51 protein-coding genes and 5 pseudogenes are annotated in these 53,646 nt (G+C 32.8%); 42 read left to right on the top strand and 14 right to left on the bottom strand.

Going from position 1 to position 53,646, the window contains the following annotated elements; all coding sequences use genetic code 11:
* Nucleotides 1-97 precede the first annotated feature (97 nt).
* A complete protein-coding gene (locus BAU28_RS20590) occupies nt 98-1,210 on the top strand; it encodes an RNA-guided endonuclease TnpB family protein (protein WP_071719786.1) in 1,113 nt (370 codons plus the stop codon).
* A 101-nt stretch (nt 1,211-1,311) separates the two neighbouring features.
* Here the strand turns inward: BAU28_RS20590 and BAU28_RS20585 are convergent, their stop codons facing one another.
* On the bottom strand, nt 1,312-2,229 hold the full coding sequence (locus tag BAU28_RS20585; protein ID WP_116500415.1) for a LysR family transcriptional regulator: 918 nt from the start codon (nt 2,227-2,229) through the stop codon (nt 1,312-1,314).
* A 105-nt stretch (nt 2,230-2,334) separates the two neighbouring features.
* Here BAU28_RS20585 and BAU28_RS20580 point away from each other — a divergent pair, with 105 nt between their 5' ends.
* On the top strand, nt 2,335-3,378 hold the full coding sequence (locus BAU28_RS20580) for an aspartate-semialdehyde dehydrogenase (protein ID WP_071719784.1): 1,044 nt from the start codon (nt 2,335-2,337) through the stop codon (nt 3,376-3,378).
* 105 nt (nt 3,379-3,483) lie between these two features.
* On the opposite strand, the gene BAU28_RS20575 is transcribed toward BAU28_RS20580, so the two are convergent.
* Nucleotides 3,484-3,915 (bottom strand): hypothetical protein, encoded by a 432-nt coding sequence (locus BAU28_RS20575; protein ID WP_071719783.1) that lies wholly within the window; start codon nt 3,913-3,915, stop codon nt 3,484-3,486.
* A gap of 359 nt (nt 3,916-4,274) precedes the next feature.
* Here BAU28_RS20575 and BAU28_RS20570 point away from each other — a divergent pair, with 359 nt between their 5' ends.
* Entirely contained in the window at nt 4,275-5,399 is a 1,125-nt protein-coding gene (locus BAU28_RS20570; RefSeq protein ID WP_071719782.1) for a C45 family autoproteolytic acyltransferase/hydrolase, read from the top strand.
* 45 nt (nt 5,400-5,444) lie between these two features.
* Entirely contained in the window at nt 5,445-5,708 is a 264-nt protein-coding gene (locus BAU28_RS20565; protein WP_071719781.1) for a hypothetical protein, read from the top strand.
* A gap of 189 nt (nt 5,709-5,897) precedes the next feature.
* Here BAU28_RS20565 and BAU28_RS20560 read toward each other — a convergent pair whose 3' ends face one another.
* Entirely contained in the window at nt 5,898-6,800 is a 903-nt protein-coding gene (locus BAU28_RS20560) for a LysR family transcriptional regulator (protein ID WP_071719780.1), read from the bottom strand.
* Between the two features lie 180 nt (nt 6,801-6,980).
* On the opposite strand from BAU28_RS20560, the gene BAU28_RS20555 reads away from it, so the two are divergent.
* The 5 genes from BAU28_RS20555 to BAU28_RS20535 all read left to right on the top strand — a co-directional run bounded on the left by BAU28_RS20555 (nt 6,981) and on the right by BAU28_RS20535 (nt 13,249).
* Complete coding sequence (locus BAU28_RS20555) at nt 6,981-7,670, top strand: MOSC domain-containing protein (RefSeq protein WP_071719779.1); 690 nt, start codon at nt 6,981-6,983, stop codon at nt 7,668-7,670.
* A 259-nt stretch (nt 7,671-7,929) separates the two neighbouring features.
* Nucleotides 7,930-8,814 (top strand): GNAT family N-acetyltransferase, encoded by an 885-nt coding sequence (locus BAU28_RS20550; RefSeq protein ID WP_071719778.1) that lies wholly within the window; start codon nt 7,930-7,932, stop codon nt 8,812-8,814.
* A 33-nt stretch (nt 8,815-8,847) separates the two neighbouring features.
* Nucleotides 8,848-9,444 carry a DUF1349 domain-containing protein gene (locus BAU28_RS20545; RefSeq protein WP_071719777.1) on the top strand — a complete coding sequence of 199 codons (597 nt, stop codon included), beginning with the start codon at nt 8,848-8,850 and terminating at the stop codon, nt 9,442-9,444.
* Between the two features lie 261 nt (nt 9,445-9,705).
* The gene (locus tag BAU28_RS20540) at nt 9,706-11,460 is read left to right on the top strand and encodes an ABC transporter ATP-binding protein (RefSeq protein WP_071719776.1); all 1,755 of its coding nucleotides are present in this window, start codon (nt 9,706-9,708) and stop codon (nt 11,458-11,460) included.
* Entirely contained in the window at nt 11,453-13,249 is a 1,797-nt protein-coding gene (locus BAU28_RS20535; protein ID WP_071719775.1) for an ABC transporter ATP-binding protein, read from the top strand. The genes BAU28_RS20540 and BAU28_RS20535 overlap by 8 nt, the downstream gene beginning before the upstream one ends.
* A gap of 86 nt (nt 13,250-13,335) precedes the next feature.
* Here BAU28_RS20535 and BAU28_RS31065 read toward each other — a convergent pair.
* Nucleotides 13,336-13,457, bottom strand: a pseudogene (locus tag BAU28_RS31065) (glycosyltransferase family 2 protein); the annotation flags it as partial.
* Nucleotides 13,458-13,644: 187 nt separating this feature from the next.
* A complete protein-coding gene (locus BAU28_RS20530) occupies nt 13,645-14,229 on the bottom strand; it encodes a LysE family transporter (RefSeq protein ID WP_002171953.1) in 585 nt (194 codons plus the stop codon).
* Nucleotides 14,230-14,285: 56 nt separating this feature from the next.
* On the opposite strand from BAU28_RS20530, the gene BAU28_RS20525 reads away from it, so the two are divergent.
* From BAU28_RS20525 to BAU28_RS20515, 3 genes are all read left to right on the top strand, one after another.
* On the top strand, nt 14,286-14,900 hold the full coding sequence (locus tag BAU28_RS20525) for a helix-turn-helix domain-containing protein (RefSeq protein ID WP_116500411.1): 615 nt from the start codon (nt 14,286-14,288) through the stop codon (nt 14,898-14,900).
* Between the two features lie 493 nt (nt 14,901-15,393).
* Nucleotides 15,394-16,419, top strand: a complete 1,026-nt coding sequence (locus BAU28_RS20520) for an IS1595 family transposase (RefSeq protein ID WP_071719789.1) — start codon at nt 15,394-15,396, stop codon at nt 16,417-16,419.
* 35 nt (nt 16,420-16,454) lie between these two features.
* Entirely contained in the window at nt 16,455-16,997 is a 543-nt protein-coding gene (locus tag BAU28_RS20515) for a 2'-5' RNA ligase family protein (RefSeq protein WP_071719774.1), read from the top strand.
* A gap of 537 nt (nt 16,998-17,534) precedes the next feature.
* Here BAU28_RS20515 and BAU28_RS20510 read toward each other — a convergent pair.
* A pseudogene (locus tag BAU28_RS20510) lies at nt 17,535-18,163 on the bottom strand (cupin domain-containing protein).
* A gap of 466 nt (nt 18,164-18,629) precedes the next feature.
* Between BAU28_RS20510 and ytaF the strand changes: the two are divergent.
* On the top strand, nt 18,630-19,289 hold the full coding sequence (gene ytaF / locus BAU28_RS20505; RefSeq protein WP_197088219.1) for a sporulation membrane protein YtaF: 660 nt from the start codon (nt 18,630-18,632) through the stop codon (nt 19,287-19,289).
* Between the two features lie 112 nt (nt 19,290-19,401).
* Here ytaF and BAU28_RS20500 read toward each other — a convergent pair whose 3' ends face one another.
* Entirely contained in the window at nt 19,402-20,790 is a 1,389-nt protein-coding gene (locus tag BAU28_RS20500; RefSeq protein WP_071719773.1) for an HD domain-containing protein, read from the bottom strand.
* A gap of 253 nt (nt 20,791-21,043) precedes the next feature.
* Here BAU28_RS20500 and BAU28_RS20495 point away from each other — a divergent pair, with 253 nt between their 5' ends.
* Together BAU28_RS20495 and BAU28_RS20490 are read left to right on the top strand one after the other, a co-directional pair.
* Nucleotides 21,044-22,354 (top strand): phytoene desaturase family protein, encoded by a 1,311-nt coding sequence (locus tag BAU28_RS20495; RefSeq protein ID WP_071719772.1) that lies wholly within the window; start codon nt 21,044-21,046, stop codon nt 22,352-22,354.
* The gene (locus BAU28_RS20490) at nt 22,332-23,201 is read left to right on the top strand and encodes a sigma-70 family RNA polymerase sigma factor (RefSeq protein WP_071719771.1); all 870 of its coding nucleotides are present in this window, start codon (nt 22,332-22,334) and stop codon (nt 23,199-23,201) included. Before BAU28_RS20495 ends, BAU28_RS20490 begins: the two co-directional genes overlap by 23 nt.
* Nucleotides 23,202-23,316: 115 nt before the next feature.
* On the opposite strand, the gene BAU28_RS30500 is transcribed toward BAU28_RS20490, so the two are convergent.
* Nucleotides 23,317-23,475 carry a hypothetical protein gene (locus tag BAU28_RS30500; RefSeq protein ID WP_002085567.1) on the bottom strand — a complete coding sequence of 53 codons (159 nt, stop codon included), beginning with the start codon at nt 23,473-23,475 and terminating at the stop codon, nt 23,317-23,319.
* Between the two features lie 303 nt (nt 23,476-23,778).
* On the opposite strand from BAU28_RS30500, the gene BAU28_RS20480 reads away from it, so the two are divergent.
* The 3 genes from BAU28_RS20480 (at nt 23,779) to BAU28_RS20470 (ending at nt 26,667) form a co-directional block, all read left to right on the top strand.
* On the top strand, nt 23,779-24,372 hold the full coding sequence (locus BAU28_RS20480; protein WP_071719788.1) for an O-methyltransferase: 594 nt from the start codon (nt 23,779-23,781) through the stop codon (nt 24,370-24,372).
* 324 nt (nt 24,373-24,696) lie between these two features.
* On the top strand, nt 24,697-25,809 hold the full coding sequence (locus BAU28_RS20475; protein ID WP_002171961.1) for a toxic anion resistance protein: 1,113 nt from the start codon (nt 24,697-24,699) through the stop codon (nt 25,807-25,809).
* 24 nt (nt 25,810-25,833) lie between these two features.
* Nucleotides 25,834-26,667 (top strand): DUF3974 domain-containing protein, encoded by an 834-nt coding sequence (locus BAU28_RS20470; RefSeq protein ID WP_002171962.1) that lies wholly within the window; start codon nt 25,834-25,836, stop codon nt 26,665-26,667.
* A gap of 72 nt (nt 26,668-26,739) precedes the next feature.
* On the opposite strand, the pseudogene BAU28_RS31060 reads toward BAU28_RS20470, so the two are convergent.
* Nucleotides 26,740-26,927 (bottom strand): annotated as a pseudogene (locus tag BAU28_RS31060) (family 10 glycosylhydrolase); the annotation flags it as partial.
* A 253-nt stretch (nt 26,928-27,180) separates the two neighbouring features.
* On the opposite strand from BAU28_RS31060, the gene BAU28_RS20460 reads away from it, so the two are divergent.
* From BAU28_RS20460 to tdcB, 7 genes are all read left to right on the top strand, one after another.
* A complete protein-coding gene (locus BAU28_RS20460; protein ID WP_048374546.1) occupies nt 27,181-27,486 on the top strand; it encodes a PTS sugar transporter subunit IIB in 306 nt (101 codons plus the stop codon).
* Nucleotides 27,487-27,497: 11 nt separating this feature from the next.
* On the top strand, nt 27,498-28,781 hold the full coding sequence (locus BAU28_RS20455) for a PTS sugar transporter subunit IIC (protein WP_071719770.1): 1,284 nt from the start codon (nt 27,498-27,500) through the stop codon (nt 28,779-28,781).
* Between the two features lie 79 nt (nt 28,782-28,860).
* Nucleotides 28,861-29,127 carry a hypothetical protein gene (locus BAU28_RS20450; protein ID WP_048374542.1) on the top strand — a complete coding sequence of 89 codons (267 nt, stop codon included), beginning with the start codon at nt 28,861-28,863 and terminating at the stop codon, nt 29,125-29,127.
* Nucleotides 29,128-29,246: 119 nt separating this feature from the next.
* A complete protein-coding gene (locus BAU28_RS20445) occupies nt 29,247-30,146 on the top strand; it encodes a BadF/BadG/BcrA/BcrD ATPase family protein (RefSeq protein WP_048374540.1) in 900 nt (299 codons plus the stop codon).
* A 138-nt stretch (nt 30,147-30,284) separates the two neighbouring features.
* Nucleotides 30,285-30,833 (top strand): glycerol-3-phosphate 1-O-acyltransferase PlsY, encoded by a 549-nt coding sequence (gene plsY, locus BAU28_RS20440; protein ID WP_071719769.1) that lies wholly within the window; start codon nt 30,285-30,287, stop codon nt 30,831-30,833.
* An 88-nt stretch (nt 30,834-30,921) separates the two neighbouring features.
* Complete coding sequence (locus tag BAU28_RS20435; protein WP_071719768.1) at nt 30,922-32,490, top strand: aminotransferase class V-fold PLP-dependent enzyme; 1,569 nt, start codon at nt 30,922-30,924, stop codon at nt 32,488-32,490.
* A gap of 116 nt (nt 32,491-32,606) precedes the next feature.
* The gene (tdcB, locus tag BAU28_RS20430; RefSeq protein ID WP_071719767.1) at nt 32,607-33,608 is read left to right on the top strand and encodes a bifunctional threonine ammonia-lyase/L-serine ammonia-lyase TdcB; all 1,002 of its coding nucleotides are present in this window, start codon (nt 32,607-32,609) and stop codon (nt 33,606-33,608) included.
* A 62-nt stretch (nt 33,609-33,670) separates the two neighbouring features.
* On the opposite strand, the gene BAU28_RS20425 is transcribed toward tdcB, so the two are convergent.
* Nucleotides 33,671-34,000, bottom strand: a complete 330-nt coding sequence (locus BAU28_RS20425; protein WP_071719766.1) for a YkvA family protein — start codon at nt 33,998-34,000, stop codon at nt 33,671-33,673.
* Between the two features lie 260 nt (nt 34,001-34,260).
* Between BAU28_RS20425 and BAU28_RS20420 the strand changes: the two genes are divergently transcribed.
* The 10 genes and pseudogenes from BAU28_RS20420 to BAU28_RS20375 all read left to right on the top strand — a co-directional run bounded on the left by BAU28_RS20420 (nt 34,261) and on the right by BAU28_RS20375 (nt 44,810).
* Entirely contained in the window at nt 34,261-34,953 is a 693-nt protein-coding gene (locus BAU28_RS20420; protein WP_071719765.1) for an MBL fold metallo-hydrolase, read from the top strand.
* 96 nt (nt 34,954-35,049) lie between these two features.
* Nucleotides 35,050-35,319 (top strand): annotated as a pseudogene (locus tag BAU28_RS20415) (hypothetical protein).
* A gap of 73 nt (nt 35,320-35,392) precedes the next feature.
* Nucleotides 35,393-36,757 carry a DEAD/DEAH box helicase gene (locus tag BAU28_RS20410; protein ID WP_025150654.1) on the top strand — a complete coding sequence of 455 codons (1,365 nt, stop codon included), beginning with the start codon at nt 35,393-35,395 and terminating at the stop codon, nt 36,755-36,757.
* Nucleotides 36,758-37,013: 256 nt separating this feature from the next.
* Nucleotides 37,014-37,649, top strand: coding sequence for a TetR/AcrR family transcriptional regulator (locus BAU28_RS20405; RefSeq protein WP_071719764.1), 636 nt, complete (start codon nt 37,014-37,016; stop codon nt 37,647-37,649).
* Nucleotides 37,650-37,710: 61 nt separating this feature from the next.
* A complete protein-coding gene (locus tag BAU28_RS20400) occupies nt 37,711-38,958 on the top strand; it encodes an MFS transporter (RefSeq protein WP_276327759.1) in 1,248 nt (415 codons plus the stop codon).
* Between the two features lie 6 nt (nt 38,959-38,964).
* Nucleotides 38,965-41,304: an ABC transporter permease gene (locus BAU28_RS20395; RefSeq protein WP_071719763.1), complete on the top strand. Its 2,340-nt coding sequence runs from the start codon at nt 38,965-38,967 to the stop codon at nt 41,302-41,304.
* A 12-nt stretch (nt 41,305-41,316) separates the two neighbouring features.
* The gene (locus BAU28_RS20390; RefSeq protein WP_071719762.1) at nt 41,317-42,078 is read left to right on the top strand and encodes an ABC transporter ATP-binding protein; all 762 of its coding nucleotides are present in this window, start codon (nt 41,317-41,319) and stop codon (nt 42,076-42,078) included.
* Nucleotides 42,079-42,206: 128 nt separating this feature from the next.
* Nucleotides 42,207-42,917, top strand: coding sequence for a class I SAM-dependent methyltransferase (locus tag BAU28_RS20385; RefSeq protein WP_048374520.1), 711 nt, complete (start codon nt 42,207-42,209; stop codon nt 42,915-42,917).
* Nucleotides 42,918-43,036: 119 nt separating this feature from the next.
* Nucleotides 43,037-43,444: a VOC family protein gene (locus tag BAU28_RS20380; protein WP_071719761.1), complete on the top strand. Its 408-nt coding sequence runs from the start codon at nt 43,037-43,039 to the stop codon at nt 43,442-43,444.
* 583 nt (nt 43,445-44,027) lie between these two features.
* Nucleotides 44,028-44,810, top strand: coding sequence for a class I SAM-dependent methyltransferase (locus BAU28_RS20375; protein WP_071719760.1), 783 nt, complete (start codon nt 44,028-44,030; stop codon nt 44,808-44,810).
* 179 nt (nt 44,811-44,989) lie between these two features.
* Here BAU28_RS20375 and BAU28_RS20370 read toward each other — a convergent pair whose 3' ends face one another.
* A complete protein-coding gene (locus BAU28_RS20370) occupies nt 44,990-46,666 on the bottom strand; it encodes an alpha-keto acid decarboxylase family protein (RefSeq protein WP_071719759.1) in 1,677 nt (558 codons plus the stop codon).
* A 127-nt stretch (nt 46,667-46,793) separates the two neighbouring features.
* Here BAU28_RS20370 and BAU28_RS20365 point away from each other — a divergent pair, with 127 nt between their 5' ends.
* The 5 genes from BAU28_RS20365 (at nt 46,794) to spoIISB (ending at nt 49,601) form a co-directional block, all read left to right on the top strand.
* A complete protein-coding gene (locus BAU28_RS20365) occupies nt 46,794-47,276 on the top strand; it encodes a MarR family winged helix-turn-helix transcriptional regulator (RefSeq protein WP_048374516.1) in 483 nt (160 codons plus the stop codon).
* A 170-nt stretch (nt 47,277-47,446) separates the two neighbouring features.
* Nucleotides 47,447-48,184, top strand: coding sequence for a 2,3-diphosphoglycerate-dependent phosphoglycerate mutase (gene gpmA, locus BAU28_RS20360; RefSeq protein ID WP_071719758.1), 738 nt, complete (start codon nt 47,447-47,449; stop codon nt 48,182-48,184).
* A 186-nt stretch (nt 48,185-48,370) separates the two neighbouring features.
* Entirely contained in the window at nt 48,371-49,111 is a 741-nt protein-coding gene (locus tag BAU28_RS20355) for a type II toxin-antitoxin system SpoIISA family toxin (RefSeq protein WP_071719757.1), read from the top strand.
* A 112-nt stretch (nt 49,112-49,223) separates the two neighbouring features.
* The gene (locus BAU28_RS20350; protein ID WP_071719756.1) at nt 49,224-49,352 is read left to right on the top strand and encodes a D-alanyl-D-alanine carboxypeptidase; all 129 of its coding nucleotides are present in this window, start codon (nt 49,224-49,226) and stop codon (nt 49,350-49,352) included.
* Nucleotides 49,353-49,424: 72 nt separating this feature from the next.
* A complete protein-coding gene (gene spoIISB / locus BAU28_RS30495; RefSeq protein WP_002171985.1) occupies nt 49,425-49,601 on the top strand; it encodes a stage II sporulation protein SB in 177 nt (58 codons plus the stop codon).
* A gap of 86 nt (nt 49,602-49,687) precedes the next feature.
* On the opposite strand, the gene BAU28_RS20340 is transcribed toward spoIISB, so the two are convergent.
* The gene (locus BAU28_RS20340) at nt 49,688-50,077 is read right to left on the bottom strand and encodes a YxeA family protein (protein ID WP_071719755.1); all 390 of its coding nucleotides are present in this window, start codon (nt 50,075-50,077) and stop codon (nt 49,688-49,690) included.
* A 242-nt stretch (nt 50,078-50,319) separates the two neighbouring features.
* Here BAU28_RS20340 and pepD point away from each other — a divergent pair, with 242 nt between their 5' ends.
* Nucleotides 50,320-51,789 (top strand): beta-Ala-His dipeptidase, encoded by a 1,470-nt coding sequence (pepD, locus tag BAU28_RS20335; RefSeq protein WP_071719754.1) that lies wholly within the window; start codon nt 50,320-50,322, stop codon nt 51,787-51,789.
* Between the two features lie 65 nt (nt 51,790-51,854).
* On the opposite strand, the pseudogene BAU28_RS31055 reads toward pepD, so the two are convergent.
* A pseudogene (locus BAU28_RS31055) lies at nt 51,855-52,037 on the bottom strand (IS3 family transposase); the annotation flags it as partial.
* 81 nt (nt 52,038-52,118) lie between these two features.
* Nucleotides 52,119-52,460, bottom strand: a complete 342-nt coding sequence (locus BAU28_RS20325; RefSeq protein ID WP_002171988.1) for a YolD-like family protein — start codon at nt 52,458-52,460, stop codon at nt 52,119-52,121.
* Between the two features lie 848 nt (nt 52,461-53,308).
* Here BAU28_RS20325 and BAU28_RS20315 point away from each other — a divergent pair.
* On the top strand, nt 53,309-53,646 hold a 338-nt coding region (locus BAU28_RS20315), incomplete at its 3' end, for a helix-turn-helix domain-containing protein (RefSeq protein ID WP_165615178.1).

The following is a 53,646-nucleotide window of genomic DNA, read 5'->3' as shown; positions in this document are numbered from 1 at the left end:
ACGCAGTGTTCATGTTGTGCTATCACCTTTGGTGGCTCGCCATAGATAAAGTAAAACAGTTTATGGGAAATCAAGGCGAAAAGTGAGATGAACTGATATGAAAAAGCATAATAAGGCCTACAAATTTCGTCTGTATCCAACAGAAGAACAGGCATATCTGATACGTAAAACCTTCGGGTGTGTACGCTTTGTGTATAACAAAATGCTGGCTGAACGGAAAGAAGTATATGAAAAGTACAAAGAGAACAAGGAAGAACTAAAGAAACAAAAATTACCTACTCCTGCGAAATACAAAGCAGAGTATGAATGGCTGAAGGAAGTCGATTCATTAGCGTTAGCAAACGCTCAACTACACTTGCAAACCGCATATAAGAATTTTTTTAGTGGTCAAAGTGATTTTCCTACATTCAAAAATAAAAAAAGTAGAAAATCCTATACTACGAATAGGGTAAACGGAAATATTATGTTATTTCATGGTTATATCAAATTACCGAAACTAAAAATGGTACGACTGAAGCAACATAGAGAGATACCGAAAAACCATATCATTAAATCATGCACGATTTCGATGACACCAACTGGTAAGTATTACGTGTCTGTCTTGACTGAATATGAAAAGGAAATCGTCAAAAAAGAAGTAGAAAGTGTGGTTGGATTAGACTTTGCAATGGCTGAATTGTACGTGAGTAGCGAAGATGAGAAAGCCAATTATCCTCGTTTTTATCGTCAGATGTTAGACCGATTAGCAAATGCACAACGAGTATTAGCAAGACGTGTGAAAGGTTCAACGCGTTGGAATAAACAACGCATTCGTGTAGCTAAGTTGCATGAAAAGGTGGCAAATCAACGTAAGAATTTCCTTCATCATAAGTCTAAAGAATTGGCTACTCATTTTGATGTTGTAGCAATAGAAGACTTACATATGAAAGGAATGTCACGAGCACTTCGCTTTGGTAAAAGTGTTGCGGACAACGGTTGGAGGATGTTCACGACATTTTTAACATATAAGCTACAAGAACAAGGAAAACAACTTGTAAAAATAGATAAGTGGTTTCCTTCTACGAAGATGTGTAGTAGTTGTGGAAACAGAAAAGATATGTCACTATCTGAACGCACGTATGAGTGTTCTTGCGGACTAAAAATAAGTCGTGACTATAACGCAGCTATGAATATCAAAAAGGAAGCTATACGCTTATTAGCGTTGGCATAAATAGTAACAAAATTAACCTTTGGAACAAGGGAGTTAGCTCGGCTGTCCTAAGACGAATTCGTTAGCTATCAAAAGTAACGATTAACCGAGAAGCCCCCACTTCAAGTAAGCTCGTAAGAGATACTAAGTGGTGGGTAGTTCACTAGTGTAAGAAACGATTGTAAAATGGGTGATATCCATCTAGTTTTATGATAGATCACATGACTTTGAATGACTGCTGGAGTTTCGATAGGGTGAAAATATAGTTGCTCTTTCTGACAATTTTCTTGTACAACGATGTAAGGGAGAATAGAGATTCCTAACTCGCACATAACGGATTGTTTAATCACTTCAACATTGGAAGTCTCAAATGTTTTATCAGGAATATTCCCGCTTTGACGTAAATAACGATCTACCATCGGTCTATAGCCGCAACTTTGTTCTGTAAATATAAACTGAGTTTTCTGTAATAAACGGAATGGATCAGTGTCGGCAGGGGAATGAGCAGGTAAAATCCATCCAAATGCTTCATTACAAAAAGTATGTGTAATAAAATCATTATGTTCAATAGTTTCTCCAATTAAGAAGATAATATCGGTTTCTCCTTCATGTAGTTTTTTCATTGCTTGTTCATTTGTATTTGTCTCAAGAACGATATTTACTTTCGGATGTTCTTGTTTGTAAGTACGTAATAATTGTGGTAAACGATATACTGCCAATGATTCGTTAGATGTAATACTTAATGTCCCTTCCAAATGATTACTATTTTGAGGGATTTCTTGCGCTTTTTCATAAATAGCAAGTAATTCTAGTGCGTATGGATGAAATTGATGACCTGCTTTTGTAAGAAGTACTTTTTTCCCTAATCGATCGAAAAGAGGAATGTGTAAATCATTTTCTAATACTTTAATGTGCGCTGTAACAGTAGATTGCGCATAACCTAATGCATGAGCAGCTTTGGAAAAACCACCATATTTAACAATGGCACAAAATGTTTTAACATGCCTTATCTCCATAAGTGATACCTCTTTTATTATCATGATTTGTGAATGATTATATCATGTATTTCAATTTTTCAAATGATTAAATTTCTTTTAAAATTAAATTGTGAAAAAATTCATTCAAGCGATATTGGAGGAGAAAACATGAGTGAAAAGGGCTATCATGTAGCTATAGTTGGGGCTACAGGTGCAGTAGGTCAAAAAATTATTGAACTGTTAGAACGAGAAACAAAGTTTAATATAAAAGAAATTACATTGCTTTCGTCAAAACGCTCTGCTGGTAAAACAGTACAATTTAAAGGGCAAGAAATTATTATACAAGAGGCAAAAACAACTAGTTTCGAAGGGGTAGATATTGCATTTTTTAGCGCAGGCGGAGAAGTTTCTAGACAATATGTAAATCACGCAGTTTCTAGCGGTGCTATTGTAATTGACAACACAAGTGAATACCGAATGGCACATGATGTACCACTCGTTGTTCCAGAAGTAAATGCACACACTTTAAAGGAGCATAAAGGTATCATTGCAGTTCCGAATTGCTCAGCGCTACAGATGGTAACGGCCCTTCAGCCGATTCGAAAATCATTCGGTTTAGGACGGATAATCGTTTCCACATATCAAGCTGTATCAGGTTCGGGAATTCATGCGATTCATGAATTAAAAGAACAGGCTAAGTCGATGCTCGCAGGTGATGAGGTGAAGAGTACTATATTGCCTGCGAAAAAAGATAAAAAACATTATCCAATTGCGTTTAATGTATTGCCTCAAGTAGATATATTTACAGAAAATGATTTCACATTCGAAGAAGTAAAGATGATTCAAGAAACGAAGAAAATTTTAGAAGATCCAAATTTAAAAATGGTAGCCACTTGCGTCCGAGTTCCAGTTGTATCGGGACATTCAGAATCGGTTTATATTGAACTTGAAAAAGAAGCGACCGTTGCAGAAATTAAAGAAGTACTATTGAATGCACCAGGTGTTATTTTACAAGATAATCCTAATGAACAAATTTATCCAATGCCATTATATGCAGAGGGGAAAAGAGATACATTTGTAGGAAGAATCCGCAAAGATCCTGATACGCCAAAAGCATTCCATCTTTGGATAGTCTCTGATAATTTATTAAAAGGTGCAGCTTGGAACTCAGTTCAAATCGCAGAGACATTGGTGGAAAAAGGGATTATTTAGTGTAGGGTTATTTGAAAATTAAAAACGGTAATAACTGGGGAAATGTTAATTGGTATGCTTTCCTAGTTCTTACTTAATGAGTATTTTACTAACTTCAATTAAATATTAATTGAAGTTAGTTTTTATTGTATTTTTATAAATATCAACTTTATCTGCAGAAAATTTTAAAGCTTTAGGTTCTCCATTAATTGTAAGGTTAATATTAATTGTTAAAGGCATTTCGACCTTTTTCACTACATCTTCTATAGCAATATACTCATATTCTTGTTCGTTATAAAAAACAACGGAACTAATTAATACCTCGTTATTTTCAATATCAATACTACACATCATGGGGAATTTCTCGCCATTATTTAGTATTAATTTTCCCGATACTATTGAACCGTTTAACTCTTCTGTAAAATTTATTGTTTCTGCTGGTTTTACCCACGTCTCATCGCACTCTTCGTTTTCCTCTTCATCTAGTGCCCATTCCCATATTGGGTTTTGTTTTAAGTCTTCAATAGTTAATTCGTCAATTGGTTTGCTATTACTCATTAATATATTCTCCTCTTACCCTGATAAATGGATGATTAAAACAACCTATTCTTTAATTGTAAAATGTGGCTTTTTGTAATTCTATAAATACAAGTTTGCTCGTTTTAATAAATAGTGGATTGCCAATAAGAAGTTTCACTGTAGAGTTTTATCCATTTGAAATAATTTAATCTAATCTTGAAAGGTTGTACTAAAAGCCTATTCTTACGGTGATTTTAACAAGGTTTTAATTAGACAGCAAATAATGTCTTATGAAAAAGAAAACCGTGGTTGTAATGGAAGTATAGCAAAAAACATCAAGAATAAATAAAAGTATTTTGGTAGGATATGGATATATTCAGTGTAAAGGGGAGATTATGGTGTATCAAGTAAAGGGGTACTTTTCATCGCTAAAAGGAAGTCATTATAAAATTGGAAAACAGCAAGGGGAATTTGTGAAAAATCATCCGTATCTCATTCCACAATTTATACAGCAAGAACATTTAATATCAAATAACCATTGGACAGAATCTAGAAATGTACTAAACCAATATTGTCCAGGAATTAATGAAGAAATTGAAGGGTTTTGTGAAGTATTGAAAATTCCTTCTAGCAATATGATGTATTATTATCAAACACTATTAAAAGCAGGTTGTAGTCATTGTGCAGTATTACCACAAAAGACGGATTCAGAGCATACGTATGTATTAAGAAATTACGATTTATCACCAAAAATAGATGATATGCGTTTTTGCTTGACGCATGTTGAAGGTGCGTATGTACATAGTGGTTTTTCTACTCAATATTTCGGACGAACAGAAGGAGTTAACGAGCATGGGTTATCTGTTACATTTTCTGCATGTGGTCAACCTGTAGGGAATATTGAAGGTTTAAGAAAGCCGATGGTAAGTGGCTTGCAATGTTTTGCGGTAATTCGAGTATTATTAGAAAGATGTAAAAATGTGCAGGAGGCAAAGTTACTAATAGAAGAAATGCCAATCGCAAGTAATATTAATATAATCGTGACTGATCCTTTAGAAGCGGCACATATTGAAATATTTGATGGGCACAAATCAATAAAAACAATTGAAGATAATAATCATGCTTTTATTGTATCTACGAATCATGCGGTTAGTTTATCCATTAAAAAGCTAAATAATAGAAAGCTAGAACAATCTACGAAGAGATATCACATTTTACATGAGCATTTAAACCGAAATGAACATGTGAGTATGGAATCTTTAAAAGGATTGGTAGAGTGTGAATATCCTATAGGATTGACAGTGCATAACTATGAAGAATGGTTTGGGACGTTGCATTCTGTTTTGTTTGATTTACATGACCGTTCAATGAATATTTGCTTCGGATCGCCACTTTTCAACGAGTGGTACTCATTGAAAGTTGGAGAAAGCCTTCCGTTTTCCGAGGTGAGTGTGAACTTTAAAAATAGTAAATATACTGATTTTTGGAGAGAAGACAAAAATGAATGGATTCCTAAAGATTAAAAAGGGGTAAAATGGAGGGGCGGAAATAGACAGGAGGGGTTGCCATTGCTACAAGCTATGTTACCAATTGTTCTTATCTTTTCTCTAGTCGCTTCGATGTATATAATTTATCAAAAAAGAAAAAAAGCGGGGATAAAAGGATTAAAAAGTGCAGTAACTTCTATTTGTTGCTTTTTAATTGCAATATTAAATTTGTTTGCATATTGGCTTCATTTTGGAGGTGTTTTTACTTGGATATTTTCAATCGTATTATTGCTAGTGGGGGCATATTTTACAAAATATATTCCACTCTCTAAAAAGGTACATTAAAATTGTATGAGTTTATACGTATCGGTTTTATCCCATATTAACGGCCAGCCCGATTGTTGTGGGCTAATAATCAGTGGGGGATGAGCAAAACCCCCCACTGATTAAAGTTTCACTATATTTCGTAATGAAAAGAGATTATTCTATTAAGTCGATGTGCATCGGCTTAATAGAATAATCTTTTTTTTATGTTTATTTTTGTAGAGAATGTACTGTTATTTTTAGTTGTTCAATAAATTCACGGGTTGCAGCGCACATATATTTATCTTTTCTAAAAATAAGTCCTATATCTATTGTTGGAATGGGGTTTTTAATTCTAATAGCCTGAATGTGTTCGTTTTGCAAAAAGTCTATATACGGTTTTGGTAAAACTGTAATTCCCATACCTTTTGAAACCATTTGAATTAAAGCTTCCATCGTACTAATTTCTAAAATTGGTTTCGGTTTAAAGTTAAAGTTTTGACAATGGGATGTAATTAGTTCTGTTAAAAAGAAATTTTTAGGTAAAAGAATTAAAGGATAGTCCTGTAATTCTGCAATTGATACACAATCACGTTCAGTCAAAGTATGACCAGTGGGTACGACTAATGTAAGTTCACTTTTATAAAGCGGGATCGATACAACTTCTTTATCTTGTACCGGAAGAAATGTAATGCCAATATCTAATTCATTTTGTAATAATTTTTCACGAATTTCTCCTGTGCGAAGACCTAGTACAGAAAGCTTGATATTTGGATATAGAATATTGAAGTTCAATATGGCTGGCGGTAATAAATAATTTACGACGGTTAATAAAGAGCCGATTGTTAAGGAACCATACTGTAATCCATTTAAATCTTGAATGGCAGAGCGGGCTTGTTCGACTTCATGAAAAATTGTTTTACTATGCGATATTAAAATTCTTCCTGCTTCAGTTAAAGATATTTTTTTACCAATTCGATCGAAAAGTGGCATTCCCACTTCATGTTCTAATGCGCGTATTTGTTGACTTAGTGAAGGTTGTGAAATATTTAATTTCTCGGCTGCTTTTGTGAAATGTAATTCTTTTGAAACAGCTAAAAAGTATTCTAATTGCCGTAATTCGATGGGAATCACCTCAAGTTTAATTATAGGATATACCTATCATTATTATATAAATAATTGAATTGAACAATGGTTTTAAGGGATTTATAATCACCTTATCAGAAATGAATTGATTATAAAAAATGGATAGGGGGGTGAAATAATAAATCAATTTTTTGAAAAGTTATGCCGATAGTAAGAGGAGGAATTAAAATGACTAAAGCGTATGAAGTATTATCTCTAAATATAGGACTACCAAAAGAGGTTATTTATGGTGGGAAGTTAATTCAAACAGGGATAAATAAAAAGCAAGTAAAGGAACCGGTTTTTTTATCCTTTTTAAAGTTTAATGGAGATGGACAAGCGGATTTAGTTCATCATGGAGGGGTAGATAAAGCGGTTTGTGTTTATTCTGGTGACCATTATCCGTACTGGGAAAAAGAGTTGAATCAAGAGCTTGTATATGGGGCTTTCGGTGAAAATATAACAGTAAAAGGAATGCGTGAAGAGGATGTTTGTATCGGAGACACGTTTCAATTTGGAGAAGCGACTGTACAAATAACGCAGCCAAGACAACCATGTTTTAAATTAGCGAAGAAATATAACATTCCAAAGCTACCATTATATTTTCAAGATACAGGCTATACAGGGTTTTATTTTCGAGTATTAAAAGAAGGATGGATATCGCCAATTGATACTTTAAAGTTGTTGAAGCCTGATCCAAAAGGTGTGTCAGTTTCGTTTGCTAATCGCATAATGCATAAAGAAAAACAAAACTTTGAAGGACTCAAAAGAATTTTAGAAGTAAATGCACTTTCAGCTAGTTGGAGAAAAACGTTTGAAAAGCGTATAAAGGGAGAAGAAATTAATACGAAGGAACGACTTGAAGGAACAAAAGAATAAATGAATAATAATTTTATAAATGGTGCATTTGTAATAGTAAAAGTTAATTAGAAAGCACTATTTTTATATAATAAACAAATTAATATTTAAAAATCTTAATATTAATTTGTTTTACTTATCTTTAAATAGTCAAAAGAAAAAATAAATTCGACTATTTTTTATATTTTATGATACTATATTGATTTGAAAGACCTATTATTCTAGGAGTAGGTCATATAAGTATATTTAATTTAATGGAATTGATGTATGGAGGGACAACATGGGGAATGTTGATAATTTTGCAAATCTTCTATTAGAAGAACCGAAAAGGGAGCAGTTATTTCCTTTATTTGAAGAAGTGTTTGGGATTACAAGTCAAACATGGCATGATTTTTCAGCGAAAGGATATTGGGATTATACATACAAAGCATTATCATTTTTACAAGATGATAGTGTGATTGCAAATGCTGCGGCATTTTCACTTCCACTACTAATTAATGGTGAAAAAATAAGTGCAGCCGGTATTCAATCAGTAATGACACATCCGGATTTTCGTAGACAAGGACTTATGACACAATTGCTTAATAAGTTGATAGAAGAAATAGATAAGCAATGTGAATGTATTCTCTTGTTTACTGAAAATCCGAAACTATATACATCATTTGGTTTTCAAATTGTGCAGGAATATTTGATGACTGTACCATACGATAAAAAAAATAATAAAGATTCTTTGCTTAGAAAGTTAGATTTTTATAATGAAGAGGATAGACAATTAATAAGTGAAACCATTGCTAATAGCCAAAGGCTTTCTAATATGTTTTCAACATTAAACTACCAACCTTCTTTTTATTTAAATATGTATGATTCGAAATGGAATGAAAAACTGTATTATTCTAAGAAACTAGATACGATGATCGTTTATGAAGTAGAAAATGAAAAGCTAAAATTATTTGGAGTATTTGCTCTGGTACTTCCAATTTTAGATGAGTTATGCGAGGAAATTTCTGAATCGTTTAAGGAGATTGAATTTTATTTTTACCCAGATCAATTAGGAATTGATGATGTGCAATTAACAGAATTACAATCTAGTAAATATTTAATGGTTCGAAGTAATAAAGAGCTAGATTTTAAAGGTTATAAATTCCCGGTCTTAACGGAGTTTTAAATAGTAATTCAAACGCTTTTTTATGGAGGAATTATGAAAACATCATATATACCAAATCATATTGAGCAACTTACTGTAATGAACACACCTAAATACGCCAAACTGGAAGACAATCATACATTCATAGTCCATTCGAAAGAAGAAACAGATTTTTGGCTGAAAACACATTATGGTTTTGAAGTAATGAATGGCCATGTATTTTATGATGAGATAATGACAGATTTTCAGGCTGAAGTTCAATTGCGCATGAATCCAAATGCGATATACGATCAAGCGGGTCTTTTTGTTATGATTTCGGAAAACTGTTGGTTAAAAACATCTTTAGAATATATTCCTGAAGGTCCATCTCATCTAGGGGCTGTCGTAACGAATAATGGATATTCTGATTGGTCAACGCAAGACTATCCAAATGAGTTTGCGAGGAAACAACTAAGTTTTCGAATTATTCGAAAACTTAGTGATTATTCGATATATGTGAAAACAAATCAGCAATGGGAACAAATAAGAATCGCTCATTTGATGCAGGATATAGGTAATGTGCCTGTGAAAATAGGATTTTACACGTGTAGTCCTTCTAAAAATAATGGATTCGAGACCGAGTTTTTCGATTTTACAATTGAACAAATATAGATATAAAAACCGCATTCTTATTAAATGAGAATGCGGTTTTTATTAAGTTAAAGAGTATTCGTATCAACTGCCAGAAAAAATTCTCTGTGGATTAAAGTTCCATTTTATTGACTAAAAATGATTTAATACTTATCATTTAATAATGTTAAATATTAATTTGCATAATAAACTAGAAATAGTAAGGAAATAACAGTCTATATGACTTAAAGAAGGAGGGAGTTGAATTATACAATAATAATTTCATAAAAAAGGAGATTATGTATGAAATCATTCCGCAAGTTATTACAATATTTAAGACCATACATGTTCTTCGCTATAATCGGACCATTATTTATGGTACTGGAAGTTGCGATGGACCTAATTCAACCGACTATAATGCAGCATATTATTGATGTTGGCATTGCAAATCGGGATTTGAATTATGTAATAAAAATGGGGCTTCTAATGATAGGGGCGGCGGCGCTTGGATTAACTGGTGGGCTTGGCTGTATGATGTATTCTACAAAAGCAGCTGTTAATTTTGCTACAGATATAAGAAAAGAAGTGTTTACAAAAATTGAAACATTTTCTAGTAAAAATCGTGATTCATTCGGAACAGGTAAATTATTAACAATCGTAACAAATGATATTACATCAATTCAATCAGCGATGACTATGATGTTACGTGTCCTTGTTCGTGGTCCGTTATTGTTTATAGGTAGTATAATTATTGTTTTTGTAACAGCGAGAGAGTTATTTCCTATTTTACTTGTAGTTGTACCGATTTTATTAATTGCGATTGTACTCATTGCGAGTCAAGCGAGCGGATCGTTTAAAAAGGTGCAAGAAGCATTGGATAAAGTAAATACAAAGTTACAAGAAAATTTATCTGGAGTACGTGTTATAAAAGCGTATGTAAGACAGAAATATGAAATCTCACAGTTTGGAAATGTTAACAAAAACTTAACGAAGATAAATATTCGGGCTGTGCAGCTCATTTCGTTAATGATGCCGATTATTATGCTAGTTGTAAATGGCGGGATTGTTGCAACTTTATGGATAGGTGGAGAAAAAGTATTTAATGGTACACTCCAAGTAGGGGCTATTTTAGCTTTTATTAACTATTTAAATATCATTTTAATGTCACTTATGTCTATTAGTATGGTATTTATTCAAATTGCACGTGCTTTTCCATCTGCGGATCGTGTACAGCAAGTTTTAGATACTGAAGTGGACATTGTAAGTGAAACAAATGCATTTGACACAGAGCATGTAGAAGGAAGTATTGAGTTTAATCATGTTAGCTATAGCTACACAAAAAATAATGAATATGTTTTAAAGGATATTTCATTTAATGTTCGTAAAGGTGAAAAGGTAGGGATTATCGGTTCTACAGGAAGCGGTAAGTCTACATTAGCAAAGTTACTACCACGTCTTTATGATGTTGATCAAGGAGAAATATGTATTGATGGTATAAATGTAAAAACATATGATCTCCAAAAACTTCGCGCATCAATCGGCTTTGTACCTCAAAAGGCAGTGTTGTTCTCCGGGAGTATAGAAGAGAATATGCGTTATGGCAAAGAAAATGCCTCACATGATGAATTAGAAATAGCTGCTTCATCTGCCTGTGCGAGTGAGTTTATTAATAAGCTAGAGGACTCTTATCAATATAACTTAACACAAGGTGCAACGAATTTATCTGGTGGTCAAAAACAACGCTTATCCATTGCAAGAGCGCTTGTGAGAAAGCCGTCAATTCTTATATTAGATGATTCTACATCAGCAGTTGACGCAAAATCCGAGGCAAACATACAAGAAGCATTAAGAACAGAGTATAAAGGAACAACGATATTATTAATTGCATCCAAAATCTCTTCTATAATGGATGCCGATAAAATTCTTGTACTAGATAACGGTGAATTAGTTGGAAATGGTACACATGAACAACTGTTAGAACAATGTGAAGTCTATCAGGAAACTTATCTTTCCCAAGGTGGCAATATACAGAAAGAAGGCGGGAAAGAAAATGCGTAATTTTCAAGGACAATTTGCTAATAAAGGTGGACGTAACGCACCGAAGATGGGAAAAGCGCAGAATACTAGAGGAACTGTAATGCGGATATGGAACTATATGGGGTATCAAAAAGCCTCGCTTATGTTCGTTATTTTTCTAGTATTTGTTACTACATTACTCGGATTATTAGGTCCGTATTATATGGGAGTAATTATTGACCAATACATTGTGCCAAAAGATTTAAGTGGTATTGCGAGAATGTGTATGCTACTTATCGCAATTTATGGTATAACGGTGCTTCTAACATGGCTACAAACGTTTGTAATGATTAACGTTGCATTAAAAACAATACAAAAAATACGACAAGATATTTTTGAGAAAATCCAAACACTTTCGCTACGATTCTTTGATATTCGTTCTCAAGGTGATTTAATGAGTCGAGTGACAAACGATATTGATAATTTAAATCAAGCTTTGACACAAAGTGTTGTACAGATTATTTCATCAGCGTTAACATTTATAGGTGTAACGATTGCGATGTTTTCATTAGATTGGATTTTAGCAATTGTAACTTTAATTACAGTGCCAATTATGTTTTTCGTTACAAAAAAACTAGTTGCATATAGTGGTAAAAACTTTGCGAAGCGTCAAAAAGATTTAGGTGAATTAAACGGATTTATCGAGGAAGCTATTACAGGTGCAGACGTTACAACATTGTACGGAAAAGAAAAAGAAACAGTACAGAATTTTAATAAGATAAATGAACAACTAAGAGTTTCAGCTACAAAATCTGATACGTTTTCAGCTTTTATTTTTCCAAGCATGAACTTTATTAATAACTTAGGAATGGGGCTTGTAATTGGTGCTGGATCCGTTATGGTTTTAAATGGTATGACAACAGTAGGTGTTATTGCGGCTTTTATTAACTATTCTCGTCAATTTTCAAGACCTCTTAGTCAATTTGCAACTTTAATGAATACGATTCAAGCTGCAGTTGCTGGAGGAGAACGCGTCTTTGAAATTATGGATGAAGTACCAGAAATTCAAAATAAAAAAGATGCATTAGTTGTACAAAAATTGCAAGGAAATGTAGTGCTTGAGAAAGTTTCATTTGGGTATGCGGAAAATAAAACGATTTTAAAAGATGTGAGTCTTGAGGCAAAACCTGGTGAGACAATCGCTTTAGTTGGTCCAACTGGATCAGGAAAAACAACAATTATTAATTTGTTAACTCGCTTTTATGATATTCAAAAAGGACAAATTAACATTGATGGAAAAGATATAAAGAATTATGATATTAATTCTTTGCGAAGTAAAATAGGGGTTGTTTTACAAGATACGTATTTATTTGCAGGAACAATAATGGATAACATCCGTTATGGACGTTTAAATGCAAGTGATGAAGAAGTAATTGCAGCAGCTAAAGCAGCTTCAGCTCATTCTTTTATTAAGCATATGCCAAGTCAATATGAAACAGAAATTGCTTCAGAAGGATCGAATTTAAGTCAAGGACAAAAACAACTCCTTGCAATTGCGAGAGCGATTTTAGCCGATGCAGATATATTAATTCTCGATGAAGCAACATCTAATATTGATACGAGAACAGAATTGCAAATTCAAGCTGGATTAAATAATTTAATGAGAGGGAGAACAAGTTTTGTAATCGCTCATCGACTTAAAACCATTGAAAAAGCAGATCAAATACTCGTTATTAAAGATGGTAGTATTTTTGAAAGAGGGAATCATGAGTCTCTAATGGAAGATAGAGGATTTTACTTCGATTTGTATACGAGTCAGTTTAAAATTTAACAAAATATTGATGTAATGCGGTTTCTCGTAAAAGAGAAACCGCATTTTTAATTATATAAGTATGGATTTCTAATCTTTTGGTAGTATTAATTGTTAGGAAAACATAAATCGGGAAATACAGTTTGGTATTCTGGATTAATCGAAGATCAGTAGTTAAGGTTGCATAGTATTTATAGTTTTTTTCTAATTTTTCAAGTGTTGTCAAATAAATATTCTTCATTATAAAAATGAGAAATCAAAGTAGCCTTAATGAAAACCTCCTCCTTATATAAAACTCTTCTTATTTAGTATGATATGGTGCGGATTTTGTTGCTAGAAGGCGCCCACCTTACGACTTCAAAAGTAAAAAGGATAGGTGAGAGGATCTACAGTTAAAAATTAGCATAGCTATGGACCTAGTTGATAATAATTGAAATAGCACTAAAAACTAATAAAATTGCCATAATGATGTTAAATAGTTGGTTATGTTTTAATAAAAGTTTTTGGAATAGCGAACCGAATAGGCACCAACTAAACGTACTCATTAAACCGACTACACCTAAAAATAATGAAAAAAGAAGGTAACTAGAATATGAATTGTAGTAAGGGAGAATAAAAGTTGATACTACAGTCAGTCCGAATAAAATTCCTTTTGGGTTAACGAATTGAAGTGCAATTCCTACTAAAAATAAACTTTTATAACTTTTTTTCTTTGTATCTATGTTGCTTTTACTAGTGAGTATTTTAAAAGCTAAATACAGCATATAAGCTACTCCTAAAAATTTTAAAGGGAATTCAATTATTGGCAAAATGTTTATAAGTACGATATTAAAGAAACTACATAAAGAAGTGATGATGAAAAAACCGAAAGCCACTCCTAAACAAAATTTAATGCTTCTTTTTAACCCATGTTGGTTGGCGTATGTCATAGCTAAAAAATTGTTAGGGCCTGGTGTGAAGCTGCTAATAAAGACGAATATTAAAAAAGAAAATATAGACATTTCAAAACCTCCCTGTAATTTGTATGTTATAATGACCGAAAAGAACAATATAACGTGTGCTTTTTATTATACATAACGGACGTTATATTGTATATGATATAGGGGTGTTTTTTATGGAGGAAATTCAACTTATCCTTGCAAAAAATTTAAAAGCTATTCGAGAGAAAGAAAAGCTGAGTTTAGAAAAAGTTTCACAATTAAGTGGTGTAAGTAAAACGATGATCGGACAAATTGAAAGGGGAGAATCTAGTCCGACACTTACAACGATTTGGAAAATTGCTAATGGACTGAAAGTGTCTTTTACTTCTTTAATCAATAATCCACAGCCAGATACGAAAGTTGTTTTACGAAATGATGTTCAAGTATTATCTGAAGGCAATGGGAGATATAAAGTTTATCCATCATTTCCTTTCCAAGATGATAGACATTTTGAAATCTATACTGTTGAAATTGACACTGAAGGAAAGTTAAGTTCTGAAGCGCATAAAGAAGGAACTGAAGAATTTATAACGGTGTTTGATGGTGAATTGACAATTGAAGTAAATGATTGCCAATATAAATTAAATAGTGGAGATTCAATTAGGTTTAAAGCGGATAGACAACATAGTTATTATAATTCAGGAGACATTCTAACGCGGTTGAGTATGACAATATATTATCCAGTTTCATAAAATGGTATTTACATAAAAATTATAATGAGATTCGTAAGTATAAAACCATCTATATAAGGTGGTTTTTATTTTGTGACAAATTATAAAAAAAGACACTCGTTTGAGTGTCAACACAGTATTGCTCTCGCGTATAGGATTGGAGAATGTTTCTCGAATACAAATTGAGAGATGATTAGTAAAAGAGAAACTGTCTTCACATTTAATGTAACATCGGTAAGGGATGGAGTAAATTGATAATGTTTATACGGAATATTTAGTATAGATAGTTTCTACTATTGTTATAAGGGAATCTTTTGTTGGTAGAGGAAAGTATATTATTAATTTTTTTTAATAATTAATGTGGATGATGAAATTGAGAAATTATTGGATATACAAGAAAAATTAAAATTTGGATTTTTACTATACATTTGAATTTGTTTATCATTATTATAGGCTCTGTTAAAAAAGATTGTTGATAACGGCTAACACACTCCCAATTGGGAGTGTGTTTGTAATCATGAAAGCCTTTCGTAATTTACTAAATCACATCAATAAAATTGACTCTCGTCAGCAAGAACAATTATTTTGGACATTGAAAAATAAACTCTTTCCAATTATTCAATCAGGTTCTGTTGTGAACGACATGAGAAAAACTCGTTTTGCTGAGGGGTTCGTTTGTCCGCATTGCACAAGCCAATTTGTTGTCCGATTTGGTAAATACAAAGGTCGGCAACGTTATCGTTGTAAGGCTTGCCGTAAAACATTTAATGACTTAACCAATACTCCTATGCATGGCACTCGTTATCCGAAATTTTGGGCAGAGTTCATTAAATTGATGTTTGAAGGTCTATCTCTTCGTAAATGCGAACAAATATTAGGAATCAAATGGGTTACACTCTTTTATTGGCGACACAAAATATTAAATGCACTAAAAGAAATCGAGATTGAAGGATTCGAAGGTATCGTCGAAGTGGACGAGACCTATTTCTTTTACTCTGAAAAGGGAAAGAGGGGTATCGTTGGTCGTAAAGCTCGTAAACGTGGCGGTGTATCAAAATATCGTGGCATCAGTCGTGAACAAGTTTGTGTATTGGTAGCTCGTGACCGCAACAAACAAACGGTGTCGAAAGTAACTTGTATGGGACGAATTGTGAAATCAAAAGTAGAAGAAACAATTGGTCATTTATTAGATGTGGGTACTATTCTTTGTACAGATGCTTGGAGAGCATACATGACGTACGCAAAAGAAAAAGGCATGGAACATTATCGTATTAATACATCAAAAACGGGTCATGTCATTAAAGGAATTTATCATATCCAAAATGTGAATGGCTATCATGCTCGCTTAAGTCAATGGATGAATCGTTTTAAAGGGGTCGCAACAAAATATCTTGATCATTATTTGGCATGGTTTCAATTCCTTGAAATGAAGGGGTTTGATGCTACCACATCGAATATAAAAGAGGTCTTCGTACGCACAAGTCTTTGCGAACATCATTTGAAAAATGAAGATATTCGTCAATTAAATTTAACCATCTAATAAACCGAAGTTAAAGGAACGAAGGTGAGTAATGTATGTATGGAGTTATTGCAAAATTTGATGAAAAGACAGAACAAATTATTAAAGATATATGGAGAGAATTACGAGAAAAATCAATATCGTTTTATGCAGATGAAGTAGTGAACAGAGTGCCACATATTACATTAGCAAGTTACAATGAAATAGACAAAAATGAATTTATTGAACAGATCGATAAATTTTATGATGATAAGGTAGGTTTTGAAATAACCTTTAATTCGATCGGGTCATTTTTAAATTCAGGAACGCTCTTTTTATCACCCACCATTAATAGACAATTGTTAGAATTTCACTCTAATCATCACAAAAATTTTATAAAGTACAATGACAATCCTAATTCATTATACTTACCTGACAAATGGCTACCACATTGTACCTTAGCAAATAGATTGACTCCAGAAAAATTATCAGAAGCATTTACATATTGTTTAAAAAGGAATGATACTATAAAAGGTATGATTGAAGAAATTGCAATCTTAGAAATAGTTTGTAAAAATAATGTTCCCATAATTTTCTCGAAACGATTAAATAACAATTAAATGTATCAATTTATTAATGAGTTTGGATAAAAAATAACGAATGTCTAATTAGACATTCGTTATTTTTTATCTTTTATCAACATTTTACTTTAATAGAGCCTTATTATAAAAAAGATGAATCTTGTTCCTTACAGAATTCATCTTTTGAAAAATTATACTATTTATCAGGAAAGTCTTTCATTTAAGGGATGCGATAAAGTCGATTTGTATAAGCTATATACTATTTGTTTTTATTACAATTACACCCTTTTTTCTTTACATAGCCTTGTTGGGCTAAATCTCTTTGCGATTGGGAATTGGAAGATTGAGAATTCGAAGTTTGAGAGGATGCTGAAGAGCTACTAGTTTTATTATGAGAGTAGTTTTTTCGATAGTTATTATTACTCATAGCACTTTCACCTCCAATATAATATATAAATATTATATGTATGTACTCTATTAATTGTTACGATAAAGAATAAGAAAAGAAGATATACAATAAAAATCTCCTAGGTATTTTCCGGGGAGATACATGGTGTTTTTTTGAAAATGTATAAATTAATATCCCCAGTAAAGAGGGAAATAATATGAATCTTGGTAATATAAATTTTGTTGTTGAGTAGGGGGGGTGATTGGTTTATCATACCTCGGTTTTGATTACAGTTTGCGGGAGGTCCAATTACTGTAGTGGATTGAATAGGCGATATTGCTTGTTTCCATTGCTGTTCATCGAGACAATAAGTATGAGCCATCATATTAGCTGGGGTTAATCTTAAAATATCAGATCCAAAAATAACTTCAGGGGTAGGGGCATCAAAAATAGCTAATAAATGTGTGTTATCAGTTGTTGCGATCTCATAATGCCACCAAGCTTGCGGGACATTTGCAACTTGCCCTGGTTTTATAGGTAAGTTTAAAATTTGATTCGTAAACGGATTAAGTAACGAAACGACAGCGGACCCTGAAATACAATACACGAGTTCAGCTGCATTTTGATGAATGTGTGGTTCTACAACATTACCTGTACTTAAATAAATATCTAACAAAGAAGTGTTTTCTAATGTATTTAACTGTTTAATGCTAAGTACGTTTATATAATTTTGAGCATCTTTTTAAAAAAAATTACTTTTACTTAAATCATGAGTGAAATTGGTTGATGGGGAAGTGTAGTCGACATTAGAAGTCAATTGTATTACCTGCCTTTCTATTTGAAAGTCATTGTACAAAATTAGGATATGAGTCTAGTTTTTGGAGTGTGCATTTGTAGTTATCTAAATGAATTTTCAATAATTTATCAACAAATGAAATCAAACATTAAATTAATTTGCAATAAAAAATCAATACATTTGCAAAAAATAAAAATAATGTTAACATAGTTCATTTTATATTCACATAATATGGTTTTAATTGCTTTATCTAAAAAGAATTTCTCTCGTGCAAAATAGTGTCCCGATACGTAAGTTATCCTATTAAATACGGTATTAGACAAAAAGATTTTCTATATGAACTAAAGGGAATAAGGGCGTATAAGAAAATATTGAAAAAGGATGTGAAGAGTGGTTTTATGATTGAGGATGAACCTAGATGAGTTGAAATGCTGTTAAAAGCCAAGCTTCAAGAGAAATATATATCAATTGTGAAATGAGGTTGATTATAATGGCATGGATGATGATACTAGCACTTACGATATCTTCAAGCATTGATAATTTTGGTGTAGGTATTTCATATGGAATACGTGGTATTCGAATAAATGCCTTCTCAAACTTTATTATTTCTGTCATTTGCTTTCTTTTTAGTGCAGCAGGAATTTATTTTGGTGTCTGGCTATCTAAAGTATTGCCTGGAATATTTCCGGTGATCGTTGGTTCATTACTTTTAGTGATTATTGGTATTCGTATTATGTTACTCGCCATGCCACGAAAAAATAAAGAAGTGGCATCTATAAGAGAAGTAGAGGGAGAAACTTCAAATAAAGATGGGGTCTCCGGAAGTCTGAAAACAATTATGAAAGATCCAACGAAGGCAGATATTGATAAGTCTGGAAGTATTGGGTTTGTTGAATCTCTTTTCCTTGGTGTCGCTCTTTCAGCAAATGCTCTTACAAATGGATTAGGTGCTGGTTTATTAGGATTATCACCTATTGCAATTTGTTTAGCTGCATCAATAGCTAGCTTTATAACTGTGTGGGCAGGCGTAGTACTAGGAGAAAAAGTAGCAAATGTAAGAATTGGAAAGTTCACGATTGGACAGTTTGGGACGCTTATTAGTGGTGTTTTATTAGTTATTATTGCTTTTACTGCATTTTTAGATTAGTAGGATAAAAAACTAGCAATTTTACTATAACGGTTTCGGATTTGAAGTGCAAAATTAAAAACAGCCATAAAAAAAGCAACGCTTCCTTTATTAGAGGGCATTGCTTTTTTCTTTACGATAATTTCTGTTCAATCATTAATTGAGCTTTAGCTGTATGAACATAATTTAGCCAGTCTATTGATACGTTTTGTTTTGTATTGAAATAGCTTTCAACTACATCTAAATGAGATAATTCCGTATTAATTGAAACGGGATTACCGTTTAATTTAGTACTGTACATATAATGTGCTTTTTCAGGAAAAGCAGCAAATGTAAAATCAATAATTGTAGAACCTTTAGGCAAATAAATGGGCCTTAAGTTAGTGGTATAAGTAGTAATAGTATTTTCAAATAGCTCATATGAGACTAGGTCATGAAAGATGAAAGGATCTTTCGTTAATAAATGGTTATTAAAAATTGTATCATCAAGTATGCTATATGAAATCTTTTTGATATCATTATCGAAATTATTTAATAAATAAAAAACGCCACTATTATTTATCCTCTTTGCCAATCGTGTTTGAATAATAATTACTTGTTCAACATCATTAATAGTAATTTTAGTTTTTAAATTAGAGTTAAAATGGTTATTTTCAAGCGCTATATTATCTTCGAAAGATTTTATATTAGGCTTATATAATTGATGAATCATTCCAAGGATTGTATAGCAATCAAGCACACTTGAAGTTGTGATATATATTTGAGAAACTTTCGATATGTCTTGTGCCTCTTGAAGTTGCGAGTAAGCAGAATAAATGGGGGTGAAATTATAATGTAATTCAAATGAAAGGTTAGTATCATAAAAGTTATTAATATCTCTATTTAATTCGACTATATTTTCTTGAATTTGTTTTACGTAGCCATTTAAAAAGTTTCGCATGTTTTCATATCGCTCTTTATGGAGATGTTTGAAAGCTAGATTTTCCAATTCATGCTGGATATCGTATAAACCTAATCGTTTTGCAAGTGGTGCAAATAATGTTAATGTTTCATTTGCATAAGCTACTTGTTTCGCTGGTTTTTTTATACCCAAAGTTTTTATGTTATGAAGACGATCTATAACTTTAATAATGCTAACACGTATGTCTTGTTGAGAAGCTAGTAATAACTTTTTAAAATTAGTTGCTTCGTATAATGCTTTCTCTGGATTTTGTTGTTTATTTACTTTGGTTAACCCATCTACAATATATCGAATGGTCGTACCAAAATGCGACTCCACTTCTTCTAAAGAATGATCGGTGTCTTCTACGACATCATGTAATAACGCAGCAATCAAAGTTGTAGCATCAGCTTTATAATGTAATAAAATTTCTGTAATAGCAAAAGGGTGAATAATATATGGTTCTCCTGTTTGACGGTATTGTCCATCATGTGCTTGCTTGGCAAATTGTATAGCTTTTTTCATTAGCCTTAATTCTTCAGGTTGTAGATAATTTGCCTTTTGTAATAAAACCTCATTCATATAAATCCATCCCTTAAAGTTATTTCTAATAATAATTCTATATAATATGATAAAGACCTTTGAAAATGGCAATGAAATTATAAAATAATGTAATTCTTTAAAAGTAAAAGAAGATACTTTGTTTACTATTAAGTTATTTCAAAAACAATATAACCGGATTATAAATAAAGTGGATAATATAAAAATGCATTTTTATGTCACATCCTTCCATCATCGTTCGTCTTGTAAGTAGAACGAGAAGGAGGGATTTTTTATGAATAAATTTGATATAGCAATTGTTGGCGGGGGGCTTGCTGGGTTAACGGCATCTATATATTTAGCGAAAAAAGGAAGAAAAGTTGTTGTATTAGAAAAATCTAGCCGTTTTGGTGGCAGAGCGATGACAATAAATAAAAATGGCATCTATATGAATCTTGGAGCACATGCTTTATACCGCGGAGGAGAAGCATTCTTAACATTTAACGAGCTTGGTATGAATCTTACGGGAGGAATACCGTCCACGAAAGCACACGGAATATGGAAAGATGAGGTATATACAATCCCAACTGATTTCCGTACCATTTTATCAACGCCGTTACTTTCATGGTCAGCTAAAATACAATTTTCTCGTCTTATGATTCATTTAGGGAAATTGGATATAAGTGTGATTCCAAAAATGAGTCTTTCTGTATGGGCAGAAAAAGAAATACAGGATCCTATGGTACGAAATATATTTTATGCGTTATGCCGAACAACGACATACACATTTGCTCCTACCATCCAATTAGCATCGTCTGTATTAAAACAAATACAACGTTCGATGAAAGAAGGAGTTTTTTATGTAGATGGTGGTTGGGAGACAATTATAACAAAATTAAAAGATATAGCTATAAATGCTGGTGTTAAATTTCAGGAAAGTAAGCATGTTTTGGAAATAGAACATTGTGAAGATATACAAAAAATACGCTGTTTAGACGATGATATATTCGAAACTGATGCTGTTATCGTGACGATTCCAGTGAAAGAAGCTTGTAAAATAATAAAAAGCGCAGAAAAAACTAGTTTGCACGTATGGGGTGAACAATCGTTACAAGTGACAGCAGCTGCATTAGATATTGGTTTGAAACGATTACCTAATCCTACCCATCAATTTGCATTAGGGTTAGATCAACCTGTATTTTTTACGAACCAATCGAGATCAGCTAAGTTAAGTGAAGATGGATCGATAGTTGTAAGTTTGATTAAGTATCATAATCCTATGGAAGAAATAAATAGTATTAATAATGATAAAGAACAGTTAGAAAAAACGATGGAGCTATTACATCCTAATTGGAAACGAGAAGTTGTTGTTAAGCAATATTTACCTAAAATAACTGTTGTTCATGATTTTCCGCATATTGGCCGAGGAGAAAATCCGGGGCCTGCAATTCCTGAAATGCCAGGCGTATACGTAGCAGGAGATTGGGCTGGGCACAATGAAGTATTAGCTGATGCAGCAGTAGCAAGCGGGAAACGAGCGGCATTACACATTTTAAAGCAATTAGAAAGAGAGGCAATTCAGCATGGAAACGGAGCAATTATATGAAGCGCATAAACCTTTATTATTTTCTTTAGCTTATCGAATACTGGGGAGTGTTATGGACGCTGAAGATATAGTCCATGACGTATTTATTTCATTAAATAACATGGATGATAGTCAGTCTGTTGAAAATATAAAAGCTTATTTATGTAAAATGGTAACTAATCGTTCAATTGATAAATTACGTTCCGCGGCACATAAGCGGAACGTATATATTGGAATGTGGTTACCTGAGCCGCTTGTGGAAGAAAATGATAACCCGTTTGAGTCATTCGTAATGAAGGAATCTCTTTCTACAGCATATCTTTTACTTTTACAACAGTTATCTGAAGTAGAAAGGGTTGTATTCATATTAAGAGAAGTTTTTGGTTATGATTATGAAGAAATAGCCTTAATAGTTGGTAAGAGTAGTGTGAATTGCCGGAAGGTATTTCAGCGTGCACGAAAGAGTATTTTGGATAAACCGAAGCATCAGAAATTAAGTACGAAACTAATGGCCACTTATGTTGAAAAATTTGTAGCATCATTACAACGAGGAGATGCACAAGGGATGTTAGAAGTTTTAAAAACAGATGCGATATTCAAAGCAGATGGTGGGGGGAAAGTTACTACTGCTATAAATCCGATTTATTCTGCAGATAGAATTATACGTTTGTTCTTTGGAATTGCAAAAAGGTTACCAGGTGAGTATGCTGTTGATTTCAAAATGGTAAATGGTGCACCGGGTGTCATTGTAAAAATAAATAATAAGGTGACTTATGTGCTTTCATTTGCATTTCATGATGGGAAAATTTCAAACATTTATATGATGGTTAATCCAGAAAAACTTATGCATTTAAATAAAAATAAATAAAGACGTACTTCAGTTGAAGCGCGTCTTTATTCATTCACTGCATTATTTGTGAGAAAAATGACTCCAGCCTCAAAACTTGGTGAAAGTAAAAAGGCTAGGTAGACAAAGCTTTACTTTATTTCTCTAACATTTCAAGAGGTACATCTTTTTCGCCAGCTACCTCAAATTTAATTTCCCCGTCTTCTTCATAAATGCGTTTAATAATCGGTATAGTTATCATTAGTTTTTTATGCTGTTTACGTCTTCTAGCAGCATCTAAGTTAATCACGTTCATGTGTAAGCATCCTTTCTCACAGAAATATATAAACAAAAGAAAATGCGTCCGAAAAGGGCGCTTAGTTGAATTAGAAATACCGATTCATTTAAATGGGGCATAGATTATTTTATAATTGCAATTTGATTGTAAAATAATGTAACGAAATAATTACACGTAGAAATTAACTTTACCAAAAAACGAAACAATATGCTATAAAAAATTTAATTATTTGTCATATAACAGGAAAAAGGTTTACATTTCGCATATAATGAAAAGTAGACGTGCATCATGAACTTTTTCATCATATTGCTTGGAAAGGCGATGGAGAAAATGAATACTCTAGATTCATTATTATTGCAACTTGAACAATATGGAGAAGAGCATGATCGACATAAAGAAAAACGAGAAGAAAAATTACGAAATATTTCTCGCGAAATGGGACAGTTTTTATCAGTTTTAGTAAAGGGGTGCAATGCAAAAAACATTTTAGAAATTGGAACTTCAAATGGTTATTCTACATTGTGGCTAGCAAATGCGGTAGATGAAACAAATGGAAATGTTACAACTGTAGAACTTTCTTCAGAACGGGTTGGAGAGGCGCTTGAAAATTTTGAAAAGGCAAATCTTACACAGCGAATCGATATTCATAATCAAGAGGCTGGGGCATTTTTAGATTCTCAAGTAGATTGTTCATTTGATTTTATTTTCCTAGATTCAGAGCGCACGCAATACATGTGGTGGTGGGAACATATAAAACGTATGTTAGAACCAAAAGGTTTTCTTGTTATTGATAATGCAACTTCTCATGCGGAGGAACTAGCAGAATTTATAAAGATGATTGAAGAAGATGATACGTTTGAAACGGTGTTATTAGCTTTTCAAAAGGGAGCATTTGTTGCGCGAAAGAATAATTAGAAGTGAGCTTAATATTATTATCACATTGAAAGATAACATATGTCAAAAAATAGAGTACTGTATGATTTTAAGGAAGTTGATAAATGGAATTAATAAAGGTAATCCATGAAGAATCGGCCTTTAGCATGTTGCTCTCTAGGTCTTAAGTCTGAGGAAAATAATGTTGAGAACAGGTATACTTATACTAAGAAACAGGGAATGACTGCATAAGCAGGTATTTCTTGAAAAATCGATTTCAAACAAGAAAAATGTATATGAAATACGATATATTAGACGAAATATAGTGCACATAAATTCGCACATATAAATAAAGGAGCGATTTTGTTGACTGAACTCGAGAAAAAGGAACCTGTATCGATTGTAAAAGATAATAATGTAGAAGTAGTGGTTGATACAGTAATAAAAGATGCAGAACTTGAAGAATTGAATAAAGAAGCGGATCTTTATGTACAAAAGTTAAATAGCGAGCAAAATACAGATTTATCAAAAGTATTGTCCCAGCTTGGAGACTTGGGAGATAAAGAGCAACAAGCGGCAGGACAAACGCTATCGGCATTAAAACGTCCTGTAACAGCGATGATGAATGGAAAGAATGAAGAAATTCCAAATACATTGTTAGAATTGCGAAAAGTGGTATCTGAACTTGATCCGAACTCATTAAAGGCAACTGGTATGAAGAAACTTATGTTTAAAGTGTTCAAGAAAAATCCACTTGAAAATTACGTGCATAAATATCAATCTATAGATAAGCAAATCGAGGAGATTATTAGATCACTTCTAATTGGCCGTGATAACTTGCAAGAGGATACTGTTGGTCTTGAAATGTTAAAAGAACAATCACATGATAAAATTCACGCTCTTGATAAACAAGTATACTTAGGTAGAAAACTTGCTGGAATGCTTGAGGCTGAGAAACAAAATCCAGAGCGTCAAAGGGATATTCCATTAATAAACGATGCATTAGAAAAGATACTTGTACGTACACGTAATATGCAACAAGCAAAAAGTGTGTTATTACAATCTATCGCATCTGTAGATATTATTAAGAAAAATAATGAAAAGTTAACAGAGGCAATTCGTAATGCGATTACGATGACACAAAATGTAGTAACGGTTTCAGCTGCAATACAGCTTGCATTAACAAATCAACGTAAAACAATCGATGCAGTTAATGCGACAAATGAAGCGATCGAATCAATGGTACTAAGCAATTCTCAAGCATTGAAACAAAATACAGAAGAAACAACAAAACTTCTGGAAAATCCTGCTATTAGCATGGATAAATTACGTGAATCATTCCAAAATGTATTCGCTGCTATTGAAGCATCTGAGAAATCGTCAGAACGTATTATCGAGTCTAGTAAGAAGTTTGTAATTGAACTTGACACATTTAATGATGAGATGAAGCAGAAACTCATACAACATCCAAAGAAATAACAGATCATTTGAGGAGGTGAAAAAATGAGTTTCATTCAAGGAGTATTATTACTATTAGGTTCATTACTATTAATAGCATTTTCTGTCGTTGTTTTAGTTGTATACTTCGGACGTAAACTTTATTTTTCATGGACGAAACCATATAAGAGAGCGCAAGATTCTATTGAGAAGTTATCGAATAAATCAACACCGTTTTTACAAGAATTTACGCAGCACCCACTCTTTTATCGCTGGATTCGGACTGAAGGGACAAAAGAACAAAATACATTAAATACACTTTTCTGTACATCGGGCCAACGTACGAGAGAGCAAGTATTCTCAATGTTACCGAAAGAGAAGCAGAAAAAAGTACATGTGATGGCAAAAACAACGAAAAAGCTTACAAATGAAGATATCGATATCGCAACGATGAAAGTGAAAAATTTCTTGAGACAAGAAACACAGCAAACTGTTAAACCGACAGACCTATCGTTTTATAAATTGTATTTTTATGATCGATACCCTGATGCATTAAATACAATTCAAGCGTACAAACGATCGATTAATCCTTCATTACAAAGAACGGTTGATGACATTACAATTTCAGTATTGAATGCACTTCCATACTATCAAGAACAACGTATGTTTGAACAACAACATAAACTTGAAACGTTTTTAATGAAAGACTTAACAGCGATGTTATCATTAGTGGTACAACTACCACCATCACAACGTCCTGAAAAAGAAGAAGAATTAAAAATTTACTTGCAAAATTTCCAAAAAGAAATGGAAGCAGTAGAACGTGATATTCGCGACTCCATTGATCATGATTTGAATGTGAAAATGAGAGCAGCGACTGAGAAATTTAAGAATAAATAGAAGAGACCGCCCTCAAAGCTAAGTAATTCGGCTTTAAGGCGGTTTTTTTAATAAGGGATTTATAATCATTATACCCTTTTGTATCCACTCACGTGTATTAACGTATATATCATAATAGCTTCTTTGTCCAGCGGTTGTGTTAGCGTTGTTGGGATCATCAACAATATTTCTCCATACACTAGATGGACTTATGTGAAACTGTATATATGATTTTTTTGTTTAATAGCCATATTTAATCCTTTTACAAGCGCATTTACATTTAAATGCTGCCTTTTTTATTCTATTACCTAAAATACTATAACATGATGAAATAGGAGAGCTACAATTGAGAAAGTTTCATATTGAAACTTCAAATTAATAGAAATAGTATTTTTGCTGAAATTTTCTTTCAATATAACTAAACTGTATATATCCTTCATATGCTTGTTAGTAACGTGAAACTTCCTTTCACTGATTGTTACACAATTTTTGAACAAGATGGAAATGAAATTACAAGTATAGGAGGATATTAAAATGAAAGTGTTATTTGTGTGTTCTGGAGGAATGTCCAGCGCAATTGTTGTAAACGCTTTAAAAAAAGAAGCGGAGAAAAAAGGTGTCGATATGGAAGTGCATGCGATTGGAACAAATGAGGTTGAGGAAGAAGTCAAGAATGGTTGGGATGTTGTAATGGTTGCTCCTCAAGTACGCCACCGCTTTGATTCTGTAAAAAAGCTTGCAGAACTGGTATCTGTTCCGTGTGGTATTATTCCGCCCCAAGCATATACCCCACTAGGTGGACCGACGTTATTAAAAGCTGTAAATGAATTAATTCGTTAGGAGGTAGTGTTATGAATAAGTTTGTCTCATTTCTTGAGAATAACTTATCTGGACCAATGGCAAGGCTGTCCGAGCAAAGGCATTTACAGGCAATTCGTGATGGGGTAATTTCGGCGTTACCATTTATTATCGTAGGGAGCTTCTTTTTAATTGTAGCATTTCCGCCACTTCCGAAAGATAGTTTCATTTCGCTTTGGGCAGCGAAACATCAGGCGAGCATTTTAATACCATATCGTCTTACTATGTTTATTATGTCATTATATATAGCATTTGGTATAGGATACAATTTAGCGAAAAGTTATAAGTTAGATGCTTTATCAGGAGCACAGCTTGCAGTATGTTCACTTCTTTTAACATTAACGCCTGAATTAATCGATAAAAAAGGATTTATGCTTCCGATGACAAATCTCGGAGGACATGGATTATTCGTTACGATGATCGTATCTATTTTATCTGTAGAGATTTTAAGGTTTTGTAAGAAGAGAAATGTAATGATTAAAATGCCAGAACAAGTACCGCCGTCTGTATCACGTTCTTTTGAAGCACTTATACCTGCTGCGTTCGTTATTATTATTATGAGTCTAGTTACTGTCGTTTTTAGTATTGATTTACATCATGTTGTTGATAAATTAGCGGCACCGTTAGTAAAAGCTGGTGATAGTTACTTCGGTGTAATCATTCCAGTATTTTTAATTACATTCTTTTGGTCGTTCGGTATACATGGTGTGTCGGTTGTTGGCACTGTTGCCCGTCCATTATGGGAAGTATACTTAGGGAAAAATGGTGAAGCAGTTGCTAACGGGGCAGATCAGTTACCATTCATTGCACCAGAACCATTATATCAATGGTTTATATGGATTGGTGGTTCTGGTGCAACGTTAGGGCTTGTATTAGCTATGATTGTATTTGGTCGATCAAAATATTCGAAAGCATTATCAAGAACTTGTATTGTACCTGGTATTTTTAATATTAATGAACCTGTTATTTTCGGATTGCCGATTGTACTAAATCCCATTTTAATTATCCCATTTATCATTACACCACTAGTAACAGCAACTGTTGCATACTCAGCAACTGTGATGGGATTTGTTACACCGACACATATAATGCCTCCGTGGACATTACCCGCTCCAATTGGTGCGTATTTAGCAACAGGTGGGGATTGGCGAGCGATTGTACTCGTATTTATAAACATAACAATTTCATTTCTTATTTATCTTCCATTCTTTAAAATGTATGACAAAAACATGCTTGAAATTGAGAACAATGGTGATGAAGAATCTGTGAATGCATAACGCATATACAGTAAATTATTAGTGATAGACAATTTGTCTATCACTTCTTTCATATAGAATTGAGAGAAGGTGAAAAGGAATGCATATAAAATTTAGTTATAAAGGAGTATTTTTACTACTATTTGGGGTGATTTGTTCGAATTTAATTTTTGTGCCTTTATTAAGAATGCTAAATCTATCACAAATGCATAGTATATGGTTGATTACAAGCATTGCGACAAGTGTTTTGCTTACGATAGTTGTTTCTTTCATTGATGGAACATTTGTATCGAAAGCTCAGTTGTTTTTTAGATTTATATTGTTTTCAGTAGGATGTACGTTGTTTACTTATATGATTGTTTTTTAGCAAACGAAACGTATCATCGTAATTCGAGTAATGTATCGAGCGCAACAGGTGCTAAGGAATCTGTGATTTTAGGGAATATAACATTCCCTCCAATACGAAGAGGAAAATGAGGCGAACATATGAAGTATATGATTGGAGTAGACGGTGGGGGAACGAAGACAGAGGCAATTGCATTTGATCGAGACGGAAACGAGTTTGCAAGAGGTACGTGTGGGTTTGGAAATATATTAATAGATTATGAAGAAGCATTTCTGCATATTATGGAGGCGATTGATCAATGCCAGAAAAATGTAGTGAATGGACACTGCGTTTGTATTTGCTTAGGATTAGCGGGTATAAGTGGAGTAAATGCAAATGAATTAACATTACGATTAATAAAGAAGTATGGAATAAAAGTTGAAGTTTTTAATGACGCAATGATTGCACATGCAGCTGCCTTAAAAGGTAAGGATGGAATTTTAACTATAGGTGGTACAGGTGCAATTTGTATAGGAAAGAAAGGCGAAGTGTACGAATATAGCGGTGGATGGGGACATATTTTAGGAGATGAGGGAAGTGGATATTGGATTGCATTACAAGCTTTAAAGAAAATGGCATTACAATTTGATCAAGGAGTTAGACTTTGTTCATTAAGCTTGAACATTCAAAATCAGTTTCAACTTTTAACACCATCGCATATAAAAAGTCTAGTATATACTTCTTCAAAAGATAAGGTTGCAGCAATCACACCATTAATTATTGAGGAAGCGAGAAATGGGAATGATAACGCACATGAAATTATAATGCAAGCTGGTAAGGAATTAGCGAGAATTACGGTAGATGTTTATAATAAGATGCAATTTGATTTACCTGCTTCAATTGCAGTAAGTGGTAGCATATTACGTTTAGTTCCTGAAGTATATGCTACATTTAAGAAGTGCTGTGAGGAAAGTATTGGAGAAGTTACATTTGTATCTCAATCAGAAATGGCAGCGAAAGGAACATACTATTTATTGAAGGATAAATATTTTGCGTTGTAAATGGTTAAATGAGAATTTTTGTATGATTTGTAAAAATGTGATGTTAAAATATATAAAGGGATGTAGAGTAAGAAAAGTACAATATACGTAGCAATTGAATACTTTATATGTATTCCCATAAAGAAAGTGAATGATTACATGATTAATAGCATGCAGTTTTTGTATGTAGTGGCTTCTTATTTATTTGGAAACATATTGACCGCTTATATATTAACAAAATGGAGACATAACGTTGATATTCGTGAAGAAGGAAGTGGAAATCCGGGCGCAAGAAATATGGGGCGAGTATATGGAAAGTGGTATTTCGTCACTACATTTTTAGGTGATGCAATCAAAGGTGCAATAGTAGTTTATATTGCAAAATATCTTTTTGAAGATTCTACATTCATAATGTTAACATTATTGGCCGTTATAATCGGACATATTTACCCAATTTTGTTTAAAGGCAAGGGTGGAAAAGGCATTTCAACATTTATTGGAGGATTAATCGCATTTGATTATTTGATAGCGCTTACCCTCTTGGGTATTTTTATTATATTTTATTTAATATTCAAAGGATTTACGAAGCCGGGGTTAATTACAATCGCTTGTTTACCACTTTGCATGATTTTTTATTCTTACTCTATTGTTACGACTATTTTAAGTGCACTTATTATTGTACTTATTTTATATGTAAATCGAGAATAAAGTGAACCTTTAATAAGTGGGGGAATCTCCACTTATGATTTTTATGATTTAGATAGTGAGGGATAAATAGAGATAAAGGAGATAGGACATGGGGTTAATTTATAAGGTTGCTGATCAAGCTTGGGAATTTGAAAGTATACATAAATTGAATTATAAAACATTTGTAGAAGAGATTCCGCAACATGAAGAAACAAAAGAACGTTTTCGTATAGATCGATTTCATGAAGAAAATACATATTTAATTTGTTTAGATGGGAATAAGTTAGTAGGTATGGTCGCGGTGCGGGGAAAACGACCATTTTCGTTAGATTATAAAATTTCAAATTTAGATTTTTATTTGCAAGAGCATGGAGAAAAAGTATATGAAATTCGTTTACTCTCAGTAGAACGTGAATATCGAAATGGAAGAGCGCTGTTAGGCTTAATTCGCTTTTTACATCGTTATTTGCTTCTAAATGGATATGAATTAGCACTCATTTCAGCAACAACACGTGAACTTGCATTATATAAGCAAATGGGATTCAAACCTTTCCATACATTAGTTGGAACAGAAGAAGCAGCTTTCCAGCCAATGTATGTTACACCTGCTATGTTTGAAGAGTCGAGTACTGGAAGTATTATGAAGAAAGAATATACGTATTTACCTGGCCCAGTAGACATTGAAGAGAATGTTCAAAAGGCATTTTCTACTAAGCCTATTTCCCATCGTTCTAAGTCGTTTCAAGTAACGATGGAAAATGTAAAAAAACGATTACTTCAAATGACGAAAGTAAAACGTGTACAACTCATGTTAGGAACGGGGACGTTAGCGAATGATGCCATTGCTTTACAGTTACGTTCTTTAAAAGGCAAAGGGATAGTTTTAGCGAATGGGGAGTTTGGTAATAGATTAATTGGCCAGGCAAAACGTGTACATTTAAATTTTGATACGTATAAAAAAGAAATGGGAGAGCCGTTTATTTATACCGAATTAGAAAAAATAATGATAACTGGAAATTATGAATGGCTTTGGTTTGTTCACCATGAAACATCAACTGGAATGTTAAATAATTTAGAAGAACTAAATACTCTTTGTAAAAAGTATCAAATGAAACTATGTGTAGATTGTATAAGCTCAATTGGGGCAATACCAATAGATTTGAAAGATGTATATTTTGCAAGTGGTGTAAGCGGAAAAGCGATTAAATCATTTACAGGATTATCTTTCGTTTTTCATAATCACATTATAGAGAAAAATGAAGCAATACCCGCGTATATGGACATTGGTATGTATGAAATAAATGATAGCATTCCATACTCCCATTCATGGAATTTAATTTATGCATTGCAAGAAGCATTGAAGAGATTTGAAGATGAAAAGACATTTGTAAAAATAAAAGAGACGTATGCTTATATTGAACAAGCTATTACTACTATGGGTTTAAAGCTTGTTTCACCTAAAGAACATGCCGCGTCAATTATTCTTACTGTTCAATTAAACGAAGGGCAGTCTTCTAAAGCAGTAGGCGATGCATTAGCATTACAAGGATATATTATCCATTATGAATCAGCATATTTACAAAATAATAACTGGATTCAAATAGCATGCCTTAATCACTATAAAGAACGTGATATGAAGAGGATGTTGAATTGTTTGCAGATGTGCGTATTAAAGTAGGGCGTGCATATATAATGAATGTTTCATAACATAGTTGGTTGCGTATAAAGGAGTTATTACTTAATAAAACGTAGGAGACTAGGATTAGATTATAAACAATTAGAAGGGGTGTTAGTATGATAACTAGAAAACTACCATTACATATAGAGGATATTAAAAAGGCTCAAAAAATTTTGGATAGAAATGCTCGTAAAACACCATTAGTTAAATCATTTTATTTGACTAGTAAAACGGGTGGAGAAATTTACTTGAAATTAGAGAATATGCAATTAACGGGTTCTTTTAAATTCCGAGGTGCATTTAATAAAATGTCGCAGATTACAGATCAAGAAAAAGAGAGAGGAATTATTGCATGTTCGGCAGGTAATCATGCACAAGGGATTGCTTTATCTGCTCATTTACTTGGTATTAAGAGTAAAATTGTGATGCCAGTTTCTGCACCTCAAGCGAAAGTTGAGGCTACTCGAGGATATGGATCAGAAGTTGTTTTATATGGTGAAACTTTTGATGATGCAAAGGCAAAATGTGAGGAAATTATAAGAGAAACGGGAGAAACATACTTACATCCATATGACGATGTAGAGGTAATGGCTGGTCAAGGTACAATTGGTTTAGATATCCTTGATGATATGTGGGATGTTGATACTGTAATAGTTCCTATTGGCGGAGGAGGGATTATTTCTGGTATTGCAGTTGCATTAAAATCTTTTAATCCATCAATTAATATTATTGGTGTACAAGCGGAAAATGTGCATGGAATGAAAGCTTCTTATGATGTTGGAGAAATTGTGGAACATTACGATGCACCTACTATAGCAGATGGTTGTGCAGTTAAAATACCAGGGGATTTAACATTTGAAGTTGTAAAAGAATTAGTAAATGATATTGTAACAGTATCAGAAGAAGAGTTGGAAGTAGCGATGAAAGACTTATTACAACGAGGGAAAGCTGTCGTAGAAGGAGCAGGTGCTTTAGCTACCGCTGCTCTGCTTGCAGGTAAAGTTGATCAATATATTAAAGGGAAAAAAGTAGTAGCGGTTATATCTGGTGGGAATGTAGACTTACAGCGCATATCGAGTGTATGTGAGCACTTTTTTGTAGCTAATGAAGTAAAATGATATTTTAAATAAATTAGCAATATGAAAGAAGAGCTAAGAGAAAACATCTTAGCTCCTTTTTATTATGCCTGTACTGAAGTAAATAATGACTCCATTTTTAGTTTACTCTTCTCTCTAATTTCAGCATCCGCATGACGCATAACATATTTATGAGCTACAGCAATTGCTAAAACATCATCTAATAAGCCAATGCCAATAATAGCAGCTATATCTGGAATGAAATCGATTGTTAATACGTAATAGGATAAAGCGGCTAATATTATGAGTTTGGCTTTAGTAGGTAACTCCTTCTTTTTCATTGTGTAGAATAAAATAATACTTTCATATACGCTGGATTTACCGAGGTTTGCCGAGCTTTTTTTGAACTTTTTCCACAGCGTCTGTTTCTCCATATAAACACTCCTTTTACAAAAACATAGATTTTTAAAAGGATTGACAAAGAAGTGAGGGAATAATCAATTTTATTGTTTTTCTTACTGTATATTTCCATAAGAATAGGAAATTACCTGTTCAAAAAAATAAAAGGTGTACTAAATAAAGATGAGATGACAGTATTCACTTTGTTTTGTGACATAGTATATATATAATAACTATAAGTGATTGATGCATTCATTATTAAATATTTTAAACTGGCTAGTGTGGGGGAATAGTAATGAAAATAATAGAACTGCCAATTGAATTTGAATTTAACGGAAAAAAACAATGTATTTATCCGAGCTTAATTATATTAAACAATGAATTAACTTTAGTAGATACAGGTTATAGAAACTTTTTACCTTTAATTGAAAAGGCAATAGTAAAGCATGGGTATGAGATGAAAAACTTGAAAAATATAATAATTACTCACTATGATGATGATCATATAGGCTCTTTACACGACTTTAAAGTGAAATATCCTCAAATTAATGTTATTTCTAGTGAAATTGAATCTAACTATATTAGTGGTAATATAAAATCCGAGCGATCGGTTCAAGCTGAAGAAATGCTAGAACGTATGCCAAATGAAGAAAAAGAATTTGGTGAATGGTTTATACAGCAGTTGAAAAATGTAAGACATATTTCTGTTGATAAAAAGGTATATGATGGTCAAATGATTTTGAATCATGAATGTCAAATAGTGGCGACGCCAGGACATACTTCGGGGCATATTTCATTATATTTCCCAAATTTGGACTGTGTAATTACGGGAGACGCAGCTGTTCAAGATAATCGAGAATTAGTAATTGCGAATCCGAACTTTTGTTTAGATATAGAAAAAGCGGAACAGTCTTTAAAGAAGATTAAAGATCTTAAAGCGGAAAGTTATTATTGCTATCACGGAGGGAAACTTACCATATTAAATTAGTGTTCACTTTTATCACCTTGTAACTATATTTCCGGACATTTGTAATATATATGTATGGGAACTTATATGTTTAAAAAAAGTTATAGGGGAGAGAATATGAGCTCTTTCTTTGATGTGATAGCAGATATAGTTTTATTTTATCCTAGAAATGACATGAAATTAAAACATCATATTGCGAAGTTAAGCGAATTTGAGTGGTTTCGAAATCTACATGAAGATACGAAGTATACAAGTTTAATTTAGAGTAATAGAAAGATTAAGAAGTACATTTTATCTACTGCTAACATGGAAGAATTAATTAAATCCGAGCAAAAACAAAAGGAATTTGCCTATCTAGTACACGATGAATATAAAAAAAGAAGATAAGAATTTTTTTATTTTTCATATTTAGCGAAACAAATGGTACAATGAAAGCTAATGTGAAAAATAAGGAAAAGAAGTGGTCTATTTGAAAAACTTTTTAGAATTAGGAATTAGTGAAACTTTTAATCATACATTACGTGAAAATGGAATTACAGAAGCAACACCAATTCAAGAGAAAGCGATTCCGGTAATACTGTCTGGTAAAGATATAATTGGTCAAGCAAAAACTGGAACAGGTAAAACACTTGCATTCGTGTTACCGATTTTAGAAAAAATCGATCCAGCGTCTAGTGATGTTCAGGCTTTAATTGTTGCACCAACAAGGGAGCTAGCACTGCAAATTACAGCTGAAATTAAAAAAATGCTTGTTCAAAGAGAAGATATTAATGTACTAGCGATTTATGGCGGGCAAGATGTAGCACAACAATTAAGAAAATTAAAAGGTAATACACATATTGTTGTAGCGACACCAGGAAGATTATTAGATCACATACGACGTGAAACAATTGATTTAAGTAATCTTTCAACGATTGTACTAGATGAAGCAGATCAAATGCTTTATTTCGGTTTCTTATATGATATTGAAGATATTTTAGATGAGACACCTGGTAGTAAACAAACGATGTTATTCTCAGCAACGATGCCAAAAGATATTAAAAAATTGGCGAAACGTTATATGGATGAGCCGCAAATGATTCAAGTACAAAGTGAAGAAGTAACGGTAGATACAATTGAACAACGTGTCATTGAGACGACAGATCGTGCAAAGCCGGATGCACTTCGTTTTGTTATGGATCGTGATCAGCCATTTTTAGCAGTTATTTTCTGTCGTACAAAGGTTAGAGCAAGTAAGCTTTATGATAATTTAAAAGGACTAGGTTATAATTGTGCTGAACTTCATGGTGATATACCTCAAGCGAAACGTGAAAGAGTTATGAAGAGTTTCCGCGAAGCTAAAATTCAGTACTTAATTGCGACTGATGTAGCAGCTCGTGGACTTGATGTAGATGGTGTAACGCATGTATTTAACTTTGATATCCCTGAAGATGTAGAAAGTTATATTCACCGCATTGGCCGAACAGGACGTGCTGGTGGATCAGGTCTTGCAATTACGTTCGTTGCAGCGAAAGATGAAAGATATTTAGAAGAAATTGAAAAAACGCTTGGTGCACCACTGCAAAGAGAAATAATCGAACAACCAAAGATAAAACGTGTGGATGAAAATGGAAAACCGGTACCAAAGCCGGCTCCAAAGAAATCAGGTCAATATCGTCAAAGAGATAGCCGTGAAGGTTCAAGAAGTGAATCAAGACGTGATTCGAGAAATAGCTCAAGAAGTGATTCAAGAAATAGTTCTAGAAATGAAAATAACCGATCATTTAATAAGCCAAGTAATAAAAAAGGTAGTACAAAGCAAGGTCAGCAAAGACGTGGCCGTTAAATATTTATAATTTTAAAAGAGTCGCAAAAAATTGCGGCTCTTTTTTGTATTTTTATTACGAAGTCGATATAAGTACAAGGGTGATTTTAATGAGTAAATTTTAAAATTTCATTCACCGTATTAAAAATAAATTTTAAAATTCATAAAGGAAATATAAAATAGGGTGTCGTATATGTACTGTAAGAGGAAACTTTTTACTAACTAAGCATATAATTCGAGTAGACCGACAGTCGGTCTTTTGAGAAGGAGAACATGAATGAGAATCGTAAAGGAGTATGAAGAACGTAGAAACGAGATTTTAGATACAGCTGAAAAATTATTCGTTACAAAAGGTTATACGAAAACAACAGTAAATGACATTTTAAAAGAAATCGGTATAGCGAAAGGAACATTTTATCACTATTTTAAGTCGAAAGAAGAAGTGATGGATGAAATCATAATGAGGATTATTAAAGCGGATGTTGCTAAAGCAAAAGCAATCGTCTCAAATCCAAATATTCCAGTTTTAGATAAGTTATTTCGAATTTTAATGGAACAATCGCCAAAATCAGGAGATATAAAAGAGAAAATGATTGAACAATTTCATCAACCCAATAATGCGGAAATGCATCAAAAAAGTTTGGTGCAATCAATCATATACTTATCTCCTGTGTTAACAGAGGTTTTAAAGCAAGGAATCGAAGAGGGGATATTTTTTACCCCATATCCTCAAGAAACGATTGAATTATTAATTTCCTCAGCACAAGTCATATTTGATGATGGATTATTTCAGTGGAAGCCTGAAGAAATGATGAGGAGAGCTATAGCTTATATTAAAATGATGGAAGCATCTGTTGGAGCGAAGGAAGGATCTTTTGATTATATGTTGGAGGTTTTAATCAAGCAGAAATAGTAATTTTCTGTTTGATTACTATAGACCGACAGTCGGTCTAAACCGAATGAAGGGTGTGAGTATAATGTCAATTAGCACAAAATCTTCTATGAAAGATTTTCATTTAATGGTGACTGGGCAAACTATAACAGTTTTAGGATCAACGCTCTTACGTTTTGCTTTGTCTTTATATGTGCTAGATATAACAGGGCGTGCAGATATATTTGCAGGATTATATGCAATAACGAGTATTCCATTTTTGTTGGCACCTCTCGGCGGGGCAATTGCAGATCGCTTTAATCGTCGTAATATAATGGTTATCTTTGATTTAATAAACACTGCGATTGTATTAGGTTTTATTGCTTTATTATTTAATGGCACTGTATCTATTATGTGGATTGGAATTGTTATGTTTCTATTAGCGGTTGTTAGTGCGATGTACGCCCCAGTTGTAATGGCAAGTATTCCGCAATTAGTCCCAGAAAAAAAACTAGAACAAGCAAATGGTATCGTAAATGGTGTGCAAGCATTATCTAATATTGTTGCACCTGTATTAGGAGGAGTATTATATGGCATCATTGGTTTGAAAATGCTTGTTATATTAAGTGGCCTTGCGTTTTTTCTATCAGCGATATTAGAAATGTTTATTAAAATACCATTTATAAAAAGAATGCAAGAAGACCATATCGTACCGACAATTGTAAAAGATATGAAAGAAGGATTTCTTTACGTTTTAAAACAACCATTTATTTTGAAATCTATGCTTCTTGCAGCGTTACTAAATTTAATTTTGACACCCTTATTTGTTGTTGGTGGGCCTATTATTTTGCGAGTAACTATGAAAAGTAGCGATACGATGTACGGAATTGGGATGGGATTAATCGATTTTGCTACAATATTAGGTGCATTGTCAATCGGTTTCTTTGCTAAAAATCTGCAGATGAAAACACTGTATTATTGGATGTTTGTTATTGCTTTATTAGTTCTACCAATGGCGTTATCAGTTACACCATTTATCCTTAGTATGGGACATTATCCACCATTTATCCTCTTTATACTTTGTTCTATTTTTATCGCAATGATTATGACAATCGTCTCCATTTATGTAATTACCGTTGTACAAAAGAAAACACCGAATGAAAATTTAGGGAAAGTAATGGCAATCATAACAGCAGTGTCTCAATGTATGGCACCAATTGGGCAAATTGTATATGGTTTTATGTTTGAAGGGTTTAGTTTGAAAATTTATTTACCTATATTATGTATTAGTTTCATATTGATAATATTAGCTTTTGTAACTAAGAAAATATTAGGGAATGAGGGGAACTAGTTTGATATGATTAGGCAAATGTTAAAAAGGGATTTCTCTCAAAATAAAATGATTTTCGTTATTTTATTTACGTTTATAATACTATCGTCTCTTTTAATGGCTAGTGCTTCAAGTATGGTTGTAAACCTGTTCAGTTCAATGGATCAGTTATTTAAACAATCAAATGCACCTCACTTCGTACAAATGCACGCTGGAGAAATAAATCAAAAATCAATTGATTCTTTTGTAGCGAAAACACCATTTGTAAAAGAACAGCAAACGGCTGAAACAATCCTAGTGAATGGATCTAATGTTTTCATAAAAAGTAAAGAGCATGCAGAACAAAATAGTGTAATGGATATAAGTTTCGTTAAACAAAACACTTCTTTTGATTTTCTATTAGATTTAAATAACAAAGTAATAGATGTTTCAAAAGGTGAAATTGGTGTGCCGATTTATTATATGCAAAAGTATGATTTGCATATTGGAGATAAAATATGGATTGTAAAAAATAATATTGAACTGGAATTTACAATTTCAACATTTGTTCGTGATGCTCAAATGAACCCATCAATTGTTAGTTCGAAGCGATTCGTAATATGTGATGAAGACTTAGAAAGAGTAAAAAGAAATGTTGGAGAAAGTGAATATCTTATTGAATTTCAGCTAACAGATTTAAATAAAATAAACGAATTTGAAAATATATACCAGTCATCGAACCTACCTCAAAAAGGACCCTCTATTACTTATTCTCTCTTTAAAACTCTCAATTCGTTAACTGATGGAATAATAGCAGCAGTACTTATGTTAATAAGTGCATTATTAATGCTAATCGCAATTTTATGTATTCGATTTACGATTATTACGTCTATGGAAGAAGATTATCGTGAAATAGGTGTTATGAAAGCGATCGGGATTCAAAATAAAGATATTCAAAAACTGTATGTAACAAAATATGTTGTTATTTCTGCTAGCGGCTGCATATGTGGATATATTCTTTCACTATTTGTTACAAAAGTCTTTACCACTAATATCGTACTTTATATGGGTGTGACAGATAAAGGTATTTTACATTATATCGTGCCCATGATAGCTACATTATTAATGTTTGTAGCTGTTATACTGTTCTGCCGACTTATTTTGCGGAATTTCAGGAGAATTACAGCGATGGATGCTTTAAGAACTAGAGATAGGATAGGAATAACAAAGTATAGTAAATCTTTTTCGCTCTATCAAACTAACATTTCAAATGTAAATATATTTCTTGGTATACAAGATGTAGTGAAGCGATTTAAGTTATATCGAGTATTAAGTGTTGTTTTAATAGTAGCGGTGTTTATGATTATTGTTCCAGTTAACTTTTTGTACACAATTAAGTCACCGCAGTTTGTGAATTATATGGGGACAGGAAAAAGTGATATACGAATAGATTTACAGCAATCAGAAGATATAGAGAAACGATTTAAAGACGTATTATCGTATATACGAAACGATGATGATGTGAAAAAATACGCAGCATTTGTGACGAGTGCATTTAAATTGGTGAACGATGAGGGGGCATATGAAAATATAAATGTAGAAGTTGGAGATTTTACTAAATTTCCACTAGAGTATGTTGAAGGTATGGAACCAAAAAATGAAAATGAGATTGCTCTATCTTATATGAACGCAAATGAATTAAAAAAGAATGTAGGTGATGAATTAGTTCTAATGGTAGAAGGAAAAGAAAAAGTGCTAACTGTAAGCGGGATATATCAAGATGTGACGAATGGTGGAAAAACAGCTAAGGCGAACTTACCATATAACAAGGAAAATATATTATGGTTTATTGTAAATATAGATATAAAGCCTACAGTGAATATGCAAGATAAAATGGAAGAATATAAACAAAATTTTAATTCCGCGAAAATAACAGATACGGATGAATATTTGTCTCAAACTTTAGGAGAGACAATTAATCAATTACAACTTGTGACTCAAGTTGCAATTATGATTGCTATAACGATATCTATTTTAATTACTGCAATGTTTTTTAAAATGTTATTGGCAAAAGACTCCTCACAAATTTTAATTATGAGAAGTATCGGGTTTTCTTACAAAGATATTCGTATGCAATATGTAAGTCGTTCTATTGCCATTGTATTAATTGGTATCGTAACAGGAACATTTATAGCTGCTACGTTTGGAGAAATGCTAGTAAGTTTGTTAGGTTCCTTTATGGGAGCTGCTCACATAAAGTTTGTAGTCAATCCGGTCGTTTCTTATGTAATATGTCCAGCTATTCTGTTTATAGCAGTATCCGCAACAACACTTTTCAGTAGTTTTACTGTGAAACAAACAAATGATTTAAAAGTAAATGGAGAATAGGAGGTGTGTAAATTGAAAAAAAATTTAGAAGTAAAACAATTAAATAAAATATATTCAATAGATGGAAATAGATTTTGCCACGTGCTTAAAAATATAGATTTAGAGATTAATGAAGGAGAGTTTGTATCGGTCATGGGACCTTCTGGTTCTGGAAAATCGACGTTACTTTATAATATTAGTGGTATGGATCGGATGACTTCAGGAAGTGTGAAAGTTGCTAGTAAAGATATATCATTTATGAATGAGGAATCGTTAGCAAAATTACGGCTCAGCGAAATGGGATTTATTTTTCAGCAGAGCAATCTTCTTAGAAATTTGAATCTTTTTGATAATATAGTTTTGCCTGCATATTTAGCAAAAGTTGAGAGTAGGAAAATAATAAATAAACGTGCACTTGAGTTGATGAAGAAAACGGGAATTAGTCAAATTGCAACTAATAATATAACTGAAGCATCAGGAGGACAATTACAAAGGGTATCTATTTGTAGAGCGCTCATAAATAAACCTAATATTATTTTTGCTGACGAACCAACGGGTGCTTTGAATTTAAAAGCGACAGAAGAGGTAATGAATATTTTAGCAAATATAAATCGTACGGGAACTACAATTATGCTAGTTACTCATGATGTAAAGGTAGCAGCTAAAACAGAAAGAGTTCTTTTTATGGTGGACGGAGAAATTGTTAGCGAAATAAGAATGGGTAAGTATAGGAACAATGATTTGAAAGAGCGAGAAGAGAAGCTGTTAAAATGGTTGACAGAAATGGGATTTTAATAATCTTTTAGTATGAATTTAAAAGAATATGTATCATTAGCTCCTATTGTAATTAGGAGTTTTTTCTTTGTCTAAAAGTCTAAAATTAGATATAATTATTTTCTGAATATTCAAAAGGAGTGGTTTTAATGAAAAATGAAACGTTACGCACACAAGAAGATATTTTAAAAATGTTGGATTCATTATTAAGACCTGCAGAACCGTTTTGGAATGAATTTTATGCGAATAGAGAAAAGGATGTTCCGTTTTTTGAAAATGTTCCAGATGAGAACCTAGTTTCGTATATACAAAAAGAATGGGTTTCCAAGGGGAAAGTGTTGGAGCTTGGATGTGGTCCAGGAAGAAATGCAATTTATTTAGCGACTGAGGGATTTGATGTAACAGCGGTGGATTTGTCTATAGAAGGCATTAGTTGGGCGAAAGAGAGGGCATTAGAAAAAGGAATAGAAATTCACTTTATTTGTGATTCAATTTTTAATTTAGATGCTCAAAATGAATTTGATTTTGTATACGATTCGGGTTGTTTGCATCACATTCCGCCGCATAGAAGAATGAATTATGTGGATTTAATTAAGAACTCATTAAAATCGGGTGGTTATTTCGGATTAACATGTTTTGCAGCAGGTGATTTAGATGAGCGAAATGGATCAGAAATAACTGATTGGGACGTATATAGAGGTTGGAGTTTACAAGGTGGACTTACATATTCAGAAGAAAAATTAAGAGAGATATTTAAAGAATTTGAAGTAATTGAAATACGAAAGATGAAACAAATTGAACAGCCGAATGAACTGTTTGGAGAATCATTTCTTTGGACAGCATTATTTAAAAAGAAATAAAAAAGTAGATAATTGACAAACTCATCGTTTTTATAGACAATACACTTATAAGAATATATGTTCGGTTTCGTTATCCGATGTATGTTTGGCATAAATACATAACAAGGGGATGTCTCTAAATGAGTAACACAAATCAAAAAATCACTACATTTTTAATGTTTGAGGGCAATGCTGAGGACGCGATGAATTTTTACACGTCGCTATTCGATCAATCAGAAATTGTAAGTATCTCTCGTTACGATGCAAATGGACCTGGTAAAGAGGGAACTGTAATTCATGCAACTTTTACGTTAAATGGACAAGAGTTCATGTGTATTGATAGTTTTGTAAAGCATGATTTTACATTCACTCCAGCTATGTCTCTTTATGTAACTTGTGAAACGGAAGAAGAAATTGAAACGGTTTTTAATAAGTTAGCAAAAGATGGAGCAATTCTTATGCCTTTAGGTTCCTATCCATTTAGTAAAAAGTTTGGCTGGTTAAATGATAAGTATGGTGTGTCTTGGCAGTTAACTCTTTCTGAATAAAATAGAAAAAGTGTAGCTTATTTAATAGGTTCAGTTTAGAGGTTGAAAATTAAAATAACATTAAAAAAGGCGTTCCAACTGTCAACAAGTATGGAACGCTTTTTTGTTGGTATATCAATCTTTTTTTGAAATTGGCAATTAAATATCGCTAATGTGTTTCTAAAGGTCAATGACTGTTGCACCAATGCCTTTATGTAGCAAGACTGTCCATTAGGGAAAAGTTACATTTATGAAAACTTTACCCCAAGGTATGCCTATTAAACCTTGACCAACCTTCGGGTATATTACAATTTTTGCATGACCTATAAAGCCAAGAATGGTCAAAAATTGACTCCCGAACAACGGATTGGTTGACTGATAAGAAGTTTTCCGTGAAAGAGATCGTTTATTTTAAATGAATTGAATAGTCGTTAAATTTTGTGTCTATTTAGAATTTTTTTATAGTTACTTTCGTTTATCTGTTAAAATAAATATAGACAACTATGTATTTACTATCTGGTAGGTTAATAGAAAAAGGGAATGTATAAACAGTTAATAATCTTACACTTAAATTGCAACTAGATCGTTAGGAGGAATAATCATAATGGATACTACACAACAAAATAGTAACGCATGGGATAAGAAGGTTGAAGAAGGCTCTAGATACACTCAGCCTGTAAGTAGCGAGGTTATTGAAAGAAGTAAATCAGGTGAATGGGAAATCACGGTCACCACGGAAAAATCAGTTCCTAGAGATTGGTTTCCAAAGTCATTAGAGGGATTAAAGATACTTTGTTTAGCATCAGGTGGAGGGCAACAAGCACCAGTTCTGGCTGCTGCTGGAGCAGATGTAACAGTTACTGATATATCTAAGAAGCAATTGGAGCAAGATGAAAAGGTAGCAAAACGGGATGGTTTGACTTTAAAAACAGTACAAGGAGATATGTCAGACCTTAGTGATTTTGAAGATGAATATTTTGATATTGTCGTAAATCCTGTTTCTAATTTGTTTGTAAAAGATGTTCATCTTGTATGGAATGAAGTTTCAAAGGTTTTAAAGAATAAAGGTATTCTTATTTCTGGATTTACAAACCCTTTACTATGGATTTTTGATGACAACCAAGAACGAAAAGGTATTCTTGATGTTAAACATTCAATACCTTCATCAACATTGGATTATTTACCAGAGGATGAGGTTCAAGATTACATCAATTCAAATCAAACAATAGAATACGCACATACTCTAGAAGACCAAATCCAAGGTCAAATTGAAGCTGGCTTTGTTATAACGGGTCTTTATGAGGATGATTTTGGTGGAACAAGGATATTAGATAAGCATATTAAAACTTTTATTGCTACAAAAGCTATAAAGTTAAAGGTTGATTAAAAATTTTGGCTTGTTACACGGGGCTTTAGCCAAAGAAGGTTCTTAAAAACAGTGAAAGTTCAATATATGTCAAAAAGGATGGCACCTGCCATCCTTTTTTTGTGTGTATTTTGAGTGTCAAAACAAGTTGTATCCCTCTTAACTGAAGCCGTAATATAAATAGGCCACGCCTTTTTATATTAAGAATTTTGCTTGCCGAATCTTTTTCCAAGTTTAGCTAACAGCTCAGGTTGATCCCCTTGGCTCATTACAACTTCAATAAAGATAAGTCGATCCATATTAAAAGTTATTTTAGATAAGACTTCTACCAACTCTGTTTCATTTTTTACTTTAAATGTGAGACTTTTTTCTTCTGATCCGAATACGTTTGGAAATTTATCATAATCCCACATTTGTATATCATTATACGGTTGATTTGGGCCGTGAATCGCACGTTCAACAGTATATCCATTATTATTGATTAAAAATATAATTGGTTTTAAATTGTGACGTAGTATAGTAGATAGCTCTTGAACAGTTAACTGAAAAGAGCCATCACCAATAATTAAAATGTTCCGTCGTGATAAATCAGCGAGCTGTGTTCCAAGTAGAGCAGGTAATGTATAACCGATGGATCCCCATAATGGTTGCCCTACGTATGTAGTGTTGTTTGGTAAAGGGATAGAGGCGCTACCAAAGAAAGGTGTTCCTTGTTCTGCAATTAAGACATCGTTTTCTTTTAAAAAATGATACATTTGTTGCCAAAAACGTTTTTGCGTAACCATTTGTACTTTTGGATTGAAATCTTCAGTTATAGATGACGATTCTGAGATAAATGGCTTAATTTCAAGATTTTCTTCATTACGATGCTCGATTGAATCGCTTAAATGTTGTAAAACATCTTGCATAAGAACAGGCCCGTATTTTTTATCTAAAATTTTCACAGTATAGGGATGGATTTCAATAACTTGCTCTTTCGTAAAACCCTGTGTAAATCCGCCAGTAATAGTATCAGTCAATTTCACACCGATACTAATAATACAGTCAGATTCATCTATTCTTTTTTGCAAGTACGGAGAACTAACATCACCTGTATAAACCCCTATAAATTGCGGGTGTTTTTCTGGGAATATACCTTTTCCCATACTTAACGTTGCGATAGGAAACCCAGTTTTTTCTACGAAATGCTGTAAATCTTCTTCAGCATGAAATCGGGTCACTTCAAAATCTGCTAAAATAACAGGTTTTTTTGCACTATTTATTTTTGAAGTGGCATGTAGAAGCATTTTATCCAATGCTTCTTTATTACTTAAAATGGGTTTGTTTAAAATTGGTTCCGTTGGTTTATTAATTGGCTTATTATATACATCAATCGGTAAATTAATATGAACTGGACGTTTTTCATTCCAACATGCACGAAGTACACGGTCAATTTCCTCAGCAGCATGTTCAGGGGTTAAATTTGTTTGTGCTACTGTGATCTCACGATACATTTTTGAAAAGTGATCGAACTTTCCATCACCTAAAGTATGATGAACGAGTTCTCCATTTTCCATTACCTTTGTTGTTGGCGTACCAGTTATTTTTATAACAGGAACGTTTTCTGCATATGAACCAGCAATGCCGTTAATTGCGCTTAATTCTCCAACACCAAAAGTGGTAATAAGAGCAGCTATGCCTTTTATACGTGAATATCCATCTGCTGCATATGCAGCATTTAATTCATTGCAATTTCCAATCCATTCTAAATTTTTATGTGCAATCACATCATCTAAAAAGGCAAGATTATAATCACCAGGAACACCAAATATATGCTCAATTCCTAATTCGTGTAGTCGATCTAATAAATATGTACTTACAGTGTATTGCATTTTCATGTGAATCATCTCCTAGTTGTTTTAGGTTATTGTAATTAACTATTAAACACACTCAAAAAGGTTAAGTGCCTTGATTAAAATATTCATTACTGAATTGTGGTATAATTTACATGTAGGGGGAAAGTAGATGACACAACATAAAGAAGAACAGATGAATGAGGCATTAGCATTATTTTACTTTGCATATAAAACTTTCACAGAAAAACCAGATGAAATTATAAAAGAATACGGTATACAGCGTGTACATCATAGAATACTGTTTTTTATTGCTCGTTTTCCAGGGATTAGTGTAAATGAACTGCTATCGCTGTTAGAAATAAGTAAACAAGCTCTTCACGGACCATTACGCCAACTGTTAGAAAAGGGACTGATTGAGAGTAATGAAGCTACACATGATCGTCGTGTGAAACAGCTATCTTTAACAGAAAAGGGTGCGGATTTAGAGAGAAAGCTGAGCGATGTTCAAAGACAGCAAATGGGAGCTATTTTTTCAAAGTTCGGCGGAGCTTGTGAAGACAATTGGCATCAAGTTATGAATGAAATGGCGAATAGTCGTTCAGGTTTTGATGCATGGATGTCGAAAAGGGAAATACCAGTCGATCAAAAATAGCGAGAAAAAATATCTGTTTTTATAGTGTGAAAAAGAACAAATTTTATCCATGTATTTGGCAAATATGGATAAATCATAGTATGTATGGATAAAAAAATTACATTGCCAAAAACTTTATATGTGTACGTATTGGAACATTAAAAATTCATATTTCCGAGAGGGGAATTATAATGATAAAACTTGTACTTATTCGTCACGGACAAAGTTTATGGAATCTTGAAAATCGCTTTACAGGATGGACAGATGTAGATTTATCAGAGAATGGGTTAAGTGAAGCAAGAGAAGCAGGGGCAATATTAAAGGAAAACGGATATACTTTCGATGTTGCTTATACATCTGTGTTAAAACGAGCAATCCGGACTTTATGGATTGTTCTGCATGAAATGGATCTTACTTGGGTGCCTATACATAAATCATGGAAATTAAACGAAAGACATTATGGAGCACTACAAGGATTGAATAAAGAAGAAACTGCAAAGAAATATGGAGAAGAACAAGTTCATATATGGAGAAGAAGTGTTGATGTGAGACCACCTGCTCTTACTGAAGATGATCCTCGATATGAGGCGGTTGACCCAAGATATAAAACACTTAAAAAAGGTGAATTTCCATTAACTGAATGTTTAGAGGATACGGAAAAAAGAGTACTTGATTATTGGCATTCAGAAATTGCGCCGTCATTAAAAAATGGTGAAAAAGTAATTATTTCATCACACGGTAATACAATTCGTTCGCTAGTAAAATACTTAGATAATCTTTCAAGTAATGGAGTAGTATCATTAAATATTCCGACTAGCATTCCGCTCGTTTATGAACTAAACGAAAATTTACGTCCGATTCGTCATTATTACTTAAGTATGGACGGAGAAGTACCTGAAGGGGAAATTCCGAAACATATTTCTTTTTAACATGAAAATTTGAAACGCATGCTTGTCTACATATACAATGTAGATTCATGATAAAAGACGTGGCCTCTTTCTAATGTATATGCGATGTAGCTAATTTTAGAAGGTTGTCCACGTCTTTTGTCATAAAGAGAGCTGCTTGCGCATGTAATGATATCGTGAGTAGTTTTTGAATGGAGGGTGATGTGATTGACGATCTCTAACATTCGAATCGGCTTATTTATTCTAGCAATCGTCTTTGTCGTTCTTGTTTTCTTTTATTGGAAAAATGAAGAATTGTATGAGGAGAAGAAACAACGAATTCGAAAAACTTGGTATGGATTATTCATAACATCAGTCACAGTTTATTTCATGATAAAAGGAATCGATTTAACCCTCTGGAAAAACTTATTAATGTTCACCGCGATGGTAATTTTCGTTGATATTGCATTCATTTTGACACCTAACATTTCAGAAATATGGGGTGCGAAATTTAGCGATATCGGAAAGACGGTCCAATCAATTAAACGGTCATTAATTGCTTCAAAAGCGAGGGGAGAAATATACACGACAATTATTCAAAATGTAAATCCAGCAGTATTCGGTACAATGGAATGGCATACGGAAGAGGCATATACAAAAAGTCTAAACGAATTTTTAGATTCATATGGGGAAAAAGTTGGAGCGAAAATTGTTGTATTTGAAGTAGCGAATGAATTAAATACGAACTTTCGTGGCATACGCTCTCAATTTAGTATTACAGTACCTTTAGAACATATAGAGCAATTGAATGAACAAAAAGCGGTTCAAGTAGAAAACGTCGGAATTATACCAGCAAAAATAGTGAATGATGTTTTTATTGTTATTGATGGGAAGAAGAATAATCTACAAGATCGAGATTTTGAAAATGTATATAATTTAACAATACATCATAGTTATTTTAGTAAGTAAGGACAGAATCGTTTTCTGTCCTTTTCTTCTATACATAAATTTAGAACAAAATCCGACAAAGTTGAATAAAATTGGACAATCATTCCTACACTAGCACGTAGAGGTGATTGTAGTGATAAAAGATTATGACAATGATTTTTTTAAAGAAGAAAATGAAGATACAACAGATTTTTCTTTAATAAAAGGAGATACTTTACAGCAAGTAGAAGAGTTAGAAGAAGAATTAAAAAGAAAACCATAAGTGTACACTCTGTCTGCATTTGCTATATAATATAAATACAAGGTTGTATCTTTTTATAAAGGGGGAGAAGAGATGGCAGAATTAAATGTACAAAAATCTTCGTTTTTTAAAGAAAAAAAAGAAGAAGCTAATACAGATTTCTCTCTTGTGAAAGGTGCATTAACGGAAAATATAAATCGTTTAGAAAAGCTTATGAATAGTAATAGTTCGAAATTTATACATGTGAAAAAAATAAAAGAAAATGCATAGGCATTTTCTTTTATTTTTTATCCTGCTATTTGTGGCCTAATAATCAGTGTGGGATGAACAGAAAGCACACGGATTAAAGTCTCATTTTATTTAACATTAAACTTTCTTTTTACTTTTTTAGGTAAATCTGCTTCCTGAATTTCCTCATAGGATTTCACTTCAATAGATGATATTTCATTCTTATCTTTATCCTCTTGATCTACATAAAGGCGTAAAAACGCGTTTTCATTTAATTTATGGTCGTTTTCTTTTTTTGTACTTCTAAATGTAATTTGTTTTTTCACTCCGTCTTCATCATATGCGGGCAACGTGTAGTTCCGTAAGCTTCTACCTTCTACTTTTTCGATAGCGCCTTCGCCTTTTATCTGTATGTAATATACATCTTTACCAATTCTATTCAGTGATGCTCTCTCACAGCCGATAGTAAAACTAGTAAATAATAAACATAGTGTAAGAATAGCTGAAAACTTTTTCATTTTCTTTATCTCCTGCAATTTGTTTCTTTGAAAAGTATACGACTATTTTCTTATTAGAAAAATTGATTTTGATTACAACACCCGTACAATGTTGTAAGAGTATAAGGTATAGAATGAAGAAGGATTAAATTGAACCGTTCATAACAAATTTTAAAACGTTTAAAGAAAGGTAAAATAATGAATCATGGTATAATAATAAAGGACTTACATAATATTTTTTTATTTTGAGAGGAGCTTGAAAAATGTATTCTACTTTAGAACAATTAACAAAGCACCCTGTATTTTATCATTTTGCAGAAATTTCAAAGATTCCTAGAGGGTCAGGTAATGAAAAGGAAATTAGTGATTATTTAGTGAGTTTTGCGAAAGAGCGTAACTTAGAAGTGATTCAAGATGAAGCATTAAATGTCATTATTAAAAAAGAAGCAACTGCTGGCTATGAAAATGTTCCAGCTATTATCATTCAGGGGCATTCTGATATGGTGTGCGAAAAAAACCAAGCAACAGTTCATGATTTTGAGAAAGATCCGATTGAACTAAGAATTATTGGAGATATGTTATATGCAAACGAAACAACTTTAGGTGCTGATAACGGTATCGCTGTTGCATATGCATTAGCTTTATTAGATTCAACAGATATTCCGCATCCAGCTTTAGAAGTTGTCATTACAACGGAAGAAGAAACGACAATGGGTGGAGCTTTCGCAGTTGATCCAAATCATTTTGATGGAAAGATTTTTATTAATATCGATTCTGAAGAAGACCATAAATTACTTGTAAGTAGCGCAGGTGGTGCGAAAGCGGTTGAAACAATTTCGGTAATTTGGGATGAGGCACCAATTGATATGGGCGCATACCGTCTATATGTCGGAGGACTTAAGGGCGGACATTCTGGTATGGAAATTGATAAACAACGCGGAAATGCGAACAAAGTACTAGGACGAGTTTTACGTGATTTATCAACTAACATTCAATTTAATATAAGTGAGATTCACGGCGGCCTAAAAACAAACGCAATTCCGCGTGAAAGTGTAGCTACAATTTTATTACGTCCAGAAGATGTAGAGCAAGTAGAAGAAAAGCTAGAATCATGGACACGAGTGTTACAAGAAGAAATGCGTGCTGTTGATCCAGATGTTCATGTTACACTTACAAAATTGGATGAGAAAATAGAAAAAGTATTTGCTAAAGAAACACAAAAGCAGCTTATTTCATCATTATTCTTAATTCCAAATGGTATTCAAAGTATGAGCATGGATATTAAAGGTCTTGTAGAAAGTTCAACAAATTTAGGAGTAATTGAAACATTGCAAGATGAAATTAAATTACGAAACGAAGTAAGAAGTTCTGTAAGTAGTTTAAAACAACATATTGCAGATGAAATTAAATATATTGCCGAATTAGTTGGTGCAAGATTTGAAAAAGAGTCAGAGTATCCAGAATGGCCATATAATCCAAACTCGCAGATTCGCAATTTATTTGAAAAAGTGCATAAAGAGAAATACAACAAAGATGCTGAAATCTTCGCTGTACATGCAGGAATTGAATGTAGTGTATTCGTTCAAAAAATGCCTGAATTAGATGCGATTTCATTTGGACCGGATATTTTCAATGTCCATACTCCAGATGAACATATTAGTATTTCTTCTGTTGTGAATAACTGGGGATTCTTCGTTGATGTAATGAAGGGGACGAAAGAGTTAGCTAAGTAATAAACGATGAAATGAAAAGCAGACTATAAAAAATGAACTAATTCCATAACGTTAGACTGCGTATTTCATTCGCCATCCTTTAGGGCATGAGTTCGGTATTCAACCGACTCATGCCTTTTAATTTTGACTTAACCCGATTGTGATAATAATGGATACATTTTTCAAACTCTTGTTTAAAGTGTTCTATACTCTCAAACGCTGTTAAATAAACAATAATTAGATTGAATAATACCAAAGAAATTTTCAATCTTTCTCTATCTGTATTTAACCTAGAATACAAAATTCTTTCATTTTTATTACCGTCTATATTTGAAAAAATAGTATGTTTTTTATCTCAAATTAATTATATCTATAAATTTAAGAAAAATTCTGTTATAAGATGCATCAGTGCAAGTTATTAAATTCTTTATCGGATTTATGTCAGTTACAGTCATATATCTAGTAAGCAAATGACCATCTCTATAATAAGTAATCAATATCTTCTCTTCAGAAAGAAATGAACATAATAACTTGTTTTCAATAATTTCTTGTTCGTCTTGGGTTAATGTAGGGCGCTCCACTTTTGTTTGTTTTTTAACAATCTTACCAATACCGATGAATTTCTTCGGTACCGAAGCGAATGGAGTCCGCTTAACCATTTCTTTTCCTTTTGGCATATTTGTATCGTTCATGCTATATATCTCCCTAATTGCAATTAATAACTGTATCATTATATCAAATTTTGGAGATGTTGGGATTGTTTATGTAATTATAAAATAAACATTTAGAGGTTTTTTGCTCCTTATAACATCAAACCAATTTAACTAAGCATGATTTATATAAATAATAGGAAAAATTACTGTGTAGTCCCTTTGTAGGTAAGCGTGTTGTTGCTAAGGTTAATAATCTACGTTTCAATAATATACCCTGCTTGGCAGGGGAAAGATGTCGCTGGTTCTGTAGATGCAGGGTTGAACAGGGAACAAGCAAAAAGATTAATGGTAGCATTAGTACATCTCATCTTAACTTTTGGAAACATTATAGTGCAAATAAAAAGGTTAGAGAAGCTAATTCTCTAGCCTTTTTATATTTATGCCTGAAATATTAAAAGTGGTGGAGTTACCCAAATAATAAAAGTTTATCGGCTCTTCCATTTTTATTTATCATTTCCCGACAGAAAACTCCCACCTCAAGGAATGGGTAGGACATGGTCCAATGAGTAGATGGGAGCTGAATGACGGTTAGGCAAAAGTCTAAAGGTTCTTCTTGGTGAAGAATCAGTATAAGGTACCGGTATCGTAATCAGTTCGTTCCTATAGAAAGAAAATGTTGCAGCTCCGAGGCATTTTTATATCTACGAAATTGTTTCATTGTAAAAGTTCTTTAATTTGTATATTTTTTTGAAAGGGACAGAGGACTTTCGACAAAAAAGAAGAAATGATACGTGATCAGTATTTTTTTGCTATATCATGATATCGTTCTCATATATATCATGAAAAAGATTGTAGACAAATAAAAAAAGGAAGTGAGGTGAAAAGCGATGCTTACCCATAAAGCGTATCAGTTTCGGATCTATCCTAGTTTAGAACAAAAAATAGCTATTACGAAAACAATTGGTTGTTCACGATTTGTATTTAACTACTTTTTGGAAAAGTGGAATGATAGATATAAAGAAACAGGAAAAGGGTTATCCTATGGCACTTGTTCTTCGCAATTACCTACTCTCAAAAAAGAATTTGTATGGCTAAAAGAAGTGGACAGTATCGCTCTTCAATCTTCTCTTCACAACCTCGCTGACTCGTATGCAAGATTCTTCAAAAAACAAAACAAAGCATCTCGGTTTAAATCGAAAAACAATAAAGTCCAATCCTATACAAC

This window comes from Bacillus paramycoides (genome assembly GCF_001884235.1).
Lineage (GTDB): Bacteria > Bacillota > Bacilli > Bacillales > Bacillaceae_G > Bacillus_A > Bacillus_A paramycoides.
The sequence above is the reverse complement of the archived record's forward strand: the minus strand, read 5'-3'. Positions and strand labels throughout refer to the sequence as shown.

What these genes read in the sequence shown, in the direction of transcription:
- BAU28_RS20370 (WP_071719759.1), bottom strand. Translation starts at nt 46,666, where the DNA reads ATGAAAATGCAATACACTGTAAGTACATATTTATTAGATCGACTACAC.
- BAU28_RS20495 (WP_071719772.1), top strand. Translation starts at nt 21,044, where the DNA reads ATGAATAAATTTGATATAGCAATTGTTGGCGGGGGGCTTGCTGGGTTA.
- tdcB (WP_071719767.1), top strand. Translation starts at nt 32,607, where the DNA reads ATGATAACTAGAAAACTACCATTACATATAGAGGATATTAAAAAGGCT.
- BAU28_RS20575 (WP_071719783.1), bottom strand. Translation starts at nt 3,915, where the DNA reads ATGAGTAATAGCAAACCAATTGACGAATTAACTATTGAAGACTTAAAA.
- BAU28_RS20550 (WP_071719778.1), top strand. Translation starts at nt 7,930, where the DNA reads ATGGGGAATGTTGATAATTTTGCAAATCTTCTATTAGAAGAACCGAAA.
- pepD (WP_071719754.1), top strand. Translation starts at nt 50,320, where the DNA reads ATGTATTCTACTTTAGAACAATTAACAAAGCACCCTGTATTTTATCAT.
- BAU28_RS20455 (WP_071719770.1), top strand. Translation starts at nt 27,498, where the DNA reads ATGAATAAGTTTGTCTCATTTCTTGAGAATAACTTATCTGGACCAATG.
- BAU28_RS20535 (WP_071719775.1), top strand. Translation starts at nt 11,453, where the DNA reads ATGCGTAATTTTCAAGGACAATTTGCTAATAAAGGTGGACGTAACGCA.
- BAU28_RS20325 (WP_002171988.1), bottom strand. Translation starts at nt 52,460, where the DNA reads ATGAACGATACAAATATGCCAAAAGGAAAAGAAATGGTTAAGCGGACT.
- BAU28_RS20450 (WP_048374542.1), top strand. Translation starts at nt 28,861, where the DNA reads ATGCATATAAAATTTAGTTATAAAGGAGTATTTTTACTACTATTTGGG.
- BAU28_RS20405 (WP_071719764.1), top strand. Translation starts at nt 37,014, where the DNA reads ATGAGAATCGTAAAGGAGTATGAAGAACGTAGAAACGAGATTTTAGAT.
- BAU28_RS20480 (WP_071719788.1), top strand. Translation starts at nt 23,779, where the DNA reads ATGGAGAAAATGAATACTCTAGATTCATTATTATTGCAACTTGAACAA.
- plsY (WP_071719769.1), top strand. Translation starts at nt 30,285, where the DNA reads ATGATTAATAGCATGCAGTTTTTGTATGTAGTGGCTTCTTATTTATTT.
- BAU28_RS20435 (WP_071719768.1), top strand. Translation starts at nt 30,922, where the DNA reads ATGGGGTTAATTTATAAGGTTGCTGATCAAGCTTGGGAATTTGAAAGT.
- BAU28_RS20540 (WP_071719776.1), top strand. Translation starts at nt 9,706, where the DNA reads ATGAAATCATTCCGCAAGTTATTACAATATTTAAGACCATACATGTTC.
- BAU28_RS20365 (WP_048374516.1), top strand. Translation starts at nt 46,794, where the DNA reads ATGACACAACATAAAGAAGAACAGATGAATGAGGCATTAGCATTATTT.
- BAU28_RS20425 (WP_071719766.1), bottom strand. Translation starts at nt 34,000, where the DNA reads ATGGAGAAACAGACGCTGTGGAAAAAGTTCAAAAAAAGCTCGGCAAAC.
- BAU28_RS20380 (WP_071719761.1), top strand. Translation starts at nt 43,037, where the DNA reads ATGAGTAACACAAATCAAAAAATCACTACATTTTTAATGTTTGAGGGC.
- BAU28_RS20460 (WP_048374546.1), top strand. Translation starts at nt 27,181, where the DNA reads ATGAAAGTGTTATTTGTGTGTTCTGGAGGAATGTCCAGCGCAATTGTT.
- BAU28_RS20590 (WP_071719786.1), top strand. Translation starts at nt 98, where the DNA reads ATGAAAAAGCATAATAAGGCCTACAAATTTCGTCTGTATCCAACAGAA.
- BAU28_RS20340 (WP_071719755.1), bottom strand. Translation starts at nt 50,077, where the DNA reads ATGAAAAAGTTTTCAGCTATTCTTACACTATGTTTATTATTTACTAGT.
- BAU28_RS20445 (WP_048374540.1), top strand. Translation starts at nt 29,247, where the DNA reads ATGAAGTATATGATTGGAGTAGACGGTGGGGGAACGAAGACAGAGGCA.
- BAU28_RS20490 (WP_071719771.1), top strand. Translation starts at nt 22,332, where the DNA reads ATGGAAACGGAGCAATTATATGAAGCGCATAAACCTTTATTATTTTCT.
- BAU28_RS20420 (WP_071719765.1), top strand. Translation starts at nt 34,261, where the DNA reads ATGAAAATAATAGAACTGCCAATTGAATTTGAATTTAACGGAAAAAAA.
- BAU28_RS20580 (WP_071719784.1), top strand. Translation starts at nt 2,335, where the DNA reads ATGAGTGAAAAGGGCTATCATGTAGCTATAGTTGGGGCTACAGGTGCA.
- gpmA (WP_071719758.1), top strand. Translation starts at nt 47,447, where the DNA reads ATGATAAAACTTGTACTTATTCGTCACGGACAAAGTTTATGGAATCTT.
- BAU28_RS20385 (WP_048374520.1), top strand. Translation starts at nt 42,207, where the DNA reads ATGAAAAATGAAACGTTACGCACACAAGAAGATATTTTAAAAATGTTG.
- BAU28_RS20515 (WP_071719774.1), top strand. Translation starts at nt 16,455, where the DNA reads ATGTATGGAGTTATTGCAAAATTTGATGAAAAGACAGAACAAATTATT.
- BAU28_RS20585 (WP_116500415.1), bottom strand. Translation starts at nt 2,229, where the DNA reads ATGATAATAAAAGAGGTATCACTTATGGAGATAAGGCATGTTAAAACA.
- BAU28_RS20545 (WP_071719777.1), top strand. Translation starts at nt 8,848, where the DNA reads ATGAAAACATCATATATACCAAATCATATTGAGCAACTTACTGTAATG.
- BAU28_RS20375 (WP_071719760.1), top strand. Translation starts at nt 44,028, where the DNA reads ATGGATACTACACAACAAAATAGTAACGCATGGGATAAGAAGGTTGAA.
- BAU28_RS20555 (WP_071719779.1), top strand. Translation starts at nt 6,981, where the DNA reads ATGACTAAAGCGTATGAAGTATTATCTCTAAATATAGGACTACCAAAA.
- BAU28_RS20500 (WP_071719773.1), bottom strand. Translation starts at nt 20,790, where the DNA reads ATGAATGAGGTTTTATTACAAAAGGCAAATTATCTACAACCTGAAGAA.
- BAU28_RS30500 (WP_002085567.1), bottom strand. Translation starts at nt 23,475, where the DNA reads ATGAACGTGATTAACTTAGATGCTGCTAGAAGACGTAAACAGCATAAA.
- BAU28_RS20470 (WP_002171962.1), top strand. Translation starts at nt 25,834, where the DNA reads ATGAGTTTCATTCAAGGAGTATTATTACTATTAGGTTCATTACTATTA.
- BAU28_RS20395 (WP_071719763.1), top strand. Translation starts at nt 38,965, where the DNA reads ATGATTAGGCAAATGTTAAAAAGGGATTTCTCTCAAAATAAAATGATT.
- spoIISB (WP_002171985.1), top strand. Translation starts at nt 49,425, where the DNA reads ATGGCAGAATTAAATGTACAAAAATCTTCGTTTTTTAAAGAAAAAAAA.
- BAU28_RS20530 (WP_002171953.1), bottom strand. Translation starts at nt 14,229, where the DNA reads ATGTCTATATTTTCTTTTTTAATATTCGTCTTTATTAGCAGCTTCACA.